Source organism: Prosthecobacter fusiformis (assembly GCF_004364345.1).
Lineage (GTDB): Bacteria > Verrucomicrobiota > Verrucomicrobiia > Verrucomicrobiales > Verrucomicrobiaceae > Prosthecobacter > Prosthecobacter fusiformis.
Genome location: NZ_SOCA01000005.1, coordinates 173,015 through 230,685 on the forward strand (window position 1 = coordinate 173,015; position 57,671 = coordinate 230,685).

At 55.6% G+C, this 57,671-nt stretch carries 52 protein-coding genes (1 of these 52 cut by a window edge); 18 read left to right on the forward strand and 34 right to left on the reverse strand.

The genetic code is table 11. The features are described from left to right. Positions 1 to 1,270: the 5' portion of a sulfurtransferase gene (locus tag EI77_RS14645; protein ID WP_133796038.1), read on the reverse strand. 545 nt of this gene lie to the left of the window's left edge; only the first 1,270 of its 1,815 coding nucleotides appear in the window; it begins with the start codon at positions 1,268 to 1,270; the stop codon falls past the left edge of the window. 137 nt (positions 1,271 to 1,407) lie between these two features. On the opposite strand from EI77_RS14645, the gene EI77_RS14650 reads away from it, so the two are divergent. Next, positions 1,408 to 2,799, forward strand: coding sequence for an NAD(+)/NADH kinase (locus EI77_RS14650; protein ID WP_133796039.1), 1,392 nt, complete (start codon positions 1,408 to 1,410; stop codon positions 2,797 to 2,799). An 81-nt stretch (positions 2,800 to 2,880) separates the two neighbouring features. On the opposite strand, the gene EI77_RS14655 is transcribed toward EI77_RS14650, so the two are convergent. The 5 genes from EI77_RS14655 to EI77_RS14675 all read right to left on the reverse strand — a co-directional run bounded on the left by EI77_RS14655 (position 2,881) and on the right by EI77_RS14675 (position 6,343). Further along, entirely contained in the window at positions 2,881 to 3,984 is a 1,104-nt protein-coding gene (locus tag EI77_RS14655) for a type IV pilus twitching motility protein PilT (protein ID WP_133796040.1), read from the reverse strand. Between the two features lie 50 nt (positions 3,985 to 4,034). Next, positions 4,035 to 5,135, reverse strand: coding sequence for a type IV pilus twitching motility protein PilT (locus EI77_RS14660; protein WP_133796041.1), 1,101 nt, complete (start codon positions 5,133 to 5,135; stop codon positions 4,035 to 4,037). A gap of 13 nt (positions 5,136 to 5,148) precedes the next feature. Beyond that, positions 5,149 to 5,526 (reverse strand): hypothetical protein, encoded by a 378-nt coding sequence (locus EI77_RS14665; protein WP_133796042.1) that lies wholly within the window; start codon positions 5,524 to 5,526, stop codon positions 5,149 to 5,151. Then, a complete protein-coding gene (locus EI77_RS14670) occupies positions 5,523 to 5,873 on the reverse strand; it encodes a phage holin family protein (RefSeq protein ID WP_166647271.1) in 351 nt (116 codons plus the stop codon). The genes EI77_RS14665 and EI77_RS14670 overlap by 4 nt, the downstream gene beginning before the upstream one ends. A gap of 62 nt (positions 5,874 to 5,935) precedes the next feature. Beyond that, entirely contained in the window at positions 5,936 to 6,343 is a 408-nt protein-coding gene (locus tag EI77_RS14675; protein ID WP_133796044.1) for a hypothetical protein, read from the reverse strand. A gap of 282 nt (positions 6,344 to 6,625) precedes the next feature. On the opposite strand from EI77_RS14675, the gene EI77_RS14680 reads away from it, so the two are divergent. The 3 genes from EI77_RS14680 to EI77_RS14690 all read left to right on the forward strand — a co-directional run bounded on the left by EI77_RS14680 (position 6,626) and on the right by EI77_RS14690 (position 10,436). Further along, positions 6,626 to 7,456: a MotA/TolQ/ExbB proton channel family protein gene (locus tag EI77_RS14680; RefSeq protein ID WP_133796045.1), complete on the forward strand. Its 831-nt coding sequence runs from the start codon at positions 6,626 to 6,628 to the stop codon at positions 7,454 to 7,456. A 78-nt stretch (positions 7,457 to 7,534) separates the two neighbouring features. Beyond that, positions 7,535 to 7,969, forward strand: a complete 435-nt coding sequence (locus EI77_RS14685) for an ExbD/TolR family protein (RefSeq protein ID WP_133796046.1) — start codon at positions 7,535 to 7,537, stop codon at positions 7,967 to 7,969. A 1-nt stretch (position 7,970) separates the two neighbouring features. Next, entirely contained in the window at positions 7,971 to 10,436 is a 2,466-nt protein-coding gene (locus EI77_RS14690; RefSeq protein ID WP_133796047.1) for a tetratricopeptide repeat protein, read from the forward strand. Between the two features lie 58 nt (positions 10,437 to 10,494). Here EI77_RS14690 and EI77_RS14695 read toward each other — a convergent pair whose 3' ends face one another. Continuing rightward, positions 10,495 to 11,151 (reverse strand): 3-keto-disaccharide hydrolase, encoded by a 657-nt coding sequence (locus tag EI77_RS14695; RefSeq protein WP_133796048.1) that lies wholly within the window; start codon positions 11,149 to 11,151, stop codon positions 10,495 to 10,497. Between the two features lie 117 nt (positions 11,152 to 11,268). On the opposite strand from EI77_RS14695, the gene EI77_RS14700 reads away from it, so the two are divergent. Genes EI77_RS14700 through EI77_RS14710 form a run of 3 tightly spaced genes read left to right on the forward strand, consistent with a single transcriptional unit; the run spans position 11,269 to position 13,680 of the window. Continuing rightward, a complete protein-coding gene (locus EI77_RS14700) occupies positions 11,269 to 11,889 on the forward strand; it encodes a L,D-transpeptidase (RefSeq protein ID WP_133796049.1) in 621 nt (206 codons plus the stop codon). Positions 11,890 to 11,938: 49 nt separating this feature from the next. Further along, complete coding sequence (locus tag EI77_RS14705; protein WP_133796050.1) at positions 11,939 to 13,189, forward strand: 4-hydroxy-3-methylbut-2-enyl diphosphate reductase; 1,251 nt, start codon at positions 11,939 to 11,941, stop codon at positions 13,187 to 13,189. Positions 13,190 to 13,242: 53 nt separating this feature from the next. Continuing rightward, a complete protein-coding gene (locus EI77_RS14710) occupies positions 13,243 to 13,680 on the forward strand; it encodes a hypothetical protein (RefSeq protein WP_133796051.1) in 438 nt (145 codons plus the stop codon). A 64-nt stretch (positions 13,681 to 13,744) separates the two neighbouring features. Here EI77_RS14710 and EI77_RS14715 read toward each other — a convergent pair whose 3' ends face one another. The 7 genes from EI77_RS14715 to EI77_RS14745 form a co-directional block, all read right to left on the reverse strand. Then, a complete protein-coding gene (locus EI77_RS14715; RefSeq protein ID WP_133796052.1) occupies positions 13,745 to 14,809 on the reverse strand; it encodes a nucleoid-associated protein in 1,065 nt (354 codons plus the stop codon). Positions 14,810 to 14,961: 152 nt separating this feature from the next. Next, a complete protein-coding gene (locus EI77_RS14720; RefSeq protein WP_208300357.1) occupies positions 14,962 to 15,291 on the reverse strand; it encodes a LysM peptidoglycan-binding domain-containing protein in 330 nt (109 codons plus the stop codon). 206 nt (positions 15,292 to 15,497) lie between these two features. After that, positions 15,498 to 15,890: a hypothetical protein gene (locus EI77_RS14725; RefSeq protein WP_133796054.1), complete on the reverse strand. Its 393-nt coding sequence runs from the start codon at positions 15,888 to 15,890 to the stop codon at positions 15,498 to 15,500. 69 nt (positions 15,891 to 15,959) lie between these two features. After that, complete coding sequence (locus EI77_RS14730) at positions 15,960 to 17,381, reverse strand: sulfatase family protein (protein WP_133796055.1); 1,422 nt, start codon at positions 17,379 to 17,381, stop codon at positions 15,960 to 15,962. A 3-nt stretch (positions 17,382 to 17,384) separates the two neighbouring features. Further along, a complete protein-coding gene (locus tag EI77_RS14735) occupies positions 17,385 to 18,896 on the reverse strand; it encodes a sulfatase (protein WP_133796056.1) in 1,512 nt (503 codons plus the stop codon). A gap of 5 nt (positions 18,897 to 18,901) precedes the next feature. Next, positions 18,902 to 20,635 (reverse strand): arylsulfatase, encoded by a 1,734-nt coding sequence (locus EI77_RS14740; RefSeq protein ID WP_133796057.1) that lies wholly within the window; start codon positions 20,633 to 20,635, stop codon positions 18,902 to 18,904. 90 nt (positions 20,636 to 20,725) lie between these two features. Beyond that, positions 20,726 to 22,525 (reverse strand): arylsulfatase, encoded by a 1,800-nt coding sequence (locus tag EI77_RS14745; protein WP_133796058.1) that lies wholly within the window; start codon positions 22,523 to 22,525, stop codon positions 20,726 to 20,728. 127 nt (positions 22,526 to 22,652) lie between these two features. On the opposite strand from EI77_RS14745, the gene EI77_RS14750 reads away from it, so the two are divergent. After that, complete coding sequence (locus EI77_RS14750) at positions 22,653 to 23,249, forward strand: golvesin C-terminal-like domain-containing protein (protein WP_208300359.1); 597 nt, start codon at positions 22,653 to 22,655, stop codon at positions 23,247 to 23,249. A gap of 50 nt (positions 23,250 to 23,299) precedes the next feature. On the opposite strand, the gene EI77_RS14755 is transcribed toward EI77_RS14750, so the two are convergent. The 7 genes from EI77_RS14755 to EI77_RS14785 all read right to left on the reverse strand — a co-directional run bounded on the left by EI77_RS14755 (position 23,300) and on the right by EI77_RS14785 (position 32,173). After that, positions 23,300 to 24,223 carry a sulfurtransferase gene (locus EI77_RS14755; RefSeq protein ID WP_133796059.1) on the reverse strand — a complete coding sequence of 308 codons (924 nt, stop codon included), beginning with the start codon at positions 24,221 to 24,223 and terminating at the stop codon, positions 23,300 to 23,302. Positions 24,224 to 24,244: 21 nt separating this feature from the next. Next, complete coding sequence (locus tag EI77_RS14760; protein WP_133796060.1) at positions 24,245 to 24,922, reverse strand: hypothetical protein; 678 nt, start codon at positions 24,920 to 24,922, stop codon at positions 24,245 to 24,247. Between the two features lie 18 nt (positions 24,923 to 24,940). Further along, positions 24,941 to 25,900 (reverse strand): inorganic phosphate transporter, encoded by a 960-nt coding sequence (locus tag EI77_RS14765; RefSeq protein WP_133796061.1) that lies wholly within the window; start codon positions 25,898 to 25,900, stop codon positions 24,941 to 24,943. Between the two features lie 63 nt (positions 25,901 to 25,963). Continuing rightward, on the reverse strand, positions 25,964 to 27,304 hold the full coding sequence (locus EI77_RS14770; RefSeq protein WP_133796062.1) for a sulfatase family protein: 1,341 nt from the start codon (positions 27,302 to 27,304) through the stop codon (positions 25,964 to 25,966). Next, positions 27,301 to 29,109 (reverse strand): sulfatase-like hydrolase/transferase, encoded by a 1,809-nt coding sequence (locus EI77_RS14775; protein WP_133796063.1) that lies wholly within the window; start codon positions 29,107 to 29,109, stop codon positions 27,301 to 27,303. The genes EI77_RS14770 and EI77_RS14775 overlap by 4 nt, the downstream gene beginning before the upstream one ends. Next, positions 29,106 to 30,704, reverse strand: coding sequence for a sulfatase family protein (locus EI77_RS14780; RefSeq protein WP_166647272.1), 1,599 nt, complete (start codon positions 30,702 to 30,704; stop codon positions 29,106 to 29,108). The genes EI77_RS14775 and EI77_RS14780 overlap by 4 nt, the downstream gene beginning before the upstream one ends. Before the next feature lie 35 nt (positions 30,705 to 30,739). Then, a complete protein-coding gene (locus EI77_RS14785) occupies positions 30,740 to 32,173 on the reverse strand; it encodes an arylsulfatase (protein WP_208300360.1) in 1,434 nt (477 codons plus the stop codon). A gap of 88 nt (positions 32,174 to 32,261) precedes the next feature. On the opposite strand from EI77_RS14785, the gene EI77_RS14790 reads away from it, so the two are divergent. From EI77_RS14790 to EI77_RS14810, 5 genes are all read left to right on the forward strand, one after another. Continuing rightward, positions 32,262 to 32,480, forward strand: a complete 219-nt coding sequence (locus EI77_RS14790; RefSeq protein ID WP_133796066.1) for a hypothetical protein — start codon at positions 32,262 to 32,264, stop codon at positions 32,478 to 32,480. 34 nt (positions 32,481 to 32,514) lie between these two features. Next, positions 32,515 to 33,207, forward strand: a complete 693-nt coding sequence (locus tag EI77_RS14795; protein WP_133796067.1) for a hypothetical protein — start codon at positions 32,515 to 32,517, stop codon at positions 33,205 to 33,207. A gap of 168 nt (positions 33,208 to 33,375) precedes the next feature. Continuing rightward, positions 33,376 to 34,134: an SGNH/GDSL hydrolase family protein gene (locus EI77_RS14800; protein ID WP_166647273.1), complete on the forward strand. Its 759-nt coding sequence runs from the start codon at positions 33,376 to 33,378 to the stop codon at positions 34,132 to 34,134. A 101-nt stretch (positions 34,135 to 34,235) separates the two neighbouring features. Then, positions 34,236 to 35,630, forward strand: coding sequence for a ClpP family protease (locus EI77_RS14805; protein ID WP_133796069.1), 1,395 nt, complete (start codon positions 34,236 to 34,238; stop codon positions 35,628 to 35,630). Between the two features lie 78 nt (positions 35,631 to 35,708). Beyond that, positions 35,709 to 36,281 (forward strand): NUDIX domain-containing protein, encoded by a 573-nt coding sequence (locus EI77_RS14810; RefSeq protein ID WP_133796070.1) that lies wholly within the window; start codon positions 35,709 to 35,711, stop codon positions 36,279 to 36,281. A gap of 52 nt (positions 36,282 to 36,333) precedes the next feature. Here EI77_RS14810 and EI77_RS14815 read toward each other — a convergent pair whose 3' ends face one another. Then, positions 36,334 to 37,488 carry a serine hydrolase domain-containing protein gene (locus EI77_RS14815; protein WP_166647274.1) on the reverse strand — a complete coding sequence of 385 codons (1,155 nt, stop codon included), beginning with the start codon at positions 37,486 to 37,488 and terminating at the stop codon, positions 36,334 to 36,336. Positions 37,489 to 37,666: 178 nt separating this feature from the next. Between EI77_RS14815 and EI77_RS14820 the strand changes: the two genes are divergently transcribed. Continuing rightward, positions 37,667 to 39,763, forward strand: a complete 2,097-nt coding sequence (locus EI77_RS14820; protein WP_133796072.1) for a hypothetical protein — start codon at positions 37,667 to 37,669, stop codon at positions 39,761 to 39,763. 12 nt (positions 39,764 to 39,775) lie between these two features. On the opposite strand, the gene EI77_RS14825 is transcribed toward EI77_RS14820, so the two are convergent. Next, the gene (locus EI77_RS14825; protein ID WP_208300361.1) at positions 39,776 to 40,750 is read right to left on the reverse strand and encodes an alpha/beta hydrolase family protein; all 975 of its coding nucleotides are present in this window, start codon (positions 40,748 to 40,750) and stop codon (positions 39,776 to 39,778) included. 124 nt (positions 40,751 to 40,874) lie between these two features. Between EI77_RS14825 and EI77_RS14830 the strand changes: the two genes are divergently transcribed. Continuing rightward, positions 40,875 to 41,333, forward strand: a complete 459-nt coding sequence (locus tag EI77_RS14830; protein ID WP_133796074.1) for a tRNA (cytidine(34)-2'-O)-methyltransferase — start codon at positions 40,875 to 40,877, stop codon at positions 41,331 to 41,333. Positions 41,334 to 41,335: 2 nt separating this feature from the next. Here the strand turns inward: EI77_RS14830 and EI77_RS14835 are convergent, their stop codons facing one another. From EI77_RS14835 to pheS, 7 genes are all read right to left on the reverse strand, one after another. After that, complete coding sequence (locus EI77_RS14835; protein WP_208300362.1) at positions 41,336 to 41,578, reverse strand: CDGSH iron-sulfur domain-containing protein; 243 nt, start codon at positions 41,576 to 41,578, stop codon at positions 41,336 to 41,338. A gap of 4 nt (positions 41,579 to 41,582) precedes the next feature. Further along, complete coding sequence (locus EI77_RS14840) at positions 41,583 to 42,608, reverse strand: quinone-dependent dihydroorotate dehydrogenase (RefSeq protein WP_133796076.1); 1,026 nt, start codon at positions 42,606 to 42,608, stop codon at positions 41,583 to 41,585. A gap of 65 nt (positions 42,609 to 42,673) precedes the next feature. Further along, positions 42,674 to 43,960, reverse strand: coding sequence for a polysaccharide lyase 6 family protein (locus EI77_RS14845; protein WP_133796077.1), 1,287 nt, complete (start codon positions 43,958 to 43,960; stop codon positions 42,674 to 42,676). A gap of 141 nt (positions 43,961 to 44,101) precedes the next feature. Next, entirely contained in the window at positions 44,102 to 44,965 is an 864-nt protein-coding gene (locus EI77_RS14850) for an EF-hand domain-containing protein (protein WP_166647275.1), read from the reverse strand. A gap of 106 nt (positions 44,966 to 45,071) precedes the next feature. Further along, a complete protein-coding gene (gene pheT / locus EI77_RS14855; RefSeq protein ID WP_133796079.1) occupies positions 45,072 to 47,477 on the reverse strand; it encodes a phenylalanine--tRNA ligase subunit beta in 2,406 nt (801 codons plus the stop codon). Between the two features lie 95 nt (positions 47,478 to 47,572). After that, on the reverse strand, positions 47,573 to 47,986 hold the full coding sequence (locus EI77_RS14860; RefSeq protein ID WP_133796080.1) for a GxxExxY protein: 414 nt from the start codon (positions 47,984 to 47,986) through the stop codon (positions 47,573 to 47,575). A gap of 66 nt (positions 47,987 to 48,052) precedes the next feature. Continuing rightward, positions 48,053 to 49,072 carry a phenylalanine--tRNA ligase subunit alpha gene (pheS, locus tag EI77_RS14865; protein WP_133796081.1) on the reverse strand — a complete coding sequence of 340 codons (1,020 nt, stop codon included), beginning with the start codon at positions 49,070 to 49,072 and terminating at the stop codon, positions 48,053 to 48,055. A 686-nt stretch (positions 49,073 to 49,758) separates the two neighbouring features. Between pheS and EI77_RS14870 the strand changes: the two genes are divergently transcribed. Then, positions 49,759 to 52,098, forward strand: coding sequence for a vWA domain-containing protein (locus EI77_RS14870; protein WP_133796082.1), 2,340 nt, complete (start codon positions 49,759 to 49,761; stop codon positions 52,096 to 52,098). A gap of 210 nt (positions 52,099 to 52,308) precedes the next feature. Then, positions 52,309 to 53,712 carry an adenosylhomocysteinase gene (gene ahcY / locus EI77_RS14875; protein WP_133796083.1) on the forward strand — a complete coding sequence of 468 codons (1,404 nt, stop codon included), beginning with the start codon at positions 52,309 to 52,311 and terminating at the stop codon, positions 53,710 to 53,712. A gap of 161 nt (positions 53,713 to 53,873) precedes the next feature. Here ahcY and EI77_RS14880 read toward each other — a convergent pair whose 3' ends face one another. The 4 genes from EI77_RS14880 to thiD all read right to left on the reverse strand — a co-directional run bounded on the left by EI77_RS14880 (position 53,874) and on the right by thiD (position 57,043). Next, positions 53,874 to 54,830 carry a phosphoglycerate dehydrogenase gene (locus EI77_RS14880; protein ID WP_243838868.1) on the reverse strand — a complete coding sequence of 319 codons (957 nt, stop codon included), beginning with the start codon at positions 54,828 to 54,830 and terminating at the stop codon, positions 53,874 to 53,876. Between the two features lie 82 nt (positions 54,831 to 54,912). Then, positions 54,913 to 55,113 (reverse strand): hypothetical protein, encoded by a 201-nt coding sequence (locus tag EI77_RS14885; protein WP_133796084.1) that lies wholly within the window; start codon positions 55,111 to 55,113, stop codon positions 54,913 to 54,915. Then, positions 55,110 to 56,240 (reverse strand): S41 family peptidase, encoded by a 1,131-nt coding sequence (locus EI77_RS14890; protein WP_166647276.1) that lies wholly within the window; start codon positions 56,238 to 56,240, stop codon positions 55,110 to 55,112. The genes EI77_RS14885 and EI77_RS14890 overlap by 4 nt, the downstream gene beginning before the upstream one ends. Beyond that, positions 56,237 to 57,043, reverse strand: coding sequence for a bifunctional hydroxymethylpyrimidine kinase/phosphomethylpyrimidine kinase (gene thiD, locus EI77_RS14895; RefSeq protein ID WP_133796086.1), 807 nt, complete (start codon positions 57,041 to 57,043; stop codon positions 56,237 to 56,239). Before thiD ends, EI77_RS14890 begins: the two co-directional genes overlap by 4 nt. Positions 57,044 to 57,208: 165 nt before the next feature. Here thiD and EI77_RS14900 point away from each other — a divergent pair, with 165 nt between their 5' ends. Then, the gene (locus EI77_RS14900; RefSeq protein WP_133796087.1) at positions 57,209 to 57,595 is read left to right on the forward strand and encodes an ApaG domain-containing protein; all 387 of its coding nucleotides are present in this window, start codon (positions 57,209 to 57,211) and stop codon (positions 57,593 to 57,595) included. Positions 57,596 to 57,671: the final 76 nt, after the last annotated feature.

The window sequence follows — 57,671 nt, forward strand, 5'->3', positions numbered from 1 at the left end:
CCTCATGCAGGATATACTGAAGCGTATTGCGATTGAACCGGCCGCCGGCATGCATCGGCAATGGGGCAGGTTTAACGAGCACGAGCACGGCTTCGTCCTCATGCACGATCTGGATGTCTGCATTCACATCAGGCTCCACATTGGCGGGTATGAGGCGCAGATAGCGCTCCCCTGCCCTGACGATCATGTCAGGAAGCACAGGCTGGCCGTCCTGGTTTAAAATCCGTTGGTCTTCAAAACGCATCAGCAGCTCTGTGCGAGGCACATGAGGCAGGATGGTGATGAGTGTGTCCAGCAGCGTCAGTCCATCACAAGCCCTGGGGACATTCAGAGGTTGCTGATGATCGTAGGGGGCGCTGCCAGGGAGTGGCGTGATCAGGCTGCGGATGGTTTTGTGCCGGGCGGCGATGTTTTCCGCCATCTGCTGCTCCGTCGTTTTATAACAATAGGGACAGGAGACATGCTCCACAAAACGAGCGTCTTGCTGCTCCGCATCCGACAGCGGGGACTGGCACATAAAACATTGGGTGGACTCGGTCTCGCTCAGCGCCGGGTCCACGCCCACACGTTGATCAAAGACGAAACATTCGCCATCATAATGAGCACCGCCGACTTCTTCGAAGTACTTGAGGATGCCACCTTCGAGCTGCCACACCTGCTCAAAGCCTTCACGCTCCATGAACGGGGCGGCTTTTTCACAACGAATGCCACCGGTGCAGAAGGTGACGATGGGCTGCTGCTTCAAGGCTTCTGGCAGACGACTTACGGCCTCAGGGAAATCCCTGAAACTGTTCACGCCAATGATGTGTGCGCCTTTGAAAGTGCCGAGCTTCACCTCATAATCATTGCGGGTATCCAGCAGGGTGATGGGGCGGCCTTCGTCCAGCCACTGCTTTAAAGTATGCGCTTCAATTCGTGGCGAAGTGTATTTGGCTGGCTCGATCCCCTCCACACCAAAGGCAATGATTTCCTTTTTGATGCGCACCAGCATTCGCCGGAATGGCTGCTCCGCGCTTTCACTGACCTTGGGGGTCAGCTTTTCCAGTCCGGGAATGGCTCGCAGTTCCGACACCAGCAGATCCACTTCATGCTGGCCTCCAGCGATGAAAAGATTAATCCCCTCGGTGCTCAGCAAAATGGTGCCTTTCAAATCCCAGCCCTTGCAAAGGGCGATGAGTTTTTCCCGCAATGACTTCAGGTCAGACAGGGTGGCAAATTGATAAGCGGCAATGTTGGTGATGGCCGCAGGGGCTGGAGCAGTCTCAGGCATGGATTGGAAAAACGGTATCGGTTGGCATAGATCAGTATTCATTTTTTAGCCCGCTGCACATGGAATCGTGTGCGTGACTTTGCTCAAGATGAGCAGTCCTTGCTTGCTCTGGCGCATCTCCAAGGGCACCATGAGATATGCCCCAGCGCATTGCCCTCTTTGGAGGCAGCTTCAATCCACCCGGCCAGCATCACTCTGTCATTGCACAGCGTCTTGCTAGCGAGTTTGACCAAGTGCGTGTCATCCCCTGTGGCCCACGACCGGACAAACCAGTCACAGATTCTATCCCCGCTGTTTACAGGGCGGCGCTTGCTGACCTGACTTTTGGCAACCTGCCCGGCGTCACGGTGGATCTTTTTGATCTTGAGCAGGCCTCTTTTACACCCAACTGGGATCTGCAAAGCAAGTATGAAGGCCAGGGCGAAGTCTGGCACGTGGTGGGTGGAGACTTGATAACGGGAGGAGGCACAGGCCAATCACTCATCCAGCGCACCTGGAAAAATGGCCAGGAACTGTGGGAGTCAGCCCGTTTTGTGGTTCTCACCCGGCCGGGCTATGTCATAGAACCCAGCGACCTGCCTCCAAATTCCCTGGTTTTTGAAACCGATGTTCCAGGTTCCAGTACGCTGATACGTGAAAATCTCAGCAAAGGGCGCTCGGTGGAAGGTCTTCTCGCTCCACGTGCCCAGGCTTATATCGGCCGCTATGGTCTCTACCGCGCACCCAATCCAGGCAACTGGGCACGCCAGAGCCTGAGTGACCAAACTTTCTCTATCCAGAGCGATCCACACAACGCCAAAGCGCAAGCCTGGCTGTCAGACATTGGTCCGGGTACAGATGAGCAGCCGGGTTTCATCACTGTGCTGGGAGGTGATGGGGCCATGTTACGATGCATCCGTGAGCGTTGGCGTGAAAGGCTGCCATTCTTTGGTATCAATGCCGGTCATCTGGGCTTTCTGATGAATGCGCCGGAACAGGTTCTCGGTTGTCCGTTCCCACCCTCGGATGTCATTTTGCGCCAGATGCCGCTGCTTTATATCGAAACAGAAGATCGCGAGGGAAGAATCCAGCAGGCTTACGGCTTCAATGATGCGTGGCTGGAGCGGAGCACGAGCCAGAGCGCCTGGCTACAGGTCATCGTGAACGGGGTAGAACGCATTCCTAAACTGGTGAGCGATGGCGCTCTCGTGGCCACCGCTGCCGGGTCAACGGCATACGCCCGCAGCATGGGGGCCAGCCCACTACTGGCGGATACACCCGCCTGGCTCCTGGTAGGATCCAATGTGATGGAGCCAGCGCACTGGCGCAGCGCCCTTTTGTCCGTGGACAATACCGTGGAGATCCGCAGCCTGAGTCCTGAACACCGTCCGGTTCAAGCTTATGTGGACGGTTTGAGTATGGGGGAAGTGGTCAGTTTTCGTGCCCGCCTCAGCCGTGCAGCCAGTGCTGAATTAGCCTTTTGCGCAAGCCACGACATGGCAGACAAGATCGCAGCGATTCAGTTCCATCGTTCCAGCGAGGGACGCTAAATCCACACCACCGATAACACAACGGGTGCGGCCTTTTGAATGCCACACCCGTCAAAATTAACAGTCAGTTCAAGGCTCCAGTTATTTCTTCGCCTCGCCGCCGCCAGCATTGGCGATGGCCTGATCCTCAGGCGGCAGGAAGGCTTTGAATCGGCCTTTATCGATGGCTTTCATATAGGCTTCCATCGGGCTGGCATAACCGTCGCGCAGCTTCTGCCAGATGGAATCGTCCATGAACTGCATGCCCTGGGCCTTGCCGCCGATGATGACGTCATAGAGCTTCTGCGTGGCACCTTCACGGATGATGGCACCTACAGCCGGAGTGGAAACCATGATCTCATTCACGGCCACACGGCCTTTGCCGTCCGCCTTTTTCATGAGCAACTGGGCCACCACGCCTTTGAGAGAAGCGGCGAGCATGGTGCGAACCTGGCTCTGCTGTTCGGCGGGGAAAACGTCGATGATACGGTCAACGGTTTTGCGGGCGTTATTCGTGTGCAATGTGCCGAAAACAAGGAGGCCGGTCTCTGCGGCTGTGAGGGCCAGCGAGATGGTTTCCAAGTCGCGCATTTCCCCCACAAGTACGATGTCCGCATCCTGACGGAGGGCAGCGCGAAGACCGTCGGCAAAGGTAGGCGTCTGGATGGGCACCTCGCGCTGGGTGATGATGCTGCGCTTATTTTTGTGCACGAATTCGATGGGCTCCTCCACCGTGATAATGTGACGGCGGAAGTTGGTATTGATGTAATCCAACAGGGCGGCCAGTGTCGTGGACTTGCCGGAACCGGTAGGACCGGTGACCAAAACAAGGCCGCTGCGCATGTGGCCAAATTCCTTCACCACAGGAGGAATGCCGAGCTGCTCCAGGCTGGCGATCTTCGTGGGAATGATACGGAAGACTGCGGCAAAGCCGTTTTGCTGCTTGAGGTAGTTGCAGCGAAAACGGTGCTCCTCATCCATCTCATAGGCGAAGTCGAGGTCCCCTTTTTCAAGGTAGCGCTCCCAAGCGCGAGCTTCGCAGATCTCACGCATCATGGTTTCCATGGTGCTGTGAGTCAGAATGTCAGGAGAAATGGCCTTGATGCTGCCGTGGACGCGCACTTTAGGCGGCTGCCCCTGGCTAAGATGAAGGTCGGAACCACCCAGTTCAATGAGTTGCTGGAAGTAGTTATCAATGATGGACATGATGTATCGGAAAGCTGAAATTAATAAACGGTTAGGCCTAAAGCAGCAGGCTAGCTTTGGAAGAACAAGCGCATTTGTTGCTTATCCTCGGAGCGGGATTCACACTCCTCACGGCTGATAAGGCCTTTGCTGTAAAGGTTTCGCAGGGAGTCATCCATCGTGATCATGCCGACGTTTTTTCCGGTCTGCATCACACCGTTGAGCATGTAGGTTTTACCATCGCGGATACATGCGGCCACAGCCGGGGTATTAACGAGAAGCTCCACCGCCATCGCTCGACCGTTGCCATCCGTTTTCGGGACGAGCTGCTGGGAAATGATCCCGCGGAGAGACTCAGAGACCATGATGCGGATCTGGTCGCGTTGATCGGGTGGGAAAACGTCCAGCACACGGTCAAGTGTGCGAGCGCTGTTTCCTGTATGCAGGGTTCCCAACACCAAGTGACCCGTTTCAGCAGCTGTGATGGCCAGGGAAATAGTCTCCAAGTCACGCATTTCACCCACCATGATGATGTCCGGATCTTCACGCAAAGCACCACGAAGAGCTGCCGCAAAGGAATCCGTATGGGTGCCGACTTCGCGCTGGTTTACATGGCAGCTTTTCGGGTTGATCACATACTCAATGGGATCTTCCAGGGTAATGATGTGATCCTGGCGCTCCTTGTTAATTTCATCCACCAGCGCAGCCAGAGTGGTCGATTTTCCGCAACCAACTGGGCCGGTGACGAGCACGAGCCCGTTGTGATAACGGATCAGCGTGCGAACGGTTTCAGGCAGGCCCAGTTCTTCCACAGAGCGGATGCTGGTACTGATGATGCGGAAAGTGATGTCAATGCCCAAGCGTTGCTGGATGACGGAGGCGCGGAAACGCCCGTAGTCAGGGGAGTAGGCGAAATCGACATCTCCTTTATTCTCCAACTGATGGATTTGAGCCTCGGTGAGGAAACTGTAGGCGAGTCGCCGGGTATCTTCTGGACTCAGTGCAACCGAATTTGTCCAGATCGGTGTCAGGTTGCCAAAACGTCTCCAGATAGGTTGGGCCGCAGTGGCGAGATGCAAATCGGATGCATCATACTGCATGCAAAAACGCAGATAATCATCCACATGGCCCAGAACGGGCACGAGGTCTTGGGGGGCAGCTTGGTCGGACATGAGAGGGGTAAAATCACCCACGTGGGTGTTCACCCTCGTGGCGAGAGAAATGTTGGGTCAGATAAGATTGGAGAAATTGGCTTCCATATTTCCACGCAGTCTGTCGCGCCATGGCTATCACAGGCGTCAGAATAAGTGCAATAAGGCCGCTCTTTGTAGCGGAAGCGGTCAAGTTGTCACGCTCAATCTTAGCGTGCTTCGGCGGCATTAAGAATCGCACGATCAAAAGCCCACCGGCAGCCGCAACGCCAATCCAGACGAACGGATGCGAACGAACGGACCGGGTAAGAATAAACTTGGGGTTAAACTCCTCGCCCGCGAGCTGCAAGTGGGTGGACAACTGGATACGGGCATAGTCCAGATCCTTGAGGGCTTGCTGTTTAGGAGTCATTGGCGAGGCGGAAGATTGCCGATCGCATCACGATCACGCTGAAATTGATGAAAAGTCTCCTCAAAAACCCGCAACTTGCTCAGCCGGACTTTAAGAGAAATGAAAAAGACGATGGCTAAAAACAGGTGCAAGCCTGCACCCCACAGGGCGACATGCCACCACGGCCATCCCAAAGAATTAGCCACTATCCAGACGAATGCAGGCAGGGCCAGCATCCAGCCGAACAGCAGACAGCCGCAGAGGACGGTGACGAGAATGAATATCTCGCTAAATTTGGTGCCCGCCTCCTGCGCTTCGATCTGCAGCAGTCGCCCCCGGGCTTCTGCATAGAGGGCCAGGGTGCGCACCAATGACTTTACCCGGGAAACCTCAGTATCCATGATGGGTGAGAATTGTTCAGACAGAAGGTTTAGCGACGCAGGATCAGCCCCACGACGAGACCGACACCAAAGGCGGTCAGCAGTGCCTGCCGTGGTTTCACACGAGCGAGCTCTTCAGCGTCTGAAAGAAGATTTTCGCAGCGCTCACGGGCTTCACCTAGCGTTTCGCGTGCCTGGCCCATGGCGTCGTCAGCATAATGGCGGAACTCACCAGCTTTTTCAGTCAGGTCAGATTTCAGTTCGGCAGCTCTTTGCTCAGCCGCGGTTTTGAACTGCTGAGCCTTTGTCTCTGCCGCAGTGCGCAGTTCGGAAGCTTTTTGAGTGGCAGCAGCACGCAGTTCTTCTGCGGCTTTCATGGCACTGGCCTTGGCCGCCTGGAAGGGGTCATTGCCGGTGGAACTACCGAAACCGATGTCAGGATTGGAGGATTCGTTCATACTCAGTGAGGGGATGCAGATTCAGAATGGATTTAAGTCCTCTTCACGTTCATGGCGAACGAAAAAAGGCAACGATGGCAGGAGAAATACCCGCTAAAGGTATTACGTCGCCATGTATTCGCTTAACTGCGATGATTCGTCCCCCTCTGAATTGTGATTTTTGCTCCGTAAACACAATTTTCATACTGGCTGGCCATCTTTTTGCCTGTATGAGCGTCTGTTTGTTGTGGTACATGCCTCAACTCTTGCATCCTTCACCCTCGCGCCTACAGTCGCACGCCCATGCATCGCCCCAAATTCTTCGCCCTCACCCTCCTGGCCATCGTGATGACATGGCTGGCCCCTGCGGTTCAAGCCCAGACCGCAGCCCCCGCCACGGCTAGTCCGACGCCCATGGAAGCGGCGGCTGAACCTGCAACAGCAGAGAACAATCCCTTTGCCAACGCTTTGACGCTGGAGGGATTTATCCAAAGCACAGGCGTCATGGCCTATCCATTGATCGTCCTATCGATGATCACCGCTTTTCTCATTGTACTCTTCACCTTCACCGTGCGGCAGGGCACGGTGGTGAGTGATGCCTTCATGAACTCTGCGGATGCGCTCATCCGCAAGCAGGACTACCTCGGTCTGCTGGCGGTCTGCAACCGGCGCAATGAGTGCATCGCCCGCATCACGGCGAAGACCCTGGACTTTGCCACACGCAACCCAACGGCCAGTTTTGAAGAAGTGAAAGAAGTCACTGAGGCTGAGGGCAATCGCCAGTCCAGCTTACTGCTAGCGCGCATCGCCTATCTGGGGGATGTCGGTGCGGTGGCACCCATGTTAGGCCTTCTGGGGACGACGCTAGGAATGATCACCACTTTCCACGCAATCTCGGGTGCGGAATATGGAGGCTCCAACCAGTTGGGATTGGCGCAAGGTGTATCTGAAGCCCTTCTTTGTACCGCTTCAGGCCTGGTCATCGGGATCCCGGCCCTGATTTTTTATGCCATTTTTCGTGGTAAGGTAAACCGCCTTATTTCGGAAATGGAAGCCGCCACCACCCACCTCATGGCGCTCCTGGCCGTCCAATATAAACGCGCCGCGCGTGCCGTAGCCGGACGTGGGGAATGAGACTTCCCTGAATAAATCGACTCTTCACTACCTCAAAAGATCCTTTCCCTCGCCGCAGCCTCCCCAAGCCGCTGACTCATGAATTTCCGCAAACAGCATTCCATTGAGCCCACGCCCATGCAGCTAGCCCCGCTGGTGGATGTGCTGTTTCTCCTGGTCATCTTCTTTGCCGTCACCTCTCATTATGCTAAAAACGAGCAGGTCATGGACATCAGCGTGCCTGCGGCTGATGAAGGGGAGGAAAAGGAATCTCGAAATGTGGGTGAAATCATCATCAACATCAAGTCAGCCGGTGAAATCATCGTCAACGGCCAGGAACTCACAGAAGAAGAACTGCTGGTGAAGCTGCGAAACATTGCTTCTATCTATAAAGACCAAGCCGTCATCCTCCGGGGTGACGAGGTGGCCGATTACAAGTATGTAATCAATGTCCTGAATACCTGCCAGAAGGCGGGCATCTGGAACATCGCCTTTGCCACCCGCAAGCCCGAAACAGAAGCCCCGAAGAACTGAGATGCGCCGTCACGAACTGCCCCGCCTGTTGCTCCTCATCCCTCTGCTCAGTGCCACAGTGGTCCTCGGACAGGCCGTGCCCCGCGCCATCCCTGTGGAAGAGGAAGAGCAAAAACCGATCCCACGGGCTATCCCGGTGGACCCGACTACCCGCCCCGCCCAGCCAGCCGCCCCCCCGCAGCCGAAATCACCGGATCAGGATCTCTTCGACTATGCCAGCATGGTTTATGAGCGTGGAGAATTTGCCATCGCGGCTCAATCCTTTGGACAGTATCTGCAAAATTATCCCTCAGGTGCACAGGTTCCCCTGGCCATGTTTCGCATTGGCGAATGCTACATGAAGCAGAACCAGCTCAAGGTGGCTGAGACTTATTACATGGAGGTGGTGAGCCGTTACCCCAATTCCGAGGGTGCGCCTTCCGCCGCCTACCGTCTGGGAGCAATGCGCTTCAATGCCAAAGACTTTGAAGAATCCGCACGCCAGTTCGCTTTTTGCGAAACCAAAAGCACCCTGCCCCAGGTACGCCTAGCCGCCGCGTATAATCGCGCACGTGCATACCAAATGCTCAAAGACAGTAAGCGGCAAATTGCTGCCCTTCAGTCAGTCATCGCCACCAAGACTGACAATCCTTACCGGGAAGCCTCCCTGCTGATGCTCGGCACTGTTTACTTGGCCGAAGACAAAAAGGCTGAGGCACTGCCGCTCTTCCTGGATCTGCTCAAGGAAAGCAAGGATAACGCCGTACTTTCCGAGGCAAACGTGAAGGCCGCTGTACTTCAGGCTGAGATGGGGAAACCGGACGAGTCCATCCCGCTCTTTGAACGTGCGCTGACCATTCCTGAAACAACTCCCCTAAACCGGGGCATCGCCCTCGTCGGCATCGTGCAGGCATTGTTTGCCAAAGGCGATTACGACGGAGTTATCGAAAACTACAACCGGAACTCCGGCGTCCTTCCAGATGGCGAAATTCGTCCCAAAATGCTCCTGCTTGTGGGCAATGCCTACCGGATGAAAAAAGGCTATGCACGGGCGGTTGAGGTCTATCTCATGATCGAGCAAGGCTTTCCAGGCAGTGACCAGGCTTTTGAAGCAGGCTACTGGAAGCTGTATTGTTTTTACCTTCTCGATGACCGGGATCTGGGAGACTTTGCGACTGCATTCATCCAGCGTCACATTCAAGACCGCCCTCAGCATGAATTCATCAATCTGGCCCGGCTCATCCGGGCAGATTTCTATTTCAACCATGGTGACTACGCCAAAGCTGCGGATAGCTACAGTGATGTGCGGATCGACGTTTTGCCGCCAAAACTTCAGCCGGGCACTCTTTTCAACAAAGGCTGGGCTCTTGCAGAAGCCGCACGCCATCAAGATGCCATTGGGGCATTCACCCAGTTCTTGGCCGACTACCCGGCACATGAATTCAAGCCCAAGGCACTCGCACGCCGGGGATTGGCCTATCGCGAATCCAAGGACTTGGCCAAAGCGGTCGGCGACTTCCAGCGCGTGATCAAAGAGTACACCAATTCTGACGCGGCGGAAATTTCATACCTCCAGTTAGGCCTTATCGCCATGGAGCAGCGAGATGCCAAGGCCATGGTCGCCGCCTTTGAAATGCTGGTGACCAAGTATCCACGCAGCAAGGCTGCAGGTCAGGCCTGGTATGGCATTGGTCGGGGATACTTCGATCAAAAGAACTGGGAAAAAGCCATTCCCGCCCTGCAAAAAGCTATTGAAACTGACAAAGAGACAAATCTGGACCGCGCCTATCAGATGCTGTTGCTAGCCTACTATGCGCAGCAGGATTTTGAGGGGCTGAGCAAGGCCATTGACGAATATCGCAAGGCTAATTCCAATGCCAACATTCCCCCCAACGTCGTTTCCTGGCTGGGCCTGAAACTTTACGACCTGAAACTCTATGCCCGTGCCACTAAGTATCTGAGCCTGGCCACGACACCAGATGCACCTGAGAATACAGATCCTCGCGTCTGGAATTACTTGGGCATGGCATTCCTGGAAACCAAGGATTACGAAGGCAGCATCAAGGCGACCGATTATTTCCTGGCCGTCACCCCTGACAGCGCAGTCAAGGCACGCGGGCTGATGACCAAGGGCCGGGCCCTGCTTGGTCTTGGCAAGATTGATGAAGCGGAAAAAGTGGCTCAGGAAGGGCTGGGGTTCGCCAAAGATGGTAAACCGCAGGCACTCCTGCTCATCCTCGAGGGAGATGTGGCTATGGCAGCTGGGCAGAAGCTGGAGAGCGAGGGCTCCGCAAATGCTGCCCTAGAGAAATACAAAGCTGCCGCCGGCAAATTCATGTACCCAGCCCAACTCTTCGACGATGCTGAGCTGACCCCTGAAGCCATGGACAAAGCTTCTCGTGCCTTGGAAAAGGCCGGTCAGTCCGCCAAGGCTGCCGAGTTCCGCCAGTTGCTCAAGGACCAGTATCCCCAGTATCAAGCTGAATAGAGTTTAGCAAGGTGGTTAGGAAGTAGAAAACAGGCCGCTGGAGATCTTTGACTCGCCGTTACTTCTCTTCAGCCAAGACCTTCAGGCGCACATTTTTGATGGCGGCCATGGTGTTGTAGGTGGTGAGGGATAAAGGGGCGTAGGCTTCGATGGGGCCTTCACGTAGGCTGACTTTTCGGTCCTTGATGTCCTGGTCCACGACTTGTTTGTCATCCACCCAGGCACTCAGGTTTTCAGCGGTCACGCGCAGCCGGATGCTGTACCATTTGTCATCATCGTAGCGCTGATAAGTTCCGGTGGCATTGTTTGCGGCATCCTGACCATCAATGCTGCTGATGCCGGTAACGCTTCCGCCCCAGCCGCCGCAGATGAAGGTGGCGCACTTTTTTACATCTCCGATGGGGAAGGTCAGGCCGCAAAAGAAGTCCACCCCTTGGAGGCGTTTCGCCTGAAGGGTGATTTCATAATTGATGAGCGGCAGCTCTTCGATCTTTTTATAAACGACCCCGCTCAGGTTTTCGCCCTGGTTGATGATGAGCTGCCCGCCTTCGACGGAGACCTCTCCACTGCCGCCCATGTCCACAGGCTCCCAGTCATTCAGGGATTTGCCATCAAAGAGAATCCACTCAGTTTTGGCGGTTTCCGGTTTGCCGGTTTCCTGGGCGAGGAGGGAGGAGGCAGCAAAAACAGTGAGGGCTGTGAGAAGGGTTTTCATGAAGCGGGCAGAAGATGACCCTATTAAACGCAGGCTTTCGCCAAGAATAACGACATTTTACAGACGATAAAAACGAGTGGAGAGGGGGCGGGGAGCGTGCTACCCATCATTCCCTGAATGAAAGCTACTCTTACCCACCGCCTTTGCCAAACCCTCGCCCTTGTGACGGTCGCTGCTGCCATGAGCAGTTGTGTCACTAAAAAATCCGGCAATTACTCCACCAGCTTTGACCCACCGGCCAAAGCGGTCACCAATCCTTCCGCAGTGAAGGTGAAACTGAGCACCGGTGCCCAGCGCGTCTATGTGATGCAGGGCAATGAGGTCTTGCTCGCCACGCCTTGTTCCGTGGGCACGGCCAGCACGCCTACGCCGCACGGCACTTTCCGCATTTACAGCAAGCAGGCCAACCGTCGCCGCCAGAGCCAGCCCGGCGCCGGCTATCCGATGTCCTTTTGGATGGAGTTCAAGTCCGCCTACGGTATGCATTGGGGTTGGGTGAAGCCTTATCCATGCACTCATGGTTGCGTGCGTCTGCCGATCAAATCCGCTCAGAAAATCTTCTCCATGGTTCCTACCGGTGCGCCTCTGATCATCGCGACCAGCCATCCTGAAGATGCTACCATTGGCAAAACCCTGCCGGTTCTTGATGACTCCACCCTGGCTGACCCTCCGATGAATTACATGCTCAGCGCCCAGGTGTTTGAAGATGCCAAGAAAGGCAAAATCTACACCTATTGATCTCCGTCCAGTCGTAACCTCTTCCCCTGCCCTGCTTACACCTCCGCCAATGTCTGCCGCTGCTCCAGTTCCAGTTTCCCGTCGTGTCAACGTCCGTACTCCGGAAGTCATGGAGCGCGTGCAGCAGGAGGTGGAGACGCATTACCGCAGTGCTCTGGTGGAGGAGATTCGCAAGCAGGGCAGCGTGATCCAGATCGGCAATACGACGGTCCGTCTGGCGCGTGACTTTGGCTTCTGCTACGGTGTGGAACGGGCGATCGACCTGGCCTATGCGGCGCGTCGTGTCTTTGCAGACCGACGCGTCTTTCTCCTGGGTGAAATCATTCATAACCCGGAGGTGAACCGTCAGCTTACTGAAATGGGCATCATCAGCATCCCTGTCAGTGAGCATGAAAGTGAGATCTCTAAGCTGAATAGCGAGGATGTGGTCATCGTCCCGGCCTTCGGTGCCGAAACGAAACTAATGAAGCTCATTGCTGAGCGCGGATGCATGGTGGTGGATACCACCTGTGGAGATGTGATGAGCGTCTGGAAACGGGTGCGTAACTACGCCAAAAACGGATTTACCTCCATCATTCACGGCAAAGCCAGCCATGAGGAAACCCGTGCTACCTCTTCCCGTGCCCTGGGTGACCAAGGTAACGGACACTATTTGGTCGTGCTGACACTGGCGGATGTGGACTATGTCTGTGACTACATTCGCAACGGCGGAAACAAGGCGGATTTCCTGGATCGTTTTAAAGGAGCGAGTGCGCTTTCTGAGGGTTTTGATCCGGACCTGCATCTCCGCCGCGTTGGCGTTGCCAACCAGACGACGATGCTGAAATCTGAGACGGAAGAGATCCAGCGGCGACTTCAAAAAGCCATTGAAGACCGAGATGGACCTGGGACAACTGAGCCAAATTTTCAAGTTTTTGATACCATCTGCGGTGCTACACAGGAACGCCAGGACTCGCTTTTCCTGCTTCTCAAACAACCGCTCGATGTCCTGCTGGTCGTCGGCGGATACAACAGTTCCAATACCACCCACCTGGTGGAAATCGGCGAGCAAGAACTGCCGACCTTCTTTATCCGCACGGCGGAATGCCTGACCTCCCTGGAGCAGATTGTCCATTTTGACCTCCATCTGAAGGCCGAGAAAACCAGTTACTCCAGCAAATTGGCCGAGGACGGGCCAGTCATTATCGGCATCACCGCCGGTGCCTCCTGCCCTAACAATCTGATTGAAGACACCCTGCTGCGTGTTTTCCAGTTGCGCGGGATCACCGAAGATCAGGTTCGTGAGGTCGTTGGAGTGTAACTCCTTGAAATTGGATGCTGAAAAAGCATCCTGCCAAGCGTTCCTCCACAGTCATGACACGACTGTTCTTTTTTCTCAGCCTCGCTGCCCTGCTCAGCTCCTGCTCGCATTCCTTCAACAAGGAATGGAACGCTGCATTGAAAGCCGGGCCGCAACCCGGGATCGCTGGAGCCTGGGAAGGAACGTGGCAGAGTGACATTAACAAGCACCATGGCCGCCTTCGCAGCGTGGTCGGCCCCGCGAAGAATTCGGCAGGCGACCATCCTTTCCATTACCGTGCCACCTGGGCAGGCTTCCTGAGCGGTGGCTATCGCGTGGATCACCGGGTGACAGGATCCAAGAATACCTGGCAATTTAACGGCCAGCATCAAATGCCAGGCTGGGCAGGAGGACTTTATACCTATGAAGGCACCGTGAAGGGCGATGAATTCAGCGCCACCTACAAATGCGAGCTGGACGAAGGCACCTTCCGTATGAAGCGGGTCAAATAAGCGTATGCTGGGAATGCCAAACAGATCGTTGGCATTCACTCCATGCTGACTCGCTACTGTATTATCAGGCCGAAAGATCCTTGTTGAAGAACACCTTGATGAACTTCATGCCTTTCCGGTCATCATAACCGCGTTCAAGCACAGGATCGTGCTCAGTGGAGAGAGTGGACTTCACATGGATTTCCACCCCTGTATCCAGTTTTAGCACTGCATTGATGCGTTTTTTGGCCTTGGTGACATCCTTTTTGGAGATTTCGAAAGACGTTTCCAAAGGCTGTCCCTGCTCTTCCTCCAGGCGGGCGCGCTGCTCGTGAAATTTGGATTTCGCTTCTGGGGTCTTCAGGACTTCTTCTTCGAATTCCTCCAGGTCGAATTTTTCACGCTCTTCAAAGTATTCCAAGGCTCCACGGGCTGCATTGCAGGTTTCCCAGGGCGGGGTGTCATCGGCAGGCTTGTCTTCTTCCAAAAACTCCACTGCCATTTTGGTATAGGCATTGGTGAGGAAGGCGGCATCTGGCACCGCTTCCACTCCTAGAAAGTCGCGCACCCAGAAGCGGGAATCGCTGCCACTGCGGTCAAAAGTCAGCACGTAATAGCCCTTCTTTGACCAGTAATCCAGAATGAGGCAGCCCTTGTCAATTTTGTCCGGGTTGATCCCCTGCTCCGTGGAAATCTGGAGGTCGCCATCGCGGGTGGAGATGCTCAGGAATGGCACCACGCTCTCGGATTTCAAGATGCACAGCCCCTGGACAAACTCCCCCTCCACCTGGGCCTCCTTGATGTGGGCAATGCAGAGATCCCCGGCTTTGATATTGGGGTGATTGGACTTGGAATATAGCCGTTTAGCGATCTCGACTCCTCGTTCATAAAGTCCGTTTTTGGTTTCGAAGATGGCTTTCACGCAAGTATTCATCTCATGCTGATCCAGCGATGAATGGTGAGTGAACCGGTGGGCCATCAGATTCTTGAACGGCTTGAGGAAGATGCCCGTCAAGGTTGGCTGATCTTCCTCAGAGATGGGAAACACTTCTTTGGATGTTTGAAGGGGTTCGTCACGCTGTGGGTTGCCCACTTTAGCGAGGACGACGTGGGTGGCAGAAGCGGTATTGAGGCGGATCTTAACTGACATGAAGGATGGGAGTGGGAATGAGGGAGGCTCTGCGATTGGAACCTTGAAAGGGATTGAAAAGAATCCGGCTGATTTGTTAAGACGGCATGTGGGGTGGGGATACCACCCGCTGCGATCCAGCCGGATAAGATACGGGAAGGGTGCCGAACGGCTTAGCGCGGGATCTTGAGCGTCTTTCCCGCACGAATCATGTCAGACTTCAGACCATTGGCCGCCTTAATTTTGGCAACCGTTGTGCTGTGCTTACGAGCAATGCCACCGAGGGTGTCGCCTGATTTGATGGTGTAGCTGGATGTCCTGCCGGAGGAACTCTTCTTTGATGAGACCTTGGTCACCGGTGACGGCTGGCGGCGCGAGACACTGCCACCATGGGAAGCCTGCCAGCGGGCGACGTCATCGTTGGAGGCGGCACTCTCACCTTCAGAAGCCCAGGCCGTCACGTAATTGCCACTGGCATCAAAGGGGTAATCTTTGCGGGCCATGGAATGCGCTGGCGTCTGGGGAGAGCCATGCAAATTGATCGTTGGCAAGTTGCGAGGCAGACCTCTAGGCGTAGAGGAGCTGCATGAGGCCATAAACAATGGCAGCGCGAGGACACTGAAGAGTGCAGAGACACGAAGAAAAGACATCATCACATCCTAGATTGGATGCGATGATGCAGACTGGCAACAGGGACGTGAGTCCCGTATCATTCTCCAGGAACGTGAAAGCGCTTCACCAATTCCTTGACACGGAGTGTGTTTTGCTTGTCGCGCTCCATGACGACCACGCGTTCATGATAGGCCTGGGAACCAGGTTTCGCCAGGGAGTAAACCCAGCGGGTATCGTTGTCATGCCGCTCGGAAGGCTGCTTACCCATCGTCAAAAAAACCTGCCTGCCGTCCATACCGGGCTTTAGCCGGTTAAAGTTTAGCTCATCGTAGTCCATGGCGTAACGCGTGCCGGAAACCAAAAAGTACTTCGTTGCATTGGCGGCGTCCGTGCTGCCATAGCCCATGCTGGAAACGTAGTAAGCGTAAATGGCAGCAGGAATGGCAACGAGAAGCAGGGGGGTAAACAGATACCAGTTTTTCTTGAACATAGGGGGGTGGGTGAGGTGCGGATGCTGGTGCAAGGCCCTGAATCCGGCAAGACAAAACGGGCGAAGGATTCAGGGCTTGGCAAAATAAAGATGCTCGCCCCGTTTGGCTGCCTGATGAGCTTCATGCGTATCCTGCTTGGCACCTGGATCCCCTTGCTCGGCCAGCCAGCGGTCGAGTTCTTCCGCCAGATGTGAACGGGTCGCCGCATGCTTGGGATCCGTCGCTAGATTGGTCATTTCATAGGGATCCAAGGCGGTGTGATAGAGTTCTTCACCCGGCCGGGTGAGATAGCGCTTCACCAAATGATAAGTCTCTGGAGTGTTCCAGGAATTGGCCACCCAGGTAGGCCAGTAGGGGTTATTCAAGGCCCCGCCTCCCTGGATACCCATGACGTGTTTCTCAATGTAAATTTCCCCAGGTGTCACATTGCGGATATACCGGTATTCACCATTGCTGACAGTGCGGATAGGATAAGCCGGACCTTCCGGGATGTTGTTGTGTACTCCATAAGCATATTCGCGATGAGAACTTTTCTTCCCGAATAAGACCTCAGAAAAACTGGTGCCATCAAAGCGGGTGCCTGGAGCTTTATCAAGACCTCCACCCAGTTCGATCAGCGTCGGGACCACGTCCGCATACTGGACGATGGCATCCGTGCGCATTCCTGGCGCCACGTGCCCTGGCCAGCGAGCAATGAGTGCGGTGTGCAAACCGGTATCCCAATTGGTCCATTTGTTTCCCGGGAATTGTGAACCCTGCTCAGATGTGAAAATGACAAGAGTATCCTCTTCATGCCCGGATTCCTTGAGAGCATTCAAAACTTGTCCTACCTGACCGTCCATGTAAGTGATCTCGGCCAAGTAATGGCTGAAGTCATCGCGGGTCTTGGGAGTATCCGCAATGTTGGGCGGAAGTTGAATCTTCTTGGGTGGATACTGGCTTGCGTCCCCCATGACCCAGGGCACATGGGGCTCGACCAAAGCGACTACCAGACAGAAAGCCTGGTCTTTTTGGCGGCTGATGAATTTATGGACGCCGTCCAGATCATGAGCCTGTGTGGGATTACGCACACAATTAGGATCAAAGCCCGGCACCTTCTCAAAGGGATAGGCTTCTTCCGGCAAGACATGTGACTTTCCGGCAAGTCCCACACGATAACCCAGGGCTCCAAGGTGCTGCGGAAGGCTGCGGGTCCCTGGACGGCTCGCGCTGTGGTTCCAGGCACAGCCATTGCGCATGGGAAACTGCCCGGTATAAAGCTCCGCCCGACAGGGCTGGCACATGGCCTCGCTGACGTAAGCCCGGTTGAACGTGAGCCCCTGTGAAGCGAGTGTATCGATGTTCGGAGTCTTTGCGTTTTTGCCGCCGTACACTGCCAAATCATTGTGCGTGCAGTCATCTGCGAGGATAATGAGGATATTAGGTCTTGCTGCCGTCAGGTTGCCGCTGAGGATGGCCATCTGGGCCAGAAAAAGGAGAAAGGTTTTCATGGATCAATTCTTTGTATTCTTCTTTTTGTTAGGCGCGAATGGAGGAACCGCCTCTGGATGTCGGCTTAAAATCGCCAATAACCCAGCGACCACCTCAGGTCGCATCTGCGCGAGATTGCGAGTTTCCAAAGGATCTTCCTGATAATCGTATAACTCCAGATCAGCGGTATCCGCTGCGGCTCCCGGTTTCTTCCACTCCACTAAACGATAACGTTCTGTACGTATCGCACGGCCCAGTACGAATTGTCCATCGCGCTGCCGAGGAAAAGCATGGGTGGCGTGATCCCGTACCCGTGTTAAAGGGTCACGCAACACGGGTACAAGGCTGATGCCATCCATAGGTTGCGGTCCGTTTAAAATAGGCAGTCCCGCCAGCTCCACCAGGGTCGGCAGAATGTCCACCGTTTCAGCAGGCTGCTTCGTCCGTGAACCAGCAACGGTGATTCCCGGGGCAACAATGATCAGAGGGATGCGGTTAGCCTGCTCATAATTGGTGTGCTTGGTCCACATGCCATGGTCCCCCAAATGCCAGCCGTGATCTCCCCACAGGACAATGATCGTCTTGTCTGACAGACCGAGCGCATCGAGCTCATCCAATACACGACCGACCTGTGCATCCATGAAACTTACAGAGGCATAATAACCGTGCATCAAGGTGCGCTGCATGTCATCCGTCAGAGGCGGCTCTTGTGGCACAGGATCGTAGTTGTTCAGCTCTCCCAAGGTCTTGCCTGCATAGGCAGGCGCATCCTCCGGCGGCGTGGCGCGCGCAGCCAGAGGAAAGGCCGCGCGATCATGCATGTCCCAGTACTTTTTGGGAGCTGTGAATGGCAGGTGAGGTTTCACAAAACCAAGCGCCAGGAACAAGGGCTCACCTGGATTTTTTTTCGCCGCACGCAGACGTAGGACTCCCGCATCCGCGATGCGACCATCAGCATAGGCATTGTCTGCCACGTCGGAGCTTTCCCAGGCAGCTCCACGCGGCAGTTCACGAATGCGACCTAACTGCTGATTTGTAAAGAATGCCTCCTCCCGGGTGAGCTGGCCGTTGGCTGAATTGGCCGGGTCAAGATACTCGACGACCTTGTCCTTCACTGGAGGCACGCTCCATGAGGCTTCATCGTCGTGATTCCCATGTCCAGTGTGAAGGATCTTGCCAATAGCCTCCGTCCTCCATCCATAGTTTTTAAAATGCTGAGGCAGCGTAACGGCATCTGGAACGGCCATGCGAAAGTTGTCGGACAGATTGTAAATGCCCAGTGATGTTGAGCGCGAGCCTAACAAGAGATTGTTCCTCGATGGGGCGCATACGGACTGGTTGCAATAGGCCAGGTCGAAGCGCATCCCGCGAGCAGCCAGCCGGTCGAGGTTGGGCGTCTTCGCCAATGCATCGCTGTAGCAGCCCAGGGCAGGTTTCAGATCATCCACACAGATGAGCAAAACGTTCGGCCGCACGGGCTTTGCGGCCACGAGAGTCATGACCGGGGCCAGGAGAAGGAAGAGAAATAACCGCATAAAGATCAGTTCTTTTTCTTGCCCTTTTTCCCCTTTTTGGATGGGAGTGGCTCCCCGTGCGGCAGGCCCCAGATCCACGGGATGACCTGGGCACGTTTGGCCCAGGCCTCCCACTGGGCGGACATGATTTTCACGCGCTCATCTTCAGTCGCTGACAAATCGTGTTGTTCAGTGCGATCCGCCTGCATGTTGTAAAGTTCCCAGGCACCCTGAGGCCCTTTGGCCACCAGCTTCCACACTCCATCACGGACGGCACGATTTCCCTCATGCTCAAAGAAAATGGGTTCTTTGCGGCCAAGTGCCTCCCCTGACAATGCCGGTTTCAGGCTCACGCCTGCCATCGGCTTGATTCGCTGCCCACTGTGCTCTGCCGGATAAGCGGCCCCTGCCAGGTCCACACAAGTGGCCATGAGATCAATAAGATGAACCGGCTGAGACTCCAATGCATTGTGTCGCGCTGCCGGAATGCCGTTAGGCCAGTGAGCCACCAGAGGCGTGCTGATACCGCCTTCATGCACCCAGTGTTTGTATTCACGGAAGGGCGTATTGCTCACATTGGCCCACGCTTCGCCATAGCCGATGTAAGTATCCGCCGGGCCGGGAAGCACTCCATAACCCTGGCGCATGGGGTAGCCGTCTCGCGTCTGTTTCGGAATCATGTCCGGCTGCAGATCTGTCGCAACCATGGCAGGCAAGGAGGGCTTGTCGGCACGCGGTTTAAAGGGTGCGTTGCGGCCCATCGGTTCCGCGCATCCGCCATTATCCTGGCAGAAAAGGATGAGCGTATTCTCATACTGCCCTTGTTTTTTCAGCTCTTCCATCAGGCGACCAATCCCCTGGTCCATGCAGTCCACCATCGCCGCATAGACCTCCATGCACCGGGTTTCGAATTCGCGGTTTTTGACGTCGCTCCAGGCCCCGCCTTTTTGAGCGGCTACCTGCCAGCCGTCCGGCAGCAGCCCCAGCTTTTTCATTTTCTCCACACGGGCCGCACGGATCGCTTCATAGCCCTGATCATACTTGCCTTTATATTTGGCGATGTCCTCCGGTTTGGCATGCATGGGCCAATGGGCAGCCGTCATCGCCACATACATTAAGAATGGCTGGTCACCCTGATCACGCGTGTGGTCAGCGACAAAACGGGCTGCTTGGTCCGCAATGGCATCGGTGTAATAATACTCCTTTGGCTGATACTCAGGATCGGCAAAGGGAGAGATGTACTGATTATCGCGGGTCAACGTATTCGGATCAAAGAAACTGCCTGCGCCATGGATGGTTCCATAAAAGCGGTCAAAGCCACGCTGCAAAGGCCAGTTGCTTTTATCCTGCTCGCCCTCCGGCTTGGTCTTCTTCGTCACATGCCATTTGCCGGTCATGTACGTGCGGTATCCGGCAGGTTTCAGTGCTTCAGCAATCGTGACGGAGTCACAGCTCAGTTCCCCTCGGTATCCATCCAGCCCTTTATCCTCCATCATGTGGCCGATGCCTGCCTGATGCGGATACAGGCCCGTCAGCAATGAGGCACGCGTGGGGCAGCAACGGGCCGTGTTATAAAACTGCGTAAACCGTACGCCTCCCTTGGCCAGTGCATCCAGGTTTGGGGTATTGATTTCCCCACCATAGCAGCCCAGGTCCGAATACCCCATGTCATCCGCCATGATGAGGATGATGTTAGGCCGGGCCGCAGCATGAGCCACAGCGCAGCTAAAAAGGACACAGAAGAACAAAAATGGACGCATCCCCTTATCACGAGCCATCCAGCCTCATCTTGCCAGCCAAAAAGGCACCGTCACCTATCCGGAATCCAAGTGGTGACTCAGACTGGCAGATCAATCCAACAACGTCAGGGTGACGCGGCGCACATCCATGACGGATTGGCCAGGCATGTCGAGCACCCGCAAGGTCAGTTCCCCCTGCCCTTTTTCCAGCTTCATCTCTCCTAGTTTAAGCGTCCGAAACTCCTTCATCTGGGACTCAGCCTTAGGCCGTGGCAAGGTGTCCTGATTCGTATAAAGCGGCGGGTCCCAGCCCGGCATCACCTTCCCGCTAAGATGGCTATCCTTGAAGCTCAAATCCACCGTGGAACCAGCATCTGCAAGGGGACAAGTATAATCCACACTGACCTCATATCGCCCGGTTGTGTTCACATCCAGAAGCCAGACAATGTGGCCTTCTTTGCTGTTCCAGTTGACGAAGTAAGAGCAGTTAGGCGCACCGCTGCTGCGCTCGACTCCACCACGCGGTTCGCCATCACGGGCAGGCAGCATGGTGATGGGAAATTCGTGATAGCCGACGGTGAGTGGCCGTGGATCCACGGCATTGCCCGCCCCTTTTTTCTTGCCTCCTTGGGCTTTGGTTTTGCCTCCATCCGCATTTCCAAACACCTCCTGACGCCAAGCCTTTACGGCTGCGCTCAGCTTGCTGGCGACCTCAGGTGCCTGATCATTGATGGGGGTGGTCTGGCCCGGATCGGTTAACATGTCGTAAAGCTGTCCGTTCGCATCCAGACGGTGTTGTTGAGTGCGCACACTCGCATTGGCAGCCCAGGTGGAAAAAATCATGCGGTCCGGCCACTCCGGCTTGTCCCCCTTCAGCAACGGAGAGAGATCGCGACCATCCAGAGCCTTGTCACCCACTCGCGGGACATTGGCCAGAGACGTCAGCGTCGGCAGCAGATCAATGGCTCCAGTGATTTGTGTGACCGTTTGCCCCTTGGGCAGGCTGGCTGGCCAGGAGATATAAAAGGTGGAGCGCACACCGCCTTCATCGGTGGATCCTTTTTTGCCCTTCATACCACCTGTCCAGCGGTTGCTGTTCGGACCGTTATCCGAGAAGTATAAAACAATAGTGTTCTCAGACAGACCACTCTCCTTCAGTTTGCTCAAGACCCGGCCAACATTCCAGTCCTGGTTTTCGATCATGGCCAGTGCACAGCGCGTTTCATCGGCGATTTCCTTGTCTGCATCCGTGGCGGTCTGGGTGATGGGCTTGTCCTTGAAACGCTGCCAGTCTTTTTCCGGTGCCGCCCAGGGAGAATGCGGCGTGGAGAAAGGCACATAACAAAAGAAAGGTTTGTCCTTGTTCCGGCTAATGAAATCCAGTGCTTTGTCCGTGCAGATGTCCACGATGTATCCCTTCTCCCGCACCATCTTGCCGTTTTGCTCCAGTGGCGGATCAAAGTATTCCCCCCAATGCCCGGAGGTGTGGCCGAAGTATTCATCAAACCCGCGCGCCATGGGATGATACGGCCACTGGCTGCCATTGTGCCATTTACCAAAGGCACCGGTGGCATAACCAGAAGCTCTGAACGCATCGGCCACGGTCTTTTCATCCAGGTTCAGCCGCTCTTGCCCCGTTGATACGCCACGCACGCCCCCGCGCGGATGATACCGTCCGGTCAGAAACTCTGCGCGGGTAGGCGAGCAGACAGGGCAGACATAAAAGCGGTCCAGTGTCACCCCTCCTTTCGCGATGGAATCAATGTTCGGCGTGGACACCATGTTGTTGCCGTTCTGATGGTAGTCGCCCCAGCCTGCATCATCTGCCAGAAACACGACAACATTCGGTTTCGGTGACTGGGCAAAGGACAGCGAACTGAGACAAAGAAAGACAAGCAAAAAAGGTTTCATGGCTGGAGAACAGAACGTGGTAGCGAGCACGGAAACGCGTTCGCCCACTTGTTCCTTCACGGAAAAACGGAATTTGACCTTCACTCGCAGGCTTGTCATCCTAGGTGCGGCCAGGCAAGACTGAGGCATGAAAACGCTGCTTTTTTTCACTACCCTGCTCTTCACCGCCCAGTCTCCAGGCCAAGCGCCAAAGGTCGCATTGAAGCCACACCCTCAAGCCCTCCAGGGCATCCATGCCCCTGGCGAGGTAGATCGTCCCGAGATGGTGCCTTTCATCGTCAGCGATCCCGCCACCCTGCCCGGCATAGTGCTGGATGAAACGGCGGCTACTCTGGTCGGTGAATGGCAGTATTCCACGCATACCCCTCCTTATGTCGGTCTGGGTTATCTGCATGACATGAAAAGCGGCAAAGGCCACAAATCCGTGACCTTCTCTCCTGATATTCCCAAGAACGGCTGGTATGAAGTACGTGTGGCGCACTGTTATAATGTCCGTCGCAGCACACACACTCCTGTGACCATCCATCATGCAGATGGGGAGAAAACCATCCGCATCAACCAGCAGGAGGAACCCGCTCATCAGCGTCTGTGGCGCAGCCTGGGAAAATTCCGCTTTGCCGCTGGTCGTGCAGGCTGTGTACGTATCTCCAATGAAGGAACCGAGGAGAACAAAGTGGTCATTGCAGATGCAGTCCAGTTTTTGCCTGTATCCAAAAACAAATGACCGGCACGCTGCATCCGCAACGCCCGGTCATTTTAACATCTAATTAGGCTTTATTTCGCCATGCGCGGAGTTGTCTCGGTAGGCAGTGATTTGTTTTTCAGCCACACATATTCCTTCCAGGCACCTTCATAAAGACGGACGTTGGGATACCCAGCCACATGCTTCAGATAAAAGCGCACCAGACTGCCTTCACGGGAGGTTCCGCAGTAGCAGATGATCTTTTTGTCTGGCGTGATGCCTGCCTTTTCCAGCTCAGCTTTCACTTCGGCAAAGGGCTTGAATTTGTGCGTGTTGTCCTTCTCCATCAGGCGTGCCCAATGAAAGCTGACAGCCCCTGGGATGTGGCCTTTGCGCAGCCAGACATCATCTTCACCGATGAATTCATTCAGCGGACGTGCATCCACCAGGATGACCTCTGCCTTGTCCTTCTCAGCAAGCACATCCTCAATGTTAGCAGCGATTTCCGGTGCGCCTTTTTCAGGAAGAAGCCCGGCCGGGTTACCAAAGTATTCTTGGGTGGCCGCATAGCCTGCTTTCTTCCATGCTGGCAGACCGCCATCCAGGATACGGATGTCCTTGATACCTTCTTTTTCCAGCACATGAGCGACCATGGTGGCACTGAGGATTTCATCATTGGGCAGCACGTCACCTGTGGCGTAGATCACATGTGTGCGATCCTTGTTGGCACCTGCACGAACAAGCAGGGCCTTGGTAATGTCATCCGGCAGATACTGTACCGGCACGGCTTCATGGGTGCCACGGAGGGTATCAAAGTTGATGTGATGGGCGGTCGGCAGATGCCCCCGAAAGTAGTCTTTATAACCACCGCGTGTGTCCAGGACAATGGGCCGCTTGGAGGCATCTGGATTTTCAATCAAGGCCTTAGCATCAGCCGGGCTGATGAGGCTGATTTCAGCGTTTGCGACAGGAGCCAGCAGTGCGCTAGCCGTCAGGAAAGTGAGGAGGATTTTCATAGATGGAAGAAACGTTGCGGGTTAAAATTTGAAAACAAAGTTGATCTTGGCGATGAAGCTCACGGAGCCCTGGTCAGGAAAATTGGCCCAGGTTTCCAGGACAATGTGTTCACTCAGACCATACTTGGCACCAACAGAGGGCAGCCAGGCTTCCTGGTCACGGGTCTGTACCAGATCGGCGTTTAGATTGAAATCACGATCCAGGAGCTTCCACGTTTTATCCACACCGACCAGAAGGCTGTTGCCATTCGTCTGTAAACCGTAGCCTAGATGGAAGCGCGCAAAGTGAAAATCGTGAGCCAGCATGGCATAGGTGAAGGGATCACCGGCACGGTCAATGTCTGTCGTCGCCACTCCAGCGACCCCGACTGCAAATGCACCATCCTCCCACGGCTTGAACCCGACCTTCGTTTGGAAAAATAAAGGACCCGACATATCCGAACCCAAAGGGCTGTCGAAGCCCCATTCCAGATTAGCATGCCCCAGTTCCCACCCAGTTTTAAACCCCAGCCAGAAAGAGTGCTGCCCCGGGCCGGCTGTCGCAAACTGGTTGGCTCCGCCAAAGCTGCTGAATGCCTGAACGGCGACCACACGATGCGGCACCGTATCTGCCGTGGGTATATTATTCAGGCCGCTGGGTGTGGCATGAAGTGACGACGCTGTTATAAGCGCTAAGAGGCCGATGTATTTTGAATTCATGGTTGGGAGAATGGTTGGTCAAAAGGCCGCGCGGCAAAGGACATAAGCCAGCGCAGCCAATAACGCCGCACACGGGAGTGTGGTCACCCAGGCCAGCAGCACAGGCACCGCCGTCCTCCAGCGGGCCTGCCGGGTAACGATGCCAATGCCCAGCAACGACCCTACCGTCACATGGGTGGTGGAAAGCGGCAGCCCGTAAACTGAGCCAGTGATTGCGAGCATTGAGGTGGTTAAATTCGCCACGAATCCCTGGCCCGGATTCATCCCTGTAATTTTATTGGCCAATGTATTGGCTACGCGCCGTGCACTGATCAGCCCCCCCAGTGCCATGGCTATAGCCACCAATAAAAGACCAGTCAGGTCATTCCAAAAAGCAATACCCGCCAGAAGCGCTGCCATCTTTGGAGTGTCATTGAGCCCTCGTGCGAAACACACTGCCCCAGCACTGAGAAAATGCAGAGCATCCAGTGTCCGAGTCCGATGATCTGGAGCCAGCTTTAATGGCCGCAGAAACAGATACAAAACACTTCCCAGAAGAATGGCAACGACGGGTCCAAAAAGCAGCGGAAGGGCAAAGGTGCTCCAAAGATGGCTGAAATTTACTCCTCCTGGACTAGCGATCAAGCCAGCCCCGACCAGAGCTCCGGTAAGCGCATGCGTGGTGGAAACCGGAAAGCCCAGCCAGGTGGCCAGACTGCCCGTCAGCGCCGCACCAATAGCCACCGACAAAAGAAAAACAGGATCAGCCACCAACACATCGGCGACCAGCCCCTTGCCGGAAAAGGCTTTCAGCATGTGCCCTGTCCAAAACATTGCACAAACTGCCCCCGCCGCCGTGGTCACAGCCGCCCAGTTTACAGCAGTCCGGTATTCTGTAGTCCCGCTGCCATACAACGATGCCACGCCTTTAAAATTGGCGTTGGCACCATTGGTATAGGCCACAATGGCCACGACGAGAACGATCAGAAAACTCAGCACGCGGCTGATAAAGCCATGCGCAATTGCGCAGTCAAGCAAATAGACTCATTCCCCTTTGAACGGTCACTTCTTACCCTTTTTCTTATTGCCCTTTGATGGCGCACTTTTGGCCTCTTGGCGGAATGCTTTATCAAGCTCCACCGGACGGGCTTGGCTAAACTTTTCCAGAACGTTGCCAAGTTTCTTCGCTGCTGTAGCAGCATCTCCAGCTAAAGCGTCGGTACCGAGTACATCCTTCTCCATAGGGTCTGCGCCAAGGTCATAAAAACGACCATCGCGATAAAGTTTAAACTGCCGGTCAAAGGCGTATTCAAGAACACTGAGATCCTGCCTTTGGCGTGGCGAATACCAGCAGTAAAGCCATTCTCGTGGCGAACCTGCCTCACCTTTCAATTGGGGCAGGAAGCTGACGCCATCCACCTTCTCAGGCACAGCCACACCCGCGGCTTCACAAAGAGTCGGCAGGAAGTCGGCCGTACTGATGAGGTCACTATTGACGCGCCCCGTTTTAATCTTTGCTGGCCAGCTTACAATCAGCGGCACATGGGTGCCATTGCGCCTCGTGCTCCCTTTGCCGCCTGGATACTCCACACCCTTGAACTGGCTGGTGATTTTCGTGTTCGTTCCATTGTCGCCAAGAAAAAGCAGAAGGGTGTTTTCGCGCAGCCCCAGCTCCTCCAGTTTACTGACAAGGCGGCCAATCATCTTGTCCATATACACGGTCATATCAGCGAAATGCTTGTTATTCTGCTTCGCATTTTCACCCTTTGTCGCTGGATCCCATTCTGGGCTATCAGGCGTCGGCTGAAACGGGTTATGAGTGAGGATCATCGGGTAATAGAGAAAGAATGGCTTCTCACGATGCCGCGTCACAAAGTCGAGGGCGAAGTCATTGACCAATGTGGGACCGTACTCGCCATTAGAGAAATCCAGCACCTCGCCATTGTGCTCGATACCTGGATTCGCATAGCGCGCAGGGCGGCGCGTGTGTTGCCACAGGTAGGATTCATCGAAGCCGAAATGCTGCGGCAATTCTTTCCCTGCGCCAAGCTGCCATTTCCCACAGATGCCGGTGGCATACCCTGCCTTTTTGAGAAGATGGCCAAAGGTCGTTTCCGTGGTCGGAAGAGTGCCGAAATTGATGTAGTTCCGCACATTGTAACGTCCTGTCATCAGTTGCACGCGGGTAGGGGTACATAGAGGCTGGGCATGACAATGCTCAAAGCGGATTCCTTGTGCTGCCAGTTTGTCCAGAACCGGAGTCTGATAAGACTGCCCGCCATTGGCCGTCACGCATTCATACCCAAAATCATCCGCCATGATGAGGATGACATTCGGCTTGTCACCAGCAGCCCTGAGGGAGGCTGCAAACAGCAGGCTAACCAAAAGCAGGGTGATTTTCATTTTTCGGAAAGCAGGTATTTAGGGATGCGGTCATTGGGCTCCTTCATGTTTAGACCCCTCACTGTTTTTTTGGCCTCCGCCAGCGTGGCATGTCCTGATTTCCACATGAAGTCGAGAGTGTTCAGAGCAGCGAGCGATTCATAGAGTTCACCGTTTTTGATGACATCTGTCACGGTCGCCAGTGCGGCTTCCTTCTCACCCAGATAAGCCAGAGCCTCCGCAGCTACCACCCGTACATCTTTGGATTCATCCTGAAGCAATTTCGTCAGCGCATCTTTGGCTGGTGCAGCCTTGTCCTGGAGAATCAGGCAGCCAGTGGCTGCCCAGTAGCGGATCAATGGATTTGGATCCGTCATGGCACCGGTGAAAGCAGGTATATGCGAAGCATCACGTGAGACTGCCGCATCAGCGATATCTAGCAGGCGCTCCAGCGGATAGTCGTCGCTTTGGGCATAGTCATAAATGGTGCGGTCACCAGCCAGCTTCTTATACATCCCCTCCGGGATTAGCCCGGTATCGCGGGTGGCCAGCATTTCCTCACGAAGGACTTTGCGCATTTGTTCCAGACGCCCCTGGTGCAGCGCATTGGTGGCCAAGTTATCGAGTTCAAACGGATCTTTGGCAGGCTGGTATAACTCCTCGCCCGGCTTGGGTTTCCAATAGGCCGACTGCACCTCATTGCAACGCCCGGCGGCAAATTCGGCATACCACGAGCGCATGCTCGGCTGCACCTGAAAAGGATAGCTGTAATGCTGTCCCCATGGCCGATGGGGCGAGTAATTGCGCACGTATTGAAACTCTGCGTCACGGATGGAACGAACATTGTCGTAACGCTCATCCATACGACCCCGGTAAAGAAACACATGATCTCGCGGAGCCGCCTTCTTTTCCCCAAGGAAGGGCCGTCCCTGATAATGCTCGGGCAGAGGCACCTGACACAGGCTGAAAACTGTCGCCGGAAAGTCCACAAAACTCACCAGCTCTTCCACCCACTCTCCAGGTGCTGCGGGAGCCAGATGCTGCCACTTCTTTGGGATGCGGACGATGAAAGGCACCCGTGTACCGGAGTCATGAATGTTACGCTTGCCCCTTGGCAGCGCGCCTCCGTGGTCACCATAATAGAAAACAATGGTGTCGTCGGCCACACCTGCTCTGTCCAGCTCTGCCAGGATCTCGCCCACCTGGCTGTCCATTAGGGTCATCTGGTCATAGTAATTGGCCCAATCACGGCGGATCTCAGGCGTATCAGGATGGTACGGCGGCAGAGGAATATCCTCAGGTGCAATGCGAAAGCTCTTTTTCCCTGGCTTCGGTGCCACCTGGCTTTCATGAGTGGTGGTGAAGTTGAAGATGGCAAAAAAGGGCTGACCTTGAGCCCGGTTTTTATAATGGGCTTTCTTGCTGCTGTCGTCCCACACCTTGTTCCCTGCACCGGCTACATTGTAATCCGTTTTGCTGTTGTTGGTGCAGTAGTATCCGGCAGCGCTTAGATGCTGAGGATAAAATTTAAATGCGCTCGGGATGGCGACACTACTGCGATGGTTATGTACGCCCAGGGTGCTCGCATACATTCCAGTGATCAACGTGGTGCGTGCAGCCGAGCACACCGGTGCATTAGAATACGCATGACGATAGCGCAGCCCCTCTGCGGCCATTTTGTCCAGATTCGGCGTCACCGCCAGCTTGTCACCATAGCAGCCAAGATATGGACTATTGTCCTCACTGGTGATCCATAAAATGTTAGGCCGGTCGGCAGCGACCGCAAAACCAGACAGCAGCGCTAGGCACAGGGAGAGCAATTTCATGGTTGGGCTTTGGCTTTCTTGGGGATATTTTTCAGGATCGGTTTGTCTATGATCACAGGCACATCATTGGCCTGCTTTGGCCCAGGAGTGGAGCGGCCTTCGACGACGTATTTTTCCAGCAATGCGCGCAGTTCGGCCACCAGTTCCGGCTTCGCCGCATAATGGTTGGTTTTCTCGATGATGTCCTCCTTGAGGTTATACAGTTCCCCCGGCTGATCATGGGCTGCATAGCCGCGCTGTTGTTTCATCCACTCAGGTTCACCTGCCCGCCGATTGTCATCGCCAGTTACATGTGCAATGAGCACCCAGTCCCCCTTGCGAATGGCAAAACGCCCCGATCCACTGTGATGTACCGTCGCTTCACGAACGGGCCGCCCCAGTGGCTCATCCCACAAAATAGACAGCAGATTGTGGCTATCCACGGCTGTATCCTCGGGATATTCCGCACCGGTGATCGCAGCTGCTGTGCTCATGAAATCCACATGGCAGATGGTTTCGTCACTCATCCTGCCAGCGGCGATCTTCTTGGGCCAGCGCGCCACAAAAGGCACCCGGTGCCCAGCCTCCCAAAGGTCCCGCTTGGCTCCACGCAGACCATCCAGGCTGTGATGTTTATACATCTGCACTCGGTCATAGACACCCGGCTGCACCTCCCCCGTCACTTCAGGACCATTGTCGCTGGTAAAGATCACCAGCGTATTGTCAGCAATGCCCTCGCGCTCCAATGCTTCGAGAATCTGGCCCACGCACCAGTCTGTTTGGAAAACAAAATCTCCATAGTCACCCACGGTCGTCTTCCCCTGAAATTCCTTGGCTGGCACCACAGGGTAATGCGGTGAAGTCAGTGCGTAGTAGAGAAAGAAAGGCTTGCCGCTTTTGGCTGACTTTTCCACAAAACTCACCGCCTGCCTGTTCAGTTCCGGGAGGATGTCCACTAGCTTCCAGCCAGGCATCATCGGGCCTGGACGATTAAAACCATCCACCCTTCCAGTATCCGGCAGCGTAGGAACACCCACAGTTCGGTCATCCTTCAAAAAGCAGTATGGCGGATAGTTAGGCACATCCACACCGAAGTAATGGTCGAACCCATGGTCCTTCGGGCCTCCAGTAAATGGCTTCGTAAAGTCCACATTGCTCAGCCTGTCTTCACCGGCTGCCGCAGGCTGGCCGTCCTTCGTCGGCCATTGGATACCCAGATGCCATTTGCCGATAAGACCCGTCGTATAACCATGATCACGCAGCAGTTCGGCGACCGTATATTGCCCCTTACTTAGCAGCGGTTCACCCCAGGGGGGAACCACCCCTTGCTGCAGCCGCGACCTCCAAGCATACCTGCCCGTCATCAGCGCATAGCGCGTGGGTGAGCAAACCGAAGCAGGTGAATGCGCATCCGTAAACCGTATCCCCTCTTTGGCGATGCGGTCCACATTCGGAGTTGGTATCTTCGAAGGCTGCTTCTTATACGCGCCGATGTCACCATACCCCAGATCATCTGCGAGGATGAAAATGATGTTAGGCGGTGGCTCATCCGCAGCCCTTAGATGAGGCATAGGCGCGAACAACGATACAGTGAGAAAAAAGAACAGCGTTTTCATGGATGGATAACAGTTTCGGATATCTAATTCGGGCATCATTTCTTTTTCTTTTTCCCCTCCTGCTTCCAGCGTGGCTCCCATTCAGGGAGCTCCGTCCGAGCCGTTTTCAAATAAGCGCCGATCTTCTCCGCGATCTCCGGATGCTCCTTGGCCACGTTGATCTTTTCAGACACGTCATTCTGCTGATCATACAGCGCCACCATCGCATCCGGCCCGCCCTGCCGGATACCCTTCCAGCGCCCCTGATAAAGCGCTGCTTGTTTAAATCCGCCTTCATGAAACTCCCAGTAAAAGAATTCATGCTTCCCCTGCCCTTCCTGTCCTAGCAAAGCAGGTTTGAAGCTGATGGAATCGATCTTATCCGGTGCCTTTGCCCCCGCCAGATCTGCCGCAGTCCCCAGCCAGTCTGCAAACGAAGCCACATGCCCGCTTTCCGTGCCGGCCTTCACCTGCCCTGGCAACCATGCGATCATCGGCACACGGATGCCCCCATCCGTCAGGCTGCGCTTGATTCCTGTAAACGGACCGGATGGATTGAAGCGCGTCAGGTCATGGTTGCTCTCATCATGCGGACCGTTGTCACTGGTAAAAATCACCAGGGTCTTTTCAGCGAGCCCCTCCTTCTTCAGCAGATCCAGCATCCGGCCCACATAGCTGTCCAGTCGTGCGATCATCGCCGCCTGACCCTTGTCTGGGGTCGGCCAGTCTTTGTCCGCATAGGGACCGTAATCCGGCACCTCCGCTCCGTCCTTCAGCTCACGATTGCGCTCGTTGTTCGCATGCGGCACCACCATGCTCCAGTAGAGGAAAAAAGGTGCGTCCTTGTTTTCAGTTACATACTTCAGAGCTTCATCGGCAAAGAGGTCGTCAGAAAAATGCACCGCCTCGGTTGCATACCCACCGCCATTCTCCCCCACTGGCGTAACAATGTTGGATAACGGCTCCTTCGTCTCGTTCCGCCACAGGTAATCGGGAAAATGATTGTGCGCATGGCTCTGGTTTAGATAACCATAAAAATAGTCAAAGCCCTGCTTGCGCGGCAGGCCCGTCTCCGCAGCCCCCTCATCTCCCAGACCCCATTTGCCAATGAGCGCCGTTTGATACCCTGCATCCTTCAGCACCTTGGCCACCGTCACATCCCCCTCCTTCAGCGCCTGAGCGGCAGGGTTCATTTTACCGGCATTTCCCCGCACCCGCGTATGCCCATGGTGCTGCCCCGTCATCAGCACACTGCGTGAAGGCGCACACACTGTCGCCCCTGCGTAAAAGTGAGTAAACTTCATCCCTTCTGCGGCCATCCGATCCAGGTTCGGCGTCGCGATGACCTTTTGGCCAAAGCACCCCAGATCCCCGTAACCCAGATCATCCGCCATGATCCAGATGAGATTGGGCCGCTCCGCTGCCTGTCCGCTATTGGATATCAATGCGAACGCAGTCAGTAAAACAAGGGTGGTCAGAGGTCGGATCATAGTCAGCATTTCACAACGAAGCCGCAGGCCACTCATTTCAAAAGAATCATCTTGGCTCTCCGCCCCCGCCCCATGTAGAGAAACCCTCATGAAACTCGAACAAAACCAGATCTGGAAACAGGACGACCTCTACCTCCGCATCGTCCACTGGGATCGCACATTCATCGTTTATAAGGCGATGAAAGATCTCGCCACCCGGCAGGGCACCGAGCAGCAGGTCAGCAAAAAGGAATTCTGCCGCCTCATCAAGGGTGCCGTCCTCCTCACCCCAGCTGAGGCACGCGAAGCCGCCGGTCTGGAGCCTTGATTCCCACTTGGCGCAGCCCTCAGGCTGGTCAAGTATGCACGCCCCACCCGCCATGGCACGTTTCCAAAAAGTCCCCACCGCCCCCTTCAGTCCCTTTTATGGCTGCGCCATCATGACCATGGCCGCCCTCGTCTTTGGCGGCATCATCGCCTGGAGCGCCTACTCCCTCTTCACGCAGGACAAGGAGATCGCCAAAATCACCGTGGCTGCCCCCATCAAGCTGCCCCCTGTGCAGCTCACCCCTGAGGCCCGCGCCGATCTGGAAACCCGTCTATCCACCTTCGCTGCCGCAGCCCGCAACAACCAACCCGCCGAGCTAACCCTCACCATTGCCGATCTTAATGCCATCATCAGCATCGCCCCGGACACGGGTTACGGCAGCTATGCCGACCTCATCCGCATTGATGGGACGATTCCTGATAAAGACGCCATTACTGGCCAGGTTTGTCTCCCGCTGAACAACATCAAATTTTGGGAAGATAAAAAACGCTACCTCATCGGCCAGCTCACCTTCCTCATGCACATCCACGAAGAAGGGCTCGATGCCAAGGTCGTGGACGTCCAGGTGCCCGGAAAGGAAGTGCCCGATGGATTCGTCAACGGCATGGAAATCTGGCCTTGGATTGCCCCCTATCGTAAGGTCGAGCCCATCGGCACCGTCCTCAAAGCCATACGCCAGACCAAGGTCACCCCTCAGGGCCTCTTCATCAGCACCGCTGCCCCGTAGCCTATGGAGCACAGGCGACCCGCCTGTGTCATCCTTGCATCCCTTATGGGTCACACGCGTCCGCCTGTGTTATCTCCCATCCATACGATGCACACACGCCCCGCCTTATAAGCATCCCTGGCATTCCCTGAAATGTTGCGTCTGCCGTCTCGTTTCATGGGACCTTCCATGAAACGCACCTGCTTTCTCCTCTCCCTTGCCGCCGCCACGTTCGCCCTCAGCACCGCCCAGGCCGCTGAAAAACCACGCGTTCTCATCCTTGGCGATTCCATCTCCATTGGCTACACCCCGGTCGTGCAAAAATTGCTCGCCGATGAAATGACCGTCCTCCGCCCCATGGCCGCAAACGGCAGACCTGAAAACTGCAGCGACACCAAATCGGGAGTGCTCAACATCGACCGCTGGCTCCAGATCGATGGTGGCAAATGGAACATCATCCACTTCAACTGGGGTCTGCATGACCTCAAGCACATGACGGCCGATGGCAAGGCCTCCGACAAGGCGACCGACCCGGTTAATAACACCGTCGAAGCCTATGAAAAAAACCTGCGCGAGATCGTCGCCAAACTCAAAGCCACAGGTGCCAAATTGATTTTCGCCACTACCACACCGGTGCCGGATGAACCCATGAAAGTCTCCCGCCTGAACACGGACGTCATTCGCTATAACGAAGCTGCCCTCCGCGTCATGAAGGAAAACGGCATCACCGTGAACGACCTCTACTCCTTCGCACTCCCCAAGCTGAAGGACATCCAGATCCAGCCTGCAAACGTCCATTTTACCCCCGCTGGCTCTGAGGCTTTGGGTGCAGAAGTGGTCAAATCACTTCAAGCGACGAAATATAATACGGGCAGCGCTACTTACGAAAGTGTGCTGAGGAAAATTCCTCAGCACAATATTTCGATCACACTTCAGGTTAATCCATGACTAGTCCGGCCTCCGGCCCCAGGTAAGATAAGCCATAACTGCCACCAAAACTTACAATTTGCTGAACGTTGGCATCGTATCTGTTGTATAATTTGGACGTCATGAATTGCACTTATCTTGTTATACTATCCGTGCTCTGCTGTGGCCTTGCCCAGGCAGAGATTCCGATGGGAAAAATTGTTCCCGTTAAATTACCGCCGCCCCAGACATCCACGGCGGAAGTCACCACCAAGTCCGAACCCCCGGCCAACCCCGTTGCGAAAGCTGCCGGGGACCTTGTGGAGGCCGCCGTGGTCGCCACGGAAAATGCCCGTAAAGAAGATCCGCTGGAAGAGATCAAGGCCCAGACCGCCAAACTCGTCGCCGAGCGGGAAAAGATCGCCGCTGCCATGGCGTTGGAGCAGCAGAAGCTGGACGAAAAACTCGCTCCCCGTAAACGCGCCCTGCTGGAACTTCAGATGCAGATGGAGGAAATGGACGCCAAAGTGGATCTGGCCGATGCTGCGGAGCGGGCCAAAAGTGCGGAAAAGATCATGGAACTGCGCCGCCAGAGTGAGCGTCTAGCTTTGGAATCCGCCATTGCGAAAAACGAGGTGGATACCGAAGGCTACCGCATGCGCCAGGAGGAAAGCATCATCCGCCGCAAGACCAGTGCCCTGGCCCTGGAGATTGAGCTTCAGCAAAAAGAAACAGAGTCCCGCACTTATGCTTCCGGCAAAGCCCCAGCCTACTTGAAGGAACCTCTGCAAGGTAAAAAGCTCATCCTTTCTGACCGCACCATCGCTCTCAATGGCGTCATCACCAGCAAGACCGCTGACAGCATGGCGGACCGCATCGCCTACTTTAATAATCGCGATCCTGAAGCCCCCATCTTCATTGTCATTGATGACTGCCCCGGCGGCAGCGTCATGGCTGGCTACAAGATCATCAAAGCCATGCACGGTTCCAAGGCCCCTGTCTATACAGTGGTCAAATCATTCGCCGCCAGCATGGCCGCCTGCATCACCACCGTGTCCAAGCGTTCCTTCGCCTATCCAAACGCCGTGATTCTTCATCATCAGCTCTCCGCAGGTGTCATGGGAAACCTCACCCAGCAGCGTGAAAGCGTGCAGGAACTGGAAGAATGGTGGCGCCGCTTGGCAGACCCTGTCGCCAAGAAAATGGGCATCACACGGGATGAATTCATCACCCGCATGTACAAGGAATCCTCCACCGGTGATTGGAATGAATTCGCTGATGAAGCACAGAAACTCGGCTGGGTGGACACCATCGTGGAAGAAATCGAGGAAACTGCCCTTCTCCGTCATCCAGATACCCAGCAGGTGGCCGCCACCCAGACCGGCTCCCCCCTTCGCATCATGCCCCCTGGGCACATGGACAATGGAGTTGTCGAAGCCGCTGATGAGCGTGGCAAGCCCATCGCCCTTCTCCCTCGCCTCAATCCCATGGACGCCTATTGGATGTACAATCCTGATGGCTTCTTCCGGATGCAGTAAGAAGTTGAGCAATCGCCAAAAGATGGCTTAGCAGTTGTTAAGCGGTGGTTTGTAAAAAACCACCGCTTCATTTTGCCCATGGCTCCGCCTATTGTTTCCCCTTCTCCCATCGAGTCCACCAATCCCTGGACTACCCTCAGCACCCGCGAGGGATATTCCAATCCCTGGATCCGCGTGCGCGAGGATCAGGTCATCAATCCTGGAGGAGGCCGGGGCATCTATGGCGTCGTCGAATACAAAAACCGCGCTGTTGGCGTCGTCCCTATCGATGACAATGGATACACTTGGCTCGTTGGCCAGTGGCGCTACTGCCATGAACGTTATGAATGGGAAATCCCCGAAGGTGGGTGCCCCCCAGGCGAAGAACCCGCGGAATGCGCCCGCCGCGAACTCCTGGAAGAAGCCGGCATTCATGCCGCGATCATCGAGCCCCTGCTCCTGGGGGTCCAGCTCTCCAACTCCACCACCAATGAAGTTTGCGATATCTTCGTCGCCCGAGGTCTCACATTCGGCGATGCCACTCCTGAGGAAACCGAGCAATTGGAAGTCAAGCGCATCCCCCTCACCGAAGCCATCCAAATGGCCCAGGACGGCCGCATCCGCGATAGCGTCAGCATCCTCGCCCTCCTTAAACTCGCACTGAAAAGCTAGTGATCTTCCTCAAAGGGGCGAGACAATCTCCACCGAAGTGCCGGCTATTACATCACTTCGCAAATGCCTTGATCGCCCTGCTCTTAAAGGCCCCAAGAGCCTTCTTTCCCTCGCCCGGAAAGCCAGAGTGCTGCACCAGATACACCAGCACCAGCCCGTGTTTTTTGTCCACGCTCAAGTTCGTCGCAAAAGCGCCGCCATGCCCCACACTGTCAGAATCCACCGCCCAGCCTAGCCCATAAGAGCGCGCCACTGCGGCCGGTGTCTGACGGCTGGTCATTGCCTCAAGTGACTCTTTGGAGATATAACGGTGCCCGTTCCATTCACCTCCATTCAGGATCATCTGGCCAAAAACACCGACATCCTTCGCTGTCGAAAACAAGCCCCCGGCAGGCATCGGAAAGCGCTTTGCACGATCACCTAACGGATAGTGTAGCTGGCTAACAAGCATGGATACCAGTCCCTTCTTATCCGCTCCGGGTTGATAAGCCTTCGCCAGTCTTGCCACCTGGGATTCGTTAGGCCAGAAGGTCGTGTCCATCATGCCCAGTGGTTCAAACAGACGCTTGTTCATGAAGTCTTCATAGGCCATGCCCGAAACCACCTCCAGGATGCGAGCTGCGGTATTGATGCCCGCATTGCTATAAAGAAAATCACGACCTGGCTCGAACAGCAGTGCCTGTGCTGCATACGTCTTCACCGCTTTTTCCAGCGGTAGGGCATCCAGAGTCGGTTCTTCTTCCGGGGCCTTGAACGGCAGACCGCTGGTGTGACTCAGCACATCCCGCACGGTGATCACCCTGGCCGGAGCCTTCGTGCCCACCTGCTTGCCGTCTTCCAGGATGGCCAGTTTCTGCCCCTTGAATTCAGGCAGGTATTTCTCCACCGCATCATCCAGTTTAATTTTGCCCTCATCCACCAGCATCATCACCGCTGTCGCTGTCATCGGTTTAGTCATGGAGGCAATCCAAAAGAGATCATCCTGTTCCATCGGTGTCTTCGCTTCCACATCCGCATAGCCCACGGTGCTCACATCCAGCACCTTCTCCAAATTTGCCGCCAGAGTCACAGCACCGGCCAGTTCCTGCTTCTCCACATAGGGCTGCAACGCCGCAGTAACCGACATTACGGGCTTTTCCGCAGACAGGAAGGTGGTGCCAGCAGCCAGTGCAAAGACGGCCAATAAAAAGCGGAATCGGGAAATCATGATCATATCTCCCTGCCCAAACTCCCCATCAGCCCTGGTTCTTTCGGAGAAGCGCTCCAGAAAAAGAATCATGACATTTGATTCCAAGAAAACTTGGCAAACGGCACTCTCTCATCAAAGACTGCGCCTCATGTCTATCTGTCGTCTCTTGATCTTATTGCTAGCCTTGGTCGCAGTCATGCCTCTTCCCGCAACAGAGTTGAAAACCACCTCCGCCGGAATTGAGATCTCCGCAGGCAGCCTCGGCAGTTTTGTTCTGACCTTTCCCGAGTTTCGAGATGCCAGCAGCAATGTCATCCATAAACAGACCCAGGCTAAAGCCACAGGTAACACTGCCACGGTGGACTATGAAGGCGGCGCACAGTGTGCCGTATTGCTAGGCCAGGATGAAATCACCCTCACCTTCACACAGGTTCCCGCAGACGTCACCTCATGGAAGGTCAGCACCCTCATTGACATCGGTTTTGCCAAAGGTGGCAGTTGGAAGATCGACGAAATGGAATCTCCATTTCCTGCTGAAAAACCCGCTGCCCCTCACATCGCCAGTCTCAGTGCCACCAAGTTTGCAGTTAAAAATGCCCAGGGCCAAAGCCTCACCGTCATCACACCCGACTACGCCTTTCAACAGCTCACCGATAACCGCGAGTGGAACTGGCCCATTTTTCAATGGCAATGCATCGTTCCGTTTTCGGCAGACAAAGCCACCGCTAAACTTAAAGTCACCACGAATCTCGCTGCTTCGGCCAAACTGGTGGATGCCTTTGGTCAATCCATCAAGGACACCTTTCCTAACAAACTGTTAAATGAAACTGACCTCCAGTCAGATGTGGCTGCCGATGAGGCCTATTACGCGAGCCTGAAGCCACCCGTCTTTGACCGCTTCGGCGGTCTGCCTGGCAGCATCGAAAAACTAGGACTCCAGAAAACCGGCTTCTTCCATGTGGAGAAGCACGGCAGCAAAACCTGGCTGGTGGACCCGGACGGCAATGCCTTCTTCCATCTGGGTATTTGTGGTTTCGCTCCCAGTGATGACTACACTTACATCAAGGGTCGAGAGAGCATCTATGAATGGCTTCCATCCCCTCAGAGCGAATACGCCACCGCCTTCCGCCCCGGTGATGACAATGCTCATTTTTCCTTCTACCTCGCCAACACCATCCGCAAATTTGGCACCCCTTACGACCTGGATACCCACTCCTCCCGCATGATCAGTCGCGTGCGCAAGTGGGGCTTCAATTCCATCGGTGCCTTCAGTCCCAAGCCGCCTACCGCTTGTGAAAAAGCCAGCTTTCCATACGTGGCTCATCTTCCCATCAACGAATGGGAAGGTGTCCCCCGCATCCCAGGTGCCCATGAAGTCTGGGATCCATTTGATACCGCCACCTCCGGCAAGATTGCAGAAAACCTTGCCCGTGAACTGCCAAAACACGCCTCAGATCCTCTGCTAATCGGCTACTTCATCGTTAACGAACCTCGGTATGACGAACTCGCTCGCGTGATTCCATCACTCCCTGGCAAGCATGCTTGCAAGCAGCAGTTCATCAACAGCCTCAAGCTTAAATACGGTACTATCAATGCATACAACCTCGCCTGGAAATCCGAATCTCCCAGCTTTGAAAGCTTGGTTGATGCGGGCCTCGCCGTCACTACGGCCGCCGCCCGTGCCGATGTCCAAAGCTTCGTTCTTCAGTTTCTCGATCTCACTTTCTCCCAAGTTCACGATCTTTTCCGCAAGCATGATTCCAACCACCTCCTGCTAGGTGCACGCCTCCAGCCCATCACCATCCAGGACGAACTCATTTGCACGACGATGGCTCCCTATCTGGACGTCATGTCCTATAACTACTACACCTACGGTGTGGATACCGCCGCCCTGCGCCGCATCCATGAAATCACCGGAAAGCCAATGATCCTCAGCGAATTTTTCTGGTCATCCCCCAGAGATAGCGGACTCATCGGCGGTCGTGCGGTCAGCAGCCAGCGTGAGCGCGGCCTGGCCTATCGCAACTACCTCGACCAAAGCGCCTCCCTGGGATTTGTCATCGGCATCGAATGGTTCACCCTCATTGACCAGGCCACCACCGGGCGTTGGTTCAGCAAATACAATGGTGAAAGCTACAATACAGGCCTCTTCAGCGTCGCTGACCGCCCCTGGAAAGACATGCTGGAGGAAATGATGAAAGCCAATTACGGCATTTATGATCTCTTGTTAGGCCAGCGCCAGCCATTCAAATGGGATGATCCACAGTTTAAGGTAGAGAAACCGAGCCCCTAGTGTCCTCGTTCTTTATCGCACATGCTTGAGCATCCATTCTGAGATCGTCGCATACACTGGGAATTCCGTGATGAGCACATTGTGATGATCGGCTGTCGGGATCTCCACCCACTGCTTTTCGATGTCTTCGGGTAGCGCTGCATAGAGTTTCCGGCCGGATTCAATGGGCACGATCTTGTCATCCGTTCCATGCAGGATCAACGTTGGAATCTTCAGCCGGGCAGCGCTTTCTTGCGGCTGAATTGCACTTAATGGCAGTCCGGTTTTCCATTCATAAAGCCACCCCGCTCCAGCGGCCCAGGGCTTGCCCAGAAATGAGCCTGCCATGCGGGATGCTTGTAACTCCATCGCAGGCTGAAAAGCGTGGAAACTGGAAATGATGGCCAGCGCCTTCCATGGCGCATCTGGCTGTCCTGCCGAATACATCGCTACGGATCCGCCCATGGACATGCCTAACAATCCAGCCGGCTGCGGCGCAAAGTGAAACTTCTCGACTGCCTCCTTCAGCACCGAAGCTGGCAAGCCAGCCTCCCTGACTCCATAATACAGTAGCGCAGACGGATGATCACCATGCGCGGGCATATCCGCCAGCAGGCAGCGAAATCCCACTGCGCAAAGCCGCTCCGCAATCGGCAGGTAGTCTTCCTTCCGCCCCTTGCGCCCATGGGTCAGAACTAGCGTACCGTGGACCTCTCCGGCATTCGGCAGTGGCAGACCGCGCTTGGCAAATTGCTCCCGGATCGACTGGCCCCGCGTCCCCAGCCTACCCGTGGGCTCCGGCAGACACATGAGGCAGGGCGTTCCATCATTTAGCGTGAATTTTTCCAACCGCATCCCATGGCCAGCCGCGTCCCCTAAAAACTCCAGATGATAATCTTGCAAAGTCCGCCGTGACGGACTCGCCAGTTCGCTGCCTGCCCACCACGTCAGGGTGGCAGCCAGCACGAGAAACAGGAAAACGACAGCAAGAATCAAGCGGCGGAGCAAGCGGAAGGGCACTTAATATTCTGCATCAAGACTCACCTCCACGCAATGGAGTCTCCCCCTTAGATCCGATGAGTTCAGCCTCGGATCTTGCTTTTCGGCTGGAACTGCCCACGGGTATTGATTCATGCTGCACATTGTTCTGTATCAACCTGAGATCCCCCACAATACGGGAGCTGTGGGTCGGCTATGCCTAGCCACGGGGGCGAGGCTGCATTTGATCAAACCCCTCGGCTTCAGCCTGGAGGACAAGTATCTGAAACGCAGCGGTTTGGATTATTGGCCAGAAGTGGATGTGCGGGTCTGGGATACCTGGGAAGCCATGTGGGAGCAGCGGGAAAACGATGCCCAGTTTTTCTATGTGGAAGTACAGGGTACGCGCCTCCATTGGGAAGCTGATTTTACTTCGGGTGAAGACGTATACCTGGTCTTCGGTCCAGAGACACGGGGTATACCTCCCGACCTTATGGAAACACAGCCCAACCACATCCTACGTATACCCATGCGCGGCACTCGCAGCCTGAATCTGGCCACCGCTGTGGCGATCACTCTCTATGAGGCAGTGCGGCAGCGCGGCGGTGTATAAGTTTATACCTTCTCCAAGCCCACATGACTGCCATCACAATACGGCGGCGTCTTCGTATGCTTGCAGTTGCATAGGCGGACGGTCATACGCTCAGTCAGTGTGAACTTCTTTGAGCGCATACCGGTACCGGTATGCTCGCCATCACACATTGGCTGATGTCCGCTCAAACCGCAGGAGCACCACCAATGATCGCCCGCCTCCAGCTCAATGACAGCCGGTTGGACATCATAGATTTTAGGCAGCATTGGATTAGCCATTTTTCAGCACATCTGTCACCAGCGCAGGCCCTCGGAACACCAGCCCGCTATACACCTGCACCAGTTGGGCACCTGCGTTGAGTTTTTCCTTGGCATCCACACCGCTCAGAATGCCGCCGACACCGATGATCGGCGTTCCTTCTTTGAGCAGCATGCGGAAAGCCTGGATGACCTGGGTGGAGCGTTCTTTAACCGGTGCTCCGCTGAGACCGCCAGCTTCTTTTTCCAAAGCATGACCTGCTACGGCCTCACGGCTGATGGTCGTATTCGTTGCAATCACACCGTCCACAGCCAGCTCATTGAATACCCGAGCCAGCGCTTCGATTTGCTGACCATCCAGGTCCGGGGCGATCTTGACCAGAACCGGTTTCATCTGACCATATTCTTTCGCCAGGCTTGCCTGTTCGGTCTTTAAAGCAGCCAGCAAAGCGCGAATGGAATCTTCCGCCTGGAGATCGCGAAGACCTTTGGTATTCGGGCTGGAAATGTTCACGGCGATGTAGTCAGCGACCCGGTAAGCCGCCTTTAATCCCAGCAGATAATCCTTCACCGCATCCTCGTTTGGTGTGTCGAAGTTTTTGCCAATGTTCACGCCCACGACTGCTTGGGTGCGGCGTTTCTCCAGGCGCTTCACGGCAACATGAATTCCGGGGTTGTTGAAGCCCATACGATTGATGAGGGCATCATGTTCTGGCAGACGGAAAAGACGCGGTTTCGGATTTCCAGGCTGCGGACGGGGGGTCAAGGTGCCGACCTCGACAAACCCGAATCCTAGAGCCGACCAGGCCTCCACAGCGGAGGCGGACTTGTCCATGCCTGCCGCAAGACCAAGCATATTCGGAAACCGAAGCCCCAGGCACTCCACCGGTTTTTGTGGAATTTTCTCCTGTCCAACGGTCAATAAGCCTAGGCTATGTGAAAGGCGCATCATGCGCGTGGTCCATTCATGCGCCCTCTCCGCATCCATGCGGAAAAGCCAGGGTTTCATGAGGGGGTAAAGATTAGCGATGAGCGACATTCCCTCTTTCAAACTCCGCCTGTCCCTCCTGTCAAGGAGGTGTCATCCAAATCATTCCACATCCGTCATTTCCACCAGACAGGACCTGCTTCTGAAGGCAAAATAGGAGTGAGCTTTTTAATGACCGGCTCCTTGCCCCAAGCAATACCTTCAGTGGTAGGAATGCCGAGTTCCTTGCCGTAAAATTGGTTATCCTGCCATTTTACCCCGGATAGGTCTCCACGAGCATCAATGACGGTTGCTTTCGGAGAATGAACTTTGTTTCCTTGGATCACACAGTCCACCGGAGGCTGCGTCGGTTTCCCCGGTACCTTGTCTCCCTCCAGTGCAATGAGGAAAGGTTGCTCGCAATCGACCAGGGTGTTGTTTTCCACACGAGCCCGTTTGACCTGAAAATAACCGTTCAGAGGAGAATCCGGCAGTCCCATCATGAAGGTGATCCCGGAGCGGACTTCATCACCCGCCAGATTCTCCAGGTAGTTGCCTTTCACCACATGGTCTTCCCCGATGATGCGAATGCCTCCGGTGCCCCCGGCATGGTTGCCAAAAAAGCCGTTCTTTTCCACCGTGCAGCCGTTGCCATGACGGAGGGTGAGCGTGCCGCTAACCTCGACAAAGGTATTCTCCTGATAGAGGTTGCCGCAGGATTTGTTGGAGATGCATTCGGCCTCGCCATTGCATCGTTCGAAGAGATTCCGCCGGATGACGCAGGATGCCTTTTGCATGGAGTTTTTACTGTCGCCGATGCGTATAGTTTCGCCGCCGTTTTTGCCCAGCTTCTCCCGTGGGCCGAAATAGTTTTGCTCAATAATATGCTGTCCCAGATTGTCACCGCCCAGCCAGACAACAAGTGTCGTTCCCTTGGAGGCTTTTCCCTTGAGCAGACAGCGGTCGATGCGGTTGTCACTGCCATAGATGCCCACCCAGTGGGATTCCTTTTCATCCTTACTCGCCAGCGTCGGATCCAGCGTCATAGCACAATTGGTTAGGCGACAATGACGTGCCAGATTCTTGGAATCAAGACGGAACTCAATGCTGTCACCAATGCTGGGATCTGGATTCTTAAACCAGATGCCATCCACCACCAGATGCTCCCCCGCAATACGCAGCCCCGATGCTCCGGTGAAAACGGTCTCCCCTGGTGACGCTGCCCGCAGGGTGATGGGGGCATCAGGAGTCCCCTGCCCTTTAAACTTCACGAGAACATCTTTCCATTCACCTTCCCTTAAAATGATGTTGTCTCCAGGCTGCGCCTCCTTGATGGCTTTCGCCAAACCCTCCTCATCACTGACCGGAATATCGCGGGCATTGAGTAGCAATGGAAGAAATAGCAAAGAGGCGAAGAGACGCATAGGAAAAGATTAAATCAGGCAAAGCAATAAAAGGCAGGGATAATAGAAAAGTTCTGCCCAGTTCTTGCATTTCTCGAATACAAAAGCGGGATCTCCCGAAGGAAATCCCGCCTTTGTTAGATCAGGGACATAAATACCCGATTATGCTTCGGCCTTGGCTGGAGCTTCCTCCTTTTTAGGGGCTTCTTCTTTTTCAAATTCAGGACGTGGGCTGCCCTTGTCTCCGTCCTGAGAAGGTGGACGACGGAAGCCGCCTTCACCACCTTCGGGGCCGCCACGGCGAGGTCCGCCATCCGGTCCGCCTGGGCCGCGACCACCGTCACGACCTGGTCCGCCAGGACCGCCTGGGCCACGCATCGCATTGCGCATCCGCTCCATGCCTGCCTTCATTTCTTCCTTGGTGAGCTTGCCGTCAGCATCAGCATCCGCACGGGCGAAACGGTTCTCGACCTCCTGTTTGGAGAATTCGACATACTCTTCCTTGTCCACCGTGCCGTCACTGTTCTTGTCCATGCGGCCAAAGACTTCATCCATCATCGCGGCTCCGCCAGGTCCATCCGGGCCACCAGGACCGCGTGGAGGTCCACCTTCTGGACGACGACCACCATCGGGTCCTGGACGGTCTCCATCAGGTTTGGGGGCCCCTTCAGGTGGACGGCGGAAACCACCTTCACCCTTGCCTTCACCCCCTGGACGACCACGCATGCCTTCACGCATTTTGTCGCCGATGGCTTTCATCTCTGCTTCATCCACGAAGCCATCGCTGTTGGCGTCCATCTTGGCGAAACGGTCATCACCGCCTCCGCGGGAGATAGTGCCAAACTCCTCTTTGCTGATCTTACCGTCAGCATTGGCATCGGCACGCTTGAGGAACTCGCCGAGACGGTTACCGCCCCCCTCACCTCCGGGTGGAGGCCCCTTACGTTCGCCCTCTTGGGCCATGGAAAAAGTCGTGCTTATGGAGAGCAGACCCAAAAGACAGATGGTTGTTTTAGGTGATTTCATAATTGGATAGGCTGAGTGTTTTTCAACAACATCCATTCCAACCCGTCACCCGAAGGACAGTTGCGCAGTGCTTGAAAATATTCTTTCAAGCACTTTGGAATCGGTGTTAACGCCGGATGGTGGCGGGCAGCGCTTTTTCCAAGGCAGCTAGAATCCGGGCGTGGGTGGTGTCCACTTCGGATGTCTCAAGGGTCTTGTCAGAAGCGCGGTAAGTGAGAGTCCAGGCGACAGATTTACGGTCGGTTGCGAGCTTGGTACCGGTGGAGTCTGAAAAGACATCAAAGAGATCTGCTTTGATGAGCAGAGGCTCTTTGATACCGGTGAAGAAGGCACTAACCTTGGTGTTAGGCAGATCGGCCGGAAGCTCGAAAGCGACGTCGCGCGTGACGGATGGATAGCGCGGCAGTTCCTCAAACTTGGCTGGACCTGTGCTGCCCTGACGCAGAGCGCTGAGGAGAAGTTCAACCACATAAACAAGGTTGCGCGCATCCAGCTGGCGGGCGCGGGCGGGATGCAATTGAGCAATCCAGCCAAGGACACGATTGCCCACTTTCAATTCACTGTGGAGCAAGAAGGTGCCGTTATCAGTGAGCGGCTTGGTGTCCAATGTGGTGACGCCTGGGAGTGCTTCCACAAGGCCGCGCAGATCGAAAATGTCAGCGGTCTTTGGCTCGCGAGAGTGCCAGGAGCTGGCGGAGACGGGACCGCTGAGGAGGATGGCCAGGCGGTCTTCTTCACGGGTCTGGCCATTGGGCAGCTTTAAGAAGACACGTCCAGATTCAAAGAAGCGCAGACGCTGGGCACCCTGGCGGTTGTTCAGCGCGGCGGTGGCGAGCAGGCCAGGAATAAGACTTGGGCGGAGAGTGGTCAGGTCTTCGCTGAGGGGGTTCTTCAGGGCCACGCTGACAGCGGCAGGGTTGGCATTGCCGAGGCTGTCGCTGATCTGGGCGGTGGAGATGAGGCGCAGAGTCTGGGCTTCGTTCAAGCCACGGTTAGCCAGGGCCTGGCGGATCTGCATGACGTGGTCATATTGACGGTCAGTGGCATCGCCGCTGGCCATGACAGCGGTGAAACGCGAAGGCACGCGGTCCAGACCGACAACACGTGCGACCTCTTCGACGAGGTCAACACTGCGTACAAGATCCAGGCGATAGCTGGGGATGGTCCAGACGGTTTTTGAGGCATCGCCACCGATCTTGGTCAAGCCAAGCTTGGTCAGAATAGCGTGAGCTTCTTCGGCTTTCAGATCTGGAATGCCTAACAAACGATGTGCACGATCTTCATCCAGGGTCACGTCTTGAACCAGGACTGGAGCTACTCCAGCCACTGCGATGGTTTCCTCAGCCTGACCACCTGCGATTTCGAGGATCATCTTCACGGCAAGATCGGAGGCACCCTGGACCTGATGGGGATCGCAGCCGCGCTCAAAGCGATAGCTGGAATCGGAATGAATGCCGAGGCGACGGGAGGTGCGGCGGATGCCTGAAGGTGCAAAGTAGGCGCTCTCCAGAAGCATATTGACGGTGCCCTCGGTCACGCCGGTTTCCTCACCGCCCATAACGCCGGCAATGGCGATGGGGCGCTGGCTATCGGCGATGACAAGGTCTTCCGGGAGCAATGCAGGCTCGGTGCCGTCCAAAGCGAGAATCTTTTCACCTTCGGCGGCACGGCGAACGATGATGCCTCCCTGGAGTTTATCGAGATCGAAGGCATGCAGGGGCTGGCCCATTTCCATGAGGACATAGTTGGTGATGTCCACGATGTTATTGATGGGGCGCAGACCGATGCTTTCCAGGCGGGCTTTGAGCCAGTCCGGGCTTGGAGCGACTTTGATGCCTTTGATGATGCGGGCGGTGTAATACGGGCAGCCGTCGGTAGCTTGAAGGGTGACTTCATTTTCCTGGGCGGGCCGGGTTTTAGAGTCAGCAGCAGTGTGGTCGCGGGTGCCCTTCAGGGGCAGGCCAGTGAGGGCGGAAAGCTCGCGGGCCAGGCCGAGGTGGCTGAGGAGGTCGGAACGGTTCGGAGTGATCTCGAGATCGAAGACCGTGTCCGATGCCATGATTTCCTTCAGTGGCTTGCCGGTAGGCAGCGAGGGGTCAAGAATGAGCAAGCCGCCGGTGTCTTCGCCAAGGCCGATTTCCTTGCCGCTGCACATCATGCCGTTGGAGACGACATCACGAAGTTTGCCTTCTTTGATGTTGAAACCGCCGGGAAGAATAGCACCGGGGAGAGCAAGGGGGACTTTGTCGCCCTGCTTGAAGTTCTTGGCCCCACAGACGATCTGGCGCAGCGTGCCGGAGCCGTCATCCACTTGGCAGACGCTGAGCTTGTCTGCATTTGGGTGCTGCACAAAGGAGTCAATCTGCGCGACGACTACCTTGTCGGAGGCAATGCCGGTTTCCTCAATGCCTTCCACCTCAATGCCGGCGAAGGTTAAGAGGTCCGAAAGCTGGGCCGTGGAGTAAGCGCTAAGGTCAAGATGTGTGCTGAGCCAGGAGAGGGAAACTTGCATGGGAGACAGGGGGGGAAAGGGGGCTGGGGGTGCGGGGCGGGCCTTTTATACAGGATTAACAAGATTTCAGGATTAACAGGATTTTGGTTTTCTTGTTATTGGATATCGAAGGGGTCGTTGGACGATTGGCGGGGGCGGTAGAGGCGGAATTTTCGTTTAAATTGGAGGCTGGGGGCACCGAAGTTAAGAATGAGACCGTCATCTATGCCGGTTGCGGTGAGGTAGTTCACTGTCTGAGCTTCGTGGGCCTTGACGATGGTTTCGCAGGATTTGAGTTCAATCAGAAGCTGCTTACCAATTGTGATAACCATGTCGGCTTCAAATTTACCGACGATTTTACCTTTATAAAAGACATTGATTGGCACCTCGGATTCAAAAGGAATGTTGGCAGCGGCAAGTTCCACCTCCAGGCTTCGATGATAGATGGATTCGTTGTATCCAGGACCCATCAGGCGGTGAATCTCCATGGCCATGCCAATCACGCTTTCGGTGAGCTGGTCAATCGTCATAAGCCAAAGAGAAATCCTGTTAATCGTGAAATCTTGTTAATCCTGTAAAACGGGGTGCCCTAGTCATTAAAACTGCTGGAGGAAGCGGGCGTCGTTTTCGATGAGGTGGCGGATGTCGGAGATGCCGTGGAGGATCATGGCGAGGCGGTCGAGGCCCATGCCGAAGGCGAAGCCGGTGACTTGCTCAGGATCGAAGAGGGTATCGCCGCGTTTTTTGCTGACTTCGGCGAAGACGGCGGGATCCACCATGCCGCAACCGGCGATCTCGATCCAGCGGGCTTCTTTTCCTTTGGCTTCCAGCTTCACATCAATCTCGAAGCTGGGTTCGGTGAAAGGGAAAAAGTGAGGGCGGAAACGGACGACAGTTTTGGGGCCGAAGACTTCTCGGAAGAAGAATTCGAGCGTGCCTTTGAGGTCGGCCAAGCTCACGTCTTTATCCACATAGAGGGCTTCAATTTGGTTGAAGACGCTGAGGTGGGTAGCGTCAATCTCATCGCGACGGTAGGCAGCACCGGGGGCAATCACGCGAATCGGCAGGGACTTCGCCGTCTCCATGGTGCGAATCTGTACGCTGGAGGTATGAGTGCGCAGAAGGCGTCCATCGGGGAGATAGAAGGTATCGCTCTCGTTGCGGGCGGGGTGATCGGCAGGGGTGTTTAAGGCATCAAAGCAATGCCACTCGGTCTCGATCTCAGGTCCGTCTGCCAGGGTGAAACCGACGCGGCGCAGGGTGCGCACGGCGAGGTCGCGGATCTGGGTGAGCGGGTGCAATGTGCCGACGCCCGAGCCAGGACGACCCGGGAGACTGAGGTCAATACCAGCGACAGAGGCGGCATCCTTGGCGGATTGCAGGGCCTCCTGGCGACTGGTGAGACCTCCGGTGATGGCCTCGCGCACTTCATTGAGCTTGGCCCCGACTTCCTTTTTGAGATCGGGCGAAACATCTCTCATGCCTGCGCTGAGGGCGGTCAGTTTGCCTTTTTTGCCCAGGTAATCAATGCGGAAGGACTCCAGCGCGGCTTCATCGGACAGGGTATCGAGCGTGGCGAGGGCTTCGGTTTTAAGGGAGTCAAGTTGTGCGAGCATGGGAAAGGAGTGGCTGGTGGCCAAAGAGGGCCGAGATGATCAGCGTGATTCGGGCGCTGTGCAACCTGGAGGTGTAGGGTGCCAAAGGCAAAATTGTGACGGCTTTTCAAGTCGGCAACTACCGCCATGAGGGGGATGGGGAAGATTTTTTATTTTTCCCCATTTGGGGATTTAATTACCTAATGCTTTGATTATAAACACTTTATGATGGGGATGCATTTCCCCACGCATCCCCATCGGGGGATGCATGGGGACACCTGTCATGATCCAAGGCGAGTTAAAACTGACGCCACGGTCTAAAGACAGATGTGGACGCAATAGAAGAACTCTGCGTGCTGGTCCGCCTTTCCGCCTGCGAATGACAAAGGATGGAGGCGAATTAGATGAGGACGAAGACGGAAGAAACCAGATAAACGACATGCTGTATAATATCATCTCATGATATTCACACCAATGGAATATTGCGCTTTGGAGGTGCCGGTTATTCAAGAGGAAAGGTTGTTTTCCGGCGTACAATTTTGGACAAAGACGGGAAGTTGAATTTTTCTCGTTAGGTTTAGGCTTGTGGCGATGTTCTTTGATGCCCTTTTGATTTTGTTAGCTAAAGGGGTGGGTGCCAAAAGTAGCAGGCAGGAGTGCCTGCATCACTTGAGGGCCTGCGTCTTTGAGATTTTCCCCCAGCATTTGTGAATCCAACCACCGAAACCACGCTCCGCTTCACGGGAGACTACCCTGCCCTGGGGATCTGTGTGCTGGCCGTCGGGCTTGCGGCGGCGATGTGGTTTTTGTATCGGCGTGAATCACGGCACCTTAACGGAGCGGCCCGCTGGCTGCCTGCGACACTGCGGTCGGCGGCCGTGTTTATTCTGGTGCTGGCGCTCTCCGGCCCCGTACTCAGAAAAGAAACGACACAACGGCAACTCGGGCGGGTAATCCTGGCGGTGGATACCTCCGCTAGCATGAAACTGGAGGATGAGATTTTGTCTGAATCAGCCGCCGGTGGCCCACGGGTGGCCAACAGCGACTCCCGCCTGACCCGTGCGGAAAAGATGCTGCTGGGCGGAAGCACTCCACTGCTGAAAAAGCTCACAGAGACACAGGATGTGGAACTGGTGCTGCTACGCGGCCAACAGACGCAGCGTCTTTGGTGGAACCGGCAAAAGGGCAAGGACGCCTCCGGTGAGATGCCAACCAGCTTTGACGTGCAGGCGGATGCGCCGATAACCAATCTGGACAGTTCTCTGCGGGATGCCTTGGGAACGGTGACTCCGGGAACGGCGCTGGTCGTGATGACCGACGGCCAGCACAACGGCCCGGGATCGCCCGAAGAATTTGCGACAACCATGAAGCAGACTGGAACCCCAATATTCACGGTCGGCTTTGGCAGCGAGGTGCCGCCGCCGGATCTGAGTGTGCTGAATGTGCTGACGGCAGAATCCGTTTTCAGTGAGGAGAATCTGCAGGGGCGGGTGCTGATCAGCGATTCCTTGCCCGTGGGCATTCCGGCGCAGGTTCGTATCACCAGCAGTGGCAAGGTCATGTGGGAGCAAAACTTCACGGGGGAAGGAAAAGGCGAGCGGCGTTTTGATTTCAGTTTTCCTGTCAAACAATTACCCGAAGGCGCAGCCCAGGAGCGGGACAAGACGCTACGTTTGCTCCAGGTGCAGGTGGCCGTACTGGGGGAGCGATCAGGCCTGGAAAAAACACGTGCTAACAACAGCCGCGAGGTGGCGCTGCATCTGCTGACGAAAAAACGCAAGGTGCTGATCCTGGACGGGCGCCCAAGGTGGGAGACGCGTTATATCCATAATCACTTTGACCGTGATGACCGTTGGGAGGCCAAGCTGGTGCTGGATGATTATGCGGAAGAGCCTCAGAACGGGGCGCTGCAAAAGAACTTTCCCAAGACGCTGGAAGAGCTGCTGAGATATGATCTGGTACTGCTGGGGGATGTATCCCCTGCGCGCTTCAATCGCATGCAGACGGACTGGCTCATGGAATTTGTGGAGAAGCGGGGTGGCGGGCTAATCCTCATCGACGGGCTGCGTGGAAATTTGAAAAAATGGGCAGAGGGAAACACTGCGGCGCTCATGCCCGTGGCCTGGATGCCAGAGGCGAATGTGTCCGGGGCAAAAATCACCTGGGCTTTGAGCACTGAAGGTGAACGTGAATCTGCCCTGCGGCTGAGCGATAGCCCAAGCGCCAACAGCACCCTTTGGCCAACACTGCCGGAGATGCGCTGGGCCTCCAATGTGCAGGCGCAGCCTGGTGCGACCACACTGGCTTATTTCCAATCTGGGCCGAACGGTGCCCAGGGCAAACCTGCTGCTATATTCCGTCCGGTGGGTGCAGGGGCAGTGCTTTACCTCGGCACGGATGACCTGTGGCGCTGGCGCTACCAGGTGGGGGATCTCTACCATCAGCGACTGTGGATGCAATTGGCCGCCTGGATCGCCGCGCCGCCTTTCCAAGCGGAGAACAAACAGATTTCCATCGGCACCGACAGGATGAGATATACGCCGGGGGAGCAGTCCGAAATCCGTGTGCGCATCCGCAATGCCACAGGTGAACTGGTGAGCCAGGCAGAGCCACGCGCTTTCCTGCTGCTGGATGGCAAAGAGGTGGCCACGCTGCAACTGGAGCCAGACCCGACCCACTTTGGCATCTACCGGGCACTGACGCCGCCCCTGAAGGCTGGTGCTTATGAGATCGCTGTCGCGGAAAGCCCGACGGCGATGCAGAGCGACCTGCGTCTCTCCCTGCGCGTGGCAGATGCTGGGAATCCTGAATGGGCGACCCTGACGATGAACCGCCCGCTGCTGGAGGCGATGGCCACGACATCCGGCGGGAGATTTTTACGTGAGGAGCAGGCGGCTACTGAGCTGCCCAATTTGCTCCAAACACTGGATCGCAAACAAACAACGGTGGCGGAAACGCTGCTGTGGTCAAGCTGGTGGTGGTTCGGCGCGGTCATCGTTTTATTAACGGCGGAATGGCTGCTACGGAAGAGAATGCGGCTGGTATAAATCTGGCCCGGAGAGGGATCCGTGATGAAGGACGCGGACTGAGTGAAAGGCAGATTGCGGGGCAATCGCGCCTTCAGCCAAACAGTGTCTGGCGGGATGGCTGCGGAGAGAAATACCTCATTGACACCACGCCTTTATTCAGGAACATATCAACGCATCTTGATGCGATGATTTGTTATTTTCATCCTAACTGAACCACGACACACACACATGTCCGACTATAAAGTAAAAGACATCGGCCTTGCCGATTTTGGCCGCAAGGAACTCGACATCGCCGAAAGCGAAATGCCAGGACTCATGGCCACCCGTGAGAAATATGGTCCGAAGAAGCCCCTCGCTGGCGTTCGTATCACAGGTTCCCTGCACATGACCATCCAGACGGGTGTGCTGATCGAAACGCTGAAGGAGCTGGGTGCTGACGTGCGCTGGGCTTCCTGCAACATTTTCTCCACCCAGGACCACGCTGCGGCGGGCATCGCTGCCACTGGCACACCTGTTTTCGCCTGGAAGGGTGAGACGCTGGAAGAATACTGGTGGTGCACCTGGAAGGCCATCATCTTCCCAGGAGACAAAGGCCCGGAACTGATCGTGGACGATGGCGGCGACGTGACCCTCCTGATCCACAAGGGTTATGAAATGGAAAACGGTGACGATTGGGTGAACACCCCTTCGGACAACCACGAAGTGAAGGTCATCAAGGACCTGCTGAAGGACATCGCCAAGAACCAGCCCGGCATTTTCCACACGATCGTCAAGGATCTCAAAGGCGTCTCCGAAGAGACCACCACCGGTGTGCATCGCCTCTATGAAATGGCCAAGGCAGGCAAGCTGCTTTTCCCTGCGATCAACGTGAACGACAGCGTCACGAAGTCCAAGTTCGACAACCTCTACGGCTGCCGGGAGTCCCTTCTGGACGGCATCAAGCGCGCCACGGATGTGATGATCGCCGGCAAGGTCGGCGTCGTCTGCGGTTATGGCGATGTGGGCAAAGGCTGTGCCGCTGCCCTGCGCGGCATGGGTGCCCAGGTCATCGTGACGGAAATCGACCCTGTGTGTGCCCTTCAGGCCGCCATGGAAGGTCACCGCGTGATGCCGATTGAGGACACCCTTGGTTATGGCGATATCTACGTCACCACTACGGGCAACAAGGACATCATCACCCTGGAGCACATGGAGAAGATGAAGGACCAGGCCATCGTTTGTAACATCGGTCACTTCGATAATGAGATCCAGGTGGACAAACTGAACGCCCGTTCTGACGTCAAGCGTCTGAACATCAAGCCTCAGGTCGATAAGTACACCTTCCCTGCTGGCAACAGCATCTTCATGCTGGCTGAAGGCCGCCTCGTGAACCTCGGCTGCGCCACTGGCCACCCGAGCTTCGTGATGAGCAACAGCTTCACCAACCAGACTCTGGCCCAGATCGAGCTTTGGGAAACCAAGGACAGCCGCCCAATCGGCGTAACCGTGCTGCCGAAGAAGCTGGACGAAGAAGTCGCCCGCCTGCACTTGGCCAAGATCGGCGTCAAGCTGACCGTGCTTTCCAAGGATCAGGCCGACTACATCGGCGTGCCGGTTGAAGGGCCTTACAAGACGGATCATTACCGGTATTAAGAGGTAAACGAGTTTTTAAACTCGTAGATTCATGAGCGCGGGTGGCTGAAAGGCCATCCGCGTTTTTTATGATCTCCGAGTGAGATCTTGGGCGGAAAGACAACGGCCCCAGCGGTGAAGCTGGGGTCGTTGGCACTTTGGCGTATGAAACCGGGATACGGCTAAAACTTGTTGGCCTGGATGACGTCCTTTTCGCCATTGAGGTAATTCACCAGATTGAGAGTGGCGCGCATGGCCTGGCGGGGGACGCTTTCATAGGTGCGGGAGCCGATGTGCGGGGTGATGAGCGCCCTCGGATGCTTCAGCAGAGGATGGTCAGCCGGTGGTGGTTCTTCATCGAGAACGTCGGTTCCGTATCCGCCGACGGTTCCGGCATCCAGGGCAGCAATCATGTCTGGCATGTGCACGAGTTCGGCACGGGAGGTGTTGATCACCAGGAGGCCGGGTTTGGCCAGAGCGATGCGGTCGGCACGCACGAGGTGGCGGGTGCTTTCGCTGAGATTGGCGTGTAGGCTGAGGACATCAATGGAGGCGATGAGGCTCTCGATGGTCTCGTGACGGGTGACGTTGTTTTCTTTGGCGAAAGCCTCGGGCCAGTAGATGTCCATGCCGTGGACTTCCATGCCGAAGGCGATGGCGCGTTTGGCCACTTCCTGGCCAATGCGGCCGAGACCGACGATGCCGATCTTTTTATTCCAGATCTCATTGCCAGTAACACGCTTCCACTGACCGGCACGGACGGAATTGGCGCTGTCCACGAGATTGCGAACGAGGGCGAGGAGGAGGCAGAAGGTGTGCTCCGCTACGGTGGTGTGGTTGACACCGGGGGTGAAGAGGACGGGCAGTTTGCGTGCGGTGCAGTCTTCCACATTGATCTTGTCCAGACCGATGCCGTATTTGCTGATGACGCGGAGACGGGGCAGTGCTTTGTCGAGAACGGCGGAGGTGATTTCGTCGTCACCACAGAGAAAGGCATCAAAGTCGCCAGCGAGTTCCAGCATCTTGCTCTCAGGAAGAGGGCCACGTTCACGATGGATCTCAAAGCCCTGCGACTCGAGCAAAGCATGATGGTCGCCGGGGGTGTCTTGGTAACTGGTGGTGGTGAGCAGAACGCGCATGATAGGACTCCCAGCATGGGCGGATTGCACGCCTCGGCAAGAGGCTTCTGCACGCGGGTTCACGAGCTTGGCCGGAGGACAATCAGACGAGTAACTCGGCGCGGGAGAAATCGGCGACGGTGAGGCGGGCTGGAACCTGCGTGCCGGGATCCAAAAGGATGGGGGCATCTTCTTCCGAACGAAAGGCCATGACGCTGCGGCCATTGGGCAGGGATGCGTGCCAGGTACGGGCGCAATGCTGGCTCTGAATGGTGACAGTGGTTTCGACAGTCTCGGGGATCATGGGGGCGTGACGGGTTGCGCCTTTTTGACGGTCGGCGGGGTGCTGGCTGGCTGGCGAGATTTCACGGTAGGCCATTTGAGGCGATTGTTATGTAGATGGGTATGAGAACTGAGCATGTCCACGGCGCGCTGCAAGACGGTATCCCGCAGGGCGGGACGGTCATCGGTGAGGATCTCGCCTGCGCTGCGGCGGATGTAAGAATCCAGTTCGGGATTCTTCCGGGAGATCAAGGCGGCTTCATTGTAGCGAATGCGGCTTTGGTCGAAAAGACGTTCCTTGACCGGACCGGCGGCGTCGAAAATTTGGCGCTTGGAAGCGGTCGGCAGGTCTAATGGGAAATCGGGCTGTAACCCCTGTCGGAAGAGGGCGCGGTCTCCAGACAACAGCATCTCGGCGCTGGCAAAACGCAGCAACCACTGACCATCGAGGGGGAGGGTTTCATAGCGCACAGTGGCACCGCGAGTCTTGCCACCGATGACGAGGGCTTGTTTGCGATCCTGAAGAACTGCGGCGATGGTTTCGCCCAGATTGCAGGTTTCTGCATCTACCAAGACGATGAGCGGTTGTGTCCATATGGGATCGCGGTTGGCGATGAAAAGCTGGGCATCCTCCCGACCGACCTGCTTCAATTTAAAGAGCAGTTCGCCGCGTGGTAAAAACAGGTTCAGCATTCCTGCGGCGGTGGTGAATTCCCCGGCAGGGGCAGGGCTGCGCAGGTCGAGAATCAAGTAGGGGACTTTTTCCTGGACGTTCTTTTTTAACTGAGTTTCCAGTTGAGGGACCTCTTCTTCAGCAAAGCTCAAGGGCCGCAGGTAAGATATCTCGGGGGTGAGCATTTCGGAAAGGACTCCGCGCTTCATCAACGGCCTTTCAGCATCCACTTTGCTGACAAGTTCGGCCCCCAGTTCCATGCGTTCCAGGAGGCCCTGAAACGCGGCACGGTTTAGCTCATCAAAGGTTAGATCGTCCCCGCGAATGTATTCGCTGCGCAGAATCTGAAAGGCGGATTGAACCGCTGCCTGTGACACGGATTCCACCTTTTCTGGAAGAGCCGTCACGCCCTGAGGTGAGGAGTCCTCCGCGAGGGCTGTCCCGGCGAGCAAAAGGCACGCGAGCATTTTTTTCATAAGGAGGAATTCTTCAAATGGTTCAACGCATGTACGGTGCCATGGCTGCCATTCCATTGAAAATATTCGGCAATGGCGGCGCTGATGTATCGCTTGGCCTGTGAGACCGCTTCCTGCAAGGGCAAACCGAGGCCGAGACCGGTGGCAATGGCGGCGGAATAAGTGCAGCCTGTGCCATGGGTCTGCACGTCAGGGGTGCGCGAAGTATCATACCAGGTAAGCTCGCCATTGATGCAGAGCACATCGGCTGCGGAGCCGGTGAGATGACCGCCTTTTAGCAGCACGGCAGTGCCGAATTCAGCGGACATATCCTGGGCACAGGCGGTCATTTCATCGCGTGTGGTGACGGGGCGTCCCCACAAGACGGCAGCCTCGTCCATGTTTGGCGTGATGACGGTGGCGAGGGGCAGCAGCAAGGTGCGGACGGCATCAATGGCATCGTCTTCCAGGAGTTTACCACCGCCGGTGGCGACCATGACGGGATCCACCACGAGAGGAAGTCCGACAGGGGCAATGGACTGCCAGGTTTTCACCACGGCTTCCACCTGAGTGAGTCCGCCCAGCATGCCGGTCTTCACAGCAGCGATGGGAAAACCTTCAAAAAGGATGCGGATCTGATCCGATACGAGTTCTGCGTCTAGCAATCGCACGATGGATACCCTGCCTGGAGTCTCTGAAACGACACTGGTGAGCGCATTGAGTGCATACCCCCCCAGGGCCGAAATGGCCTTCAAATCTGCCTGAACCCCTGCCCCGCAGGAGGAATCGGAGCCGGCTATCGTGAGGATGGGTGGAGGGGACATCGGTTTGGCAGTCAAAGGGCAAGCCTGTCAAAGGTCAAGCGCATCAGTGGTGGCGCTGTTTTCCATTTCCCGAAGTTATAACGCCGGAAATAGCGATCCAGTGTGGACTACGGTTGCTATACCATGTCTTGACGTTTAGCCACCTGCCCTTACTCTGAGAATAGAATGAATGTCCGCTTCGAGCATCTCACTGGCTTGTCCGTGACCGTGGATGATATCCAGTATGATCCGACACGTCCGGCCCCGCCTGACAGGCCGCACCCGTTTGTGTATCACGTGTCCATCCACAATGATTCACAGGAGACGGTCAATATCTTTGGGCGTAAATGGATCGTCCGGGATACGGATGGGGACACGCTTGTGGTGGAAGGTGATGGCGTGGTGGGCCAGTTTCCCAAGTTGGAGCCGGGCCAGACCTTTAGCTACAACTCGTATCATGTGATCAAGGCGGAGAGTTCAGCCACGGGATCTTTTTTTGGTACCACAACTCAGGGGCGGCCTGTGTGCGCACGCATTCCGCGTTTTGACATGCATCCGCCGCTAATTGCGTGAGGAGAATTTTGGTTCGCCTCCGGGTGTGAAGAATATAAAAAAGGCCGGTTCCCAAGGTGGAAACCGGCCTTTTCTC

Coding starts and splice junctions, on each gene's coding strand:
- EI77_RS14710 (WP_133796051.1), top strand. CDS start 13,243: ATGACACGACTGTTCTTTTTTCTCAGCCTCGCTGCCCTGCTCAGCTCC.
- EI77_RS14715 (WP_133796052.1), bottom strand. CDS start 14,809: ATGTCAGTTAAGATCCGCCTCAATACCGCTTCTGCCACCCACGTCGTC.
- EI77_RS14730 (WP_133796055.1), bottom strand. CDS start 17,381: ATGAAAACCTTTCTCCTTTTTCTGGCCCAGATGGCCATCCTCAGCGGC.
- EI77_RS14805 (WP_133796069.1), top strand. CDS start 34,236: ATGAATTGCACTTATCTTGTTATACTATCCGTGCTCTGCTGTGGCCTT.
- EI77_RS14885 (WP_133796084.1), bottom strand. CDS start 55,113: ATGATCCCCGAGACTGTCGAAACCACTGTCACCATTCAGAGCCAGCAT.
- EI77_RS14690 (WP_133796047.1), top strand. CDS start 7,971: ATGCGCCGTCACGAACTGCCCCGCCTGTTGCTCCTCATCCCTCTGCTC.
- EI77_RS14780 (WP_166647272.1), bottom strand. CDS start 30,704: ATGAAAACGCTGTTCTTTTTTCTCACTGTATCGTTGTTCGCGCCTATG.
- pheS (WP_133796081.1), bottom strand. CDS start 49,072: ATGCTCGCACAACTTGACTCCCTTAAAACCGAAGCCCTCGCCACGCTC.
- EI77_RS14785 (WP_208300360.1), bottom strand. CDS start 32,173: ATGATCCGACCTCTGACCACCCTTGTTTTACTGACTGCGTTCGCATTG.
- EI77_RS14770 (WP_133796062.1), bottom strand. CDS start 27,304: ATGAAAATCACCCTGCTTTTGGTTAGCCTGCTGTTTGCAGCCTCCCTC.
- EI77_RS14820 (WP_133796072.1), top strand. CDS start 37,667: ATGCCTCTTCCCGCAACAGAGTTGAAAACCACCTCCGCCGGAATTGAG.
- EI77_RS14800 (WP_166647273.1), top strand. CDS start 33,376: ATGAAACGCACCTGCTTTCTCCTCTCCCTTGCCGCCGCCACGTTCGCC.
- EI77_RS14705 (WP_133796050.1), top strand. CDS start 11,939: ATGTCTGCCGCTGCTCCAGTTCCAGTTTCCCGTCGTGTCAACGTCCGT.
- EI77_RS14675 (WP_133796044.1), bottom strand. CDS start 6,343: ATGAACGAATCCTCCAATCCTGACATCGGTTTCGGTAGTTCCACCGGC.
- EI77_RS14685 (WP_133796046.1), top strand. CDS start 7,535: ATGAATTTCCGCAAACAGCATTCCATTGAGCCCACGCCCATGCAGCTA.
- EI77_RS14720 (WP_208300357.1), bottom strand. CDS start 15,291: ATGGCCCGCAAAGATTACCCCTTTGATGCCAGTGGCAATTACGTGACG.
- EI77_RS14750 (WP_208300359.1), top strand. CDS start 22,653: ATGAAAACGCTGCTTTTTTTCACTACCCTGCTCTTCACCGCCCAGTCT.
- ahcY (WP_133796083.1), top strand. CDS start 52,309: ATGTCCGACTATAAAGTAAAAGACATCGGCCTTGCCGATTTTGGCCGC.
- EI77_RS14880 (WP_243838868.1), bottom strand. CDS start 54,830: ATGCGCGTTCTGCTCACCACCACCAGTTACCAAGACACCCCCGGCGAC.
- EI77_RS14650 (WP_133796039.1), top strand. CDS start 1,408: ATGCCCCAGCGCATTGCCCTCTTTGGAGGCAGCTTCAATCCACCCGGC.
- EI77_RS14840 (WP_133796076.1), bottom strand. CDS start 42,608: ATGTCGCTCATCGCTAATCTTTACCCCCTCATGAAACCCTGGCTTTTC.
- EI77_RS14775 (WP_133796063.1), bottom strand. CDS start 29,109: ATGAAATTGCTCTCCCTGTGCCTAGCGCTGCTGTCTGGTTTTGCGGTC.
- thiD (WP_133796086.1), bottom strand. CDS start 57,043: ATGTCCCCTCCACCCATCCTCACGATAGCCGGCTCCGATTCCTCCTGC.
- EI77_RS14835 (WP_208300362.1), bottom strand. CDS start 41,578: ATGCTGCCTAAAATCTATGATGTCCAACCGGCTGTCATTGAGCTGGAG.
- EI77_RS14665 (WP_133796042.1), bottom strand. CDS start 5,526: ATGACTCCTAAACAGCAAGCCCTCAAGGATCTGGACTATGCCCGTATC.
- EI77_RS14695 (WP_133796048.1), bottom strand. CDS start 11,151: ATGAAAACCCTTCTCACAGCCCTCACTGTTTTTGCTGCCTCCTCCCTC.
- EI77_RS14890 (WP_166647276.1), bottom strand. CDS start 56,240: ATGAAAAAAATGCTCGCGTGCCTTTTGCTCGCCGGGACAGCCCTCGCG.
- EI77_RS14725 (WP_133796054.1), bottom strand. CDS start 15,890: ATGTTCAAGAAAAACTGGTATCTGTTTACCCCCCTGCTTCTCGTTGCC.
- pheT (WP_133796079.1), bottom strand. CDS start 47,477: ATGCAAGTTTCCCTCTCCTGGCTCAGCACACATCTTGACCTTAGCGCT.
- EI77_RS14860 (WP_133796080.1), bottom strand. CDS start 47,986: ATGACGATTGACCAGCTCACCGAAAGCGTGATTGGCATGGCCATGGAG.
- EI77_RS14660 (WP_133796041.1), bottom strand. CDS start 5,135: ATGTCCGACCAAGCTGCCCCCCAAGACCTCGTGCCCGTTCTGGGCCAT.
- EI77_RS14845 (WP_133796077.1), bottom strand. CDS start 43,960: ATGCGTCTCTTCGCCTCTTTGCTATTTCTTCCATTGCTACTCAATGCC.
- EI77_RS14740 (WP_133796057.1), bottom strand. CDS start 20,635: ATGCGTCCATTTTTGTTCTTCTGTGTCCTTTTTAGCTGCGCTGTGGCT.
- EI77_RS14830 (WP_133796074.1), top strand. CDS start 40,875: ATGCTGCACATTGTTCTGTATCAACCTGAGATCCCCCACAATACGGGA.
- EI77_RS14700 (WP_133796049.1), top strand. CDS start 11,269: ATGAAAGCTACTCTTACCCACCGCCTTTGCCAAACCCTCGCCCTTGTG.
- EI77_RS14755 (WP_133796059.1), bottom strand. CDS start 24,223: ATGAAAATCCTCCTCACTTTCCTGACGGCTAGCGCACTGCTGGCTCCT.
- EI77_RS14810 (WP_133796070.1), top strand. CDS start 35,709: ATGGCTCCGCCTATTGTTTCCCCTTCTCCCATCGAGTCCACCAATCCC.
- EI77_RS14815 (WP_166647274.1), bottom strand. CDS start 37,488: ATGATTTCCCGATTCCGCTTTTTATTGGCCGTCTTTGCACTGGCTGCT.
- EI77_RS14790 (WP_133796066.1), top strand. CDS start 32,262: ATGAAACTCGAACAAAACCAGATCTGGAAACAGGACGACCTCTACCTC.
- EI77_RS14735 (WP_133796056.1), bottom strand. CDS start 18,896: ATGCGGTTATTTCTCTTCCTTCTCCTGGCCCCGGTCATGACTCTCGTG.
- EI77_RS14795 (WP_133796067.1), top strand. CDS start 32,515: ATGCACGCCCCACCCGCCATGGCACGTTTCCAAAAAGTCCCCACCGCC.
- EI77_RS14900 (WP_133796087.1), top strand. CDS start 57,209: ATGAATGTCCGCTTCGAGCATCTCACTGGCTTGTCCGTGACCGTGGAT.
- EI77_RS14655 (WP_133796040.1), bottom strand. CDS start 3,984: ATGTCCATCATTGATAACTACTTCCAGCAACTCATTGAACTGGGTGGT.
- EI77_RS14745 (WP_133796058.1), bottom strand. CDS start 22,525: ATGAAACCTTTTTTGCTTGTCTTTCTTTGTCTCAGTTCGCTGTCCTTT.
- EI77_RS14680 (WP_133796045.1), top strand. CDS start 6,626: ATGCATCGCCCCAAATTCTTCGCCCTCACCCTCCTGGCCATCGTGATG.
- EI77_RS14850 (WP_166647275.1), bottom strand. CDS start 44,965: ATGAAATCACCTAAAACAACCATCTGTCTTTTGGGTCTGCTCTCCATA.
- EI77_RS14760 (WP_133796060.1), bottom strand. CDS start 24,922: ATGAATTCAAAATACATCGGCCTCTTAGCGCTTATAACAGCGTCGTCA.